The organism is Streptomyces sp. NPDC030814, from assembly GCF_055572155.1.
In genome coordinates this window covers 1-40,964 of the sequence record NZ_JBVIDX010000046.1, presented here as the reverse complement: position 1 = coordinate 40,964, position 40,964 = coordinate 1, and the positions used below count along the sequence as shown (strand labels likewise).

The following is a 40,964-nucleotide window of genomic DNA, read 5'->3' as shown; positions in this document are numbered from 1 at the left end:
CGCACCCGCACCAGCCACTTCGCAGCACTTTGCCCCGCCGAGCTCATGCTCGACGGGGCAAAGTAGGACCAGCCCCCGAATAAACCAACAGCGTCTTCCAGTTTCCCCGGGGGCCTCCGTCATCCGCCGACAGACGCGCGTGGACGGCCGCGCGCGCAGCGAGAGCCGGGCCGCTCCCAGGTGCCCGCTGGACCGCGTCATGCATCAGCACCACCCGCAGGGGGCGCAGCAGCGGCAGGACGAGCACAAAGGCGACCCAGGCCGGCAGCGTCACCGCGGGATCCAGGGTCCCGCCCCCCTGGGACATGCCGTCGGCCGGCACCCGCGTCGCGCATGGGCCGGTGAAGCGCACCGACGTCGCGGCGAGTACGCCTCTCATGCGTCACTCCCGGCTGAGGGCGCGACTGTCGTGGTCCATCGCCCTGGCCTGGCCCCGCCCCTCCCGCCCCGCACCCGGCGACACGCCGCGAACGGACGAAGCCATATGCTGCACTGCATGACGAGTGAGCCGGAACAGCAGATCGGAGTGGGAACGCAGGACGCGTTCCAGCGCCTGTGGACGCCCCACCGGATGGCCTACATCCAGGGCGAGAACAAGCCGACCGGCCCGGGGGCCGACGACGGATGCCCGTTCTGCTCGATTCCGGCCAAATCGGATGAGGACGGCCTGATCATCAGGCGCGGAGAGCACGTGTACGCGGTGCTCAACCTCTACCCGTACAACGGCGGCCACCTCATGGTCGTGCCGTACCGCCACGTCGCCGACTACACGGACCTCACCGTCCCGGAGACCGCCGAGCTGGCCGAGCTCACCAAGCAGGCGATGACCGCCCTGCGCACCGCCTCCGGCGCGCACGGCTTCAACATCGGCATGAACCAGGGCACGGTCGCCGGCGCGGGCATCGCGGCCCACCTCCACCAGCACGTCGTGCCCCGCTGGGGCGGCGACACGAACTTCATGCCGGTGGTCGGCCACACGAAGGTCCTGCCGCAGCTGCTGGCCGACACGAGGAAGATGCTGGCGGAGGCGTGGCCGAGTGCGTGAGCGGGGGCGCCTACGCGTTTGCCGGGTGAGGGCGCGTGCGCGTCTGCGGGTGCGTGGGGGCAGTTCGCGCAGTTCCCCGCGCCCCTGAAAGGCGCCTGGGGCTGCGCCCCGCGCTTTTCAGGGGAGGGCGGGCCGAAGGTCCAACCCTTCCGGGGGAGGGCGGGCCGCAGGACCGTCCCTCCGGGGGCGCGGGGAACTGCGCGAGAAACCACACACCACCCGCACCCGCCCGACAACAGTGGCCCCCGAGCTACGAGGCGCCCGGCCAAGCCAGCGCAGCGCTCACGCGTCGTAGACGTCCGCCTTACGCGGCGTAGGATCCTGCACCGCCCCGCTGAGGAACGCCGAACGGGACCCGAACTTCTCGGTGTCCACGCCGTTCTCCGCCAGCACCTTGATCGCGGCGTTGTGCACCACCCGCAGCACGGGCGTGGCGGCGCGCAGCGCGTCGTCGGCCATGAACCGGTGCCGCCACGGCTGGGCCGCCCAGGCGTGCCGCAGGCCGAACGGCTCCGGCAGGCCGATGGAGCCGCCGAGCCAGTTGAGCAGCGGCGGGTACCAGGTCAGCGGGGCCCGCGCGGTGAGCCGTACGACCTCGTCGGCGTCGACGAGCGGGAGCTTCACCTTGCGGGTCTCCCAGAACCTGACCGACTTCTGGACTTCCTTCTCCTTGGCCGCCGGCCCGGTCGTGAACAGGCCGTGCACCGGACCCAGGGCGTGCCCGGTCACCTCGATGCGGAGCGTCTGGTGCAGGACGGTGACCGTGACCAGCATGGTGATGATCAACTGGCCGTCCCAGAGCGTCCATTGGACGCCCAGGTAGTGCCGGTTGCCGCTGCCGAAGTGCTGCTTGTTGCAGATCTCCTGTATGGCGTGGTTCTTGTACTGGTACGCCTCCACGTCGGTGCCGTCGGGGCGGGCCACGGCGTCGGCGCCCTCCCCGATGGGGCTGACGATCCAGTGCTTGATCGACGGGGCCGTGAAACCACCGGTGTTGAGAGGGGTGCGCTCCAGCATGCGCAGCTGGTCGTGGATGGCGCGTATGACGTCCCAGCTGCGGAACGGGTGGATCTCCTTGCCGGCCTCGGCGGGCACCAGGTCCTCGGCGAGCTGCCAGCTGCCCCACCGGGTGCCCATGCCGAGGATGCCCTTGGGGCCGGCGTAGAAGACGAGGTTGGAGCGCTGCTCGGCGCTGAGCCGGGCGAGTTCCTTGCGCAGCTGCTCGGCCTTGGTCTCACCGGGGCTGCCGGGCACGGCCTCGGGGACCTTGGCGCCGATGCCGCCGCCGGACAGCAGACCGGACCAGCGGTCACGCAGGTCCTGGGCGGTGCGCTCGCAGATCTGCTTGGCCCAGAACCAGCCGACCACGGGGAGCACGACGCACGCGCGCGCGTACCAGGCCCAGAAGCCGTCGAACGGCATCCTGAGCAGGAAGATCACGGCCAGGGCGCCCACGGCGACCAGCAGGGTGGTGCCGAGGGCACCGGCCCGCTTGTCGTCCCGCTTGGAGATCGTCGTGCGGATCTGGAAGACCAGCAGCCACAGCAGCAGGCCGGGCAGGAAGAGCAGACCGCACAGGACCATCACCGCCGACAGCCAGTTGTCGCGCTCCCGGCGGATGTTGGTCGCCGCCAGGCAGTGCTCGACGACGACCTGGGGCTCCATGCCGAAGGACTGGATGAGCGGCTTGCGGCCCGCACCGACCATACGGTCCCGCACCGCCAGGGAGAACGCCTCCCCGAGGTTCGGCCGGAAGATCGTCGCCCACTTGCGGCCCGGTTTCACGGTGGACTGGTGCCACTCGTTGTTGGCCTTGAGGATCTCGTCGACCTCGTTGTCCCGGTAGGCCGCGGACGCGAGGGCGTACGTCGCCGCCGTCTGTCCCGCGGTGCCCGTCAGCGGCACCTGTGCCCCGGGAGTGAAATCGAATTCGTCCGCCACCGCCGCCCCCATCGCCGCACACTCGCTCCTGCGGCTCTTCCCGACTTCCGTGCTCCGCACACCTGTTGATCAGGTCATCACCCGATCCGGAGCTGATCAAGCCACACTTGTCGATCAGGTGATCAGCGTATCCGCAGCCACCGGCATCGCGCGGCGCGAAGAACGGACATTCACGGAACCCACCGGCCCTCCCCTCCCACGTACCCGGCCGCGGCACCCGGCACCCGTCGGCGGACGGCTCGCAGCCGCCCGCCGACACGCCGGAAGTCCCTCCTGTCGATCCCCGACCGTCAGTTCTCCCTGGCCCGTTCGCGAAGCCTCTCGGCCACCTGGGGCGGCATCGGTTCGTGCCGGGCGTAGCGGCGGCCGAAACGCGCCGTGCCATGGGAGAGCGAGCGCAGATCGACGGCGTACCGGTCGATCTCGATCTCGGGGACCTCGGCCCGCACCAGGGTGCGTCCGCCGCCCGCCTGTTCCGTGCCGACGACCCGGCCGCGCCGCCCGGACAGGTCGCTCATGACCGGGCCCACGTACTCATCGCCGACCAGGACCGACACCTCGGCCACCGGTTCCAGCAGGTGGATCTTCGCGTCGGCGGCCGCCTCGCGCAGTGCCAGCGCACCCGCCGTCTGGAACGCCGCGTCGGAGGAGTCCACCGAGTGCGCCTTGCCGTCCCGCAGCGTGATCCGCACGTCGATGAGCGGGTAGCCGGCCGCGACACCCTTGGCGGCCTGGGCCCGTACGCCCTTCTCGACGGAGGGGATGAACTGCCGGGGCACGGCCCCGCCGACGACCTTGTCCACGAACTCGATGCCCGAACCGCCCGCCAGCGGCTCCACGTCGATCTCGCAGATCGCGTACTGCCCGTGTCCGCCGGACTGCTTCACATGGCGGCCGCGCCCGGCCGACCTCCCCGCGAACGTCTCCCGCAGGGAGACCTTGTGCGGCACGACGTCGACCTGGACGCCGTACCGGCTGCGCAGCCGCTCCAGTGCCACGTCGGCGTGCGCCTCGCCCAGGCACCAGAGCACCACCTGGTGGGTGTCCTGGTTCTGTTCGAGCCGCATCGTCGGGTCCTCGGCGACCAGCCGGGCGAGGCCCTGGGAGAGCTTGTCCTCGTCGGCCTTGCTGTGCGCCTGGATGGCGAGCGGCAGCAGGGGATCGGGCATCTCCCACGGCTCCATGAGCAGCGGGTCGTCCTTCGACGACAGGGTGTCGCCGGTCTCCGCGCGGTTCAGCTTGGCCACGCACGCCAGGTCGCCGGCGATGCAGTGGGTGAGCGTCCGCTGCTGTTTGCCGAACGGGGCGGACAGGGCGCCGATCCGCTCGTCGACGTCGTGGTCCTCGTGTCCGCGGTCGGCGAGCCCGTGCCCGGACACGTGCACCGTCTCGTCGGGGTGCAGCGTCCCGGAGAAGACCCGCACCAGCGAGATACGGCCCACGTAGGGGTCGCTGGCGGTCTTCACGACCTCGGCGACCAGGGGGCCGTCCGGATCGCAGATCGCCTTGACGTCCCGGGGCGTACCGTCCGGAGCGGTGACCGACGGTGCCTCGCGCTCCAGCGGCGTCGGGAAGCCGCCGGTGATCAGTTCCAGCAGCTCGACGGTGCCGATGCCCTGCCGGGCGCCCTCGGCGGCGGGCGCGGCGGCCAGTACGGGGTGGAAGACACCGCGGGCGACGGCCCGCTCCAGATCGTCGATGAGCGTCTTGAGGTCGATGTCCTCGCCGCCGAGATAGCGGTCCATGAGGGTCTCGTCCTCGCTCTCCGAGATGATCCCCTCGATGAGCCGGTTGCGTGCCTCCTCGATCAGCGGCAGTTGCTCGGGGCCCGGTTCGGACTCCTTGCGCTCCCCGGACGCGTAGTCGAACAGCTTCTGCGTCAGCAGGCCGACCAGACCGGTCACGGGCGCGTGCCCGTCCGGGCCCTGCGGACCGTGCAGCGGCAGATAGAGCGGCAGCACGGCGTCGGGGTCGTCCCCGCCGAACGTCTCCGCGCAGATCCGCGTCATCTCCTCGAAGTCGGCCCGCGCGGCCTCCAGGTGCGTGATCACGATCGCCCGTGGCATGCCGACCGCCGCGCACTCCTCCCACACCATGCGGGTCGAGCCGTCGACGCCGTCGGAGGCCGAGACGACGAAGAGGGCCGCGTCCGCCGCTCGCAGACCGGCCCTGAGTTCCCCGACGAAGTCGGCGTATCCGGGGGTGTCCAGAAGATTGATCTTGCACCCGCCCCATTCCACGGGCACCAGGGAGAGCTGCACCGAGCGTTGCTGCCGGTGCTCGATCTCGTCGTAGTCGGAGACGGTGCCGCCGTCCTCCACGCGGCCCGCCCGGTTCACCGCTCCCGCGGTCAGCGCGAGAGCCTCCACCAGAGTCGTCTTGCCCGAACCGGAGTGGCCGACCAGCACCACATTCCGTACGGACGCGGGGTGGTCGGCCGCCGTAGCCCTGCCGGCGGCCCCAGGGTGTGTGTTCGCCTTGTCGCCCATGATCCTGCCTCCCGTGCACGGTGAGGTCACTGTGGGCGCGGACACGCGAGGGCCGCGTGCGGTGGCGGCTCCGGCGACGCCCGCGGTCCTTCGAGCTTTCCACTCCCTTCACGGCGCGTCCATACGACGGACGTGATCCCTCCTCCCGCGCAGGTGGGGCACGGTGCCGTCCGGCCGTGCCCCTGCCGCGCCACCGGTGCGTCCAGGTCAGGACACGGCAGGCCGATGCCCGACGGCCGCCCGTGCACGCCCGTGGCTACGATGGGCCAGCCGACGGCCAGCAGGGGCCGCCCGGTGACACCGACCCTCGGGAAGGCCATGCTGAACAAGTACGCGCGTGCATTCTTCACGCGTGTCCTCACACCGTTCGCCGCGTTTCTGATCCGCCGGGGCGTCAGCCCGGACACGGTCACGCTCCTCGGCACCGCCGGAGTGATCGCAGGCGCGCTGGTCTTCTACCCCCGGGGCGAGTTCTTCTGGGGCACCATCGTCATCACGCTGTTCGTGTTCTCCGACCTCGTCGACGGCAACATGGCCCGCCAGATGGGCCGTTCCAGCCGCTGGGGCGCCTTCCTCGACTCCACGCTCGACCGCGTCGCCGACGGCGCGATCTTCGGTGGCTTCGCCCTGTGGTACGCGGGCGGCGGCAACGACAACATCCTGTGCGCGGTGTCGATCTTCTGTCTGGCGAGCGGCCAGGTGGTGTCGTACACCAAGGCCCGCGGCGAGTCGATCGGTCTGCCCGTGGCGGTCAACGGACTCGTGGAACGCGCCGAGCGCCTGGTGATCTCGCTGGTCGCGGCCGGTCTCTCGGGACTGCACACGTTCGGTGTGCCCGGCATCGAGGTCCTGCTGCCGATCGCCCTGTGGATCGTCGCCGTCGGCAGCCTCGTCACGCTGATCCAGCGCGTGGTCACCGTGCGCCGCGAGTCCGCCGAGGCGGAGGCCGCGGCCGCGGCGGACGCGGCTCCGGGGGACACCCCGCGCAACAGCGAGGCGACGTCGTGAGCGGTCTCCAGGAGCGCCTCACCGACGGGCTGTACGGCCTCGGCTGGGGCACCGTGAAGAAGCTGCCGGAACCCGTCGCCGTCCGCCTCGGCACCGCCATCGCCGACGCCACCTGGAAGCGGCGCGGCCCCCTCGTACGCCGCCTGGAGGCCAACTACGCGCGCGTGGTGCCGGGCGCGAGCCCCCAGCGGCTCGCGGAGCTGTCCCGCGCGGGCATGCGTTCGTACCTGCGTTACTGGATGGAGTCCTTCCGGCTCCCCGCCTGGAGCGAGGAGCGGATAAGGACGGGCTTCGCCCCCGCGGACATCCACCACCTGACCGACGGCCTCGCCGCGGGCCGGGGCGTGATCCTCGCCCTGCCCCACCTCGCCAACTGGGACCTCGCCGGCGCCTGGGTCACCACCGAGCTGAAGACCCCCTTCACGACGGTCGCCGAACGCCTCAAGCCCGAAACCCTGTACGACCGCTTCGTCGCCTACCGCGAGGGTCTCGGCATGGAGGTCCTGCCGCACAACGGCGGCTCCGCCTTCGGCACACTGGCCCGGCGACTGCGCGACGGCGGCCTGGTCTGCCTGGTCGCCGACCGCGACCTGTCCGCCTCCGGGGTCGAGGTCGACTTCTTCGGCGAGCCGACCCGGATGCCCGCCGGGCCGGCCCTCCTCGCCCAGCAGACCGGCGCCCTGCTGCTGCCGGTCACGCTCTGGTACGACGACTCACCCGTCATGCAGGGGCGCGTACATCCCCCGATCGAAGTACCCCAGTCAGGTACGCGGGCCGAGAAGACGTCTGTCATGACACAGGCGCTGGCCGATGCCTTCGCCACCGGCATCGCCGACCATCCGGAGGACTGGCACATGCTCCAGCGGCTGTGGCTCGCGGACCTCGATCCCGCGAAGGATCCTGGGAGAACCTCCAAGGGATCCTCCCAGGATCCCGGGAAGGGACGCCCGTGAGGATCGGCATCGTCTGCCCGTACTCCTGGGACGTGCCCGGGGGAGTCCAGTTCCACATCCGCGATCTGGCCGACCATCTCATCCGCCTCGGCCACGAGGTGTCCGTCCTGGCCCCCGCCGACGACGACACGCCCCTGCCGCCGTACGTGGTCTCCGCGGGCCGCGCGGTCCCGGTGCCCTACAACGGCTCCGTGGCCCGTCTGAACTTCGGCTTCCTGTCGGCGGCCCGGGTACGCCGCTGGTTGCACGAGGGCACGTTCGACGTGATCCACATCCACGAGCCGGCCTCCCCGTCCCTCGGCCTCCTCGCGTGCTGGGCGGCACAGGGGCCCATCGTCGCCACGTTCCACACCTCCAACCCCCGCTCACGGGCGATGATCGCCGCGTACCCGATCCTCCAGCCGGCCCTGGAGAAGATCAGCGCCCGGATCGCGGTGAGCGAGTACGCCCGCCGCACCCTCGTCGAGCACCTGGGCGGCGACGCGGTCGTCATCCCGAACGGCGTCGACGTGGACTTCTTCGCCCGTGCCAAGCCCGAACCCGACTGGCAGGGCGACACGCTCGGCTTCATCGGCCGGATCGACGAGCCCCGCAAGGGCCTGCCCGTGCTGATGAAGGCCCTGCCGAAGATCCTCGCCGAGCGCCCGCAGACCCGCTTGCTGGTCGCCGGGCGCGGGGACGAGGAGGAGGCCGTGGAATCGCTGCCCGAGGAGCTGCGCTCCCGCGTGGAGTTCCTCGGCATGATCAGCGACGAGGACAAGGCGCGCTTCCTGCGCAGCGTCGACGTGTACGTCGCCCCCAACACCGGCGGCGAGAGCTTCGGCATCATCCTCGTCGAGGCCATGTCGGCGGGCGCCCCGGTCCTCGCCTCCGATCTCGACGCCTTCACCCAGGTCCTCGACCAGGGCGCCGCCGGAGAGCTGTTCGCCAACGAGGACGCCGACGCGCTGGCCGCCGCCGCCGTACGCCTCCTCGCCGACCCCGCCCGTCGCGCCGAGCTCCGGGAGCGCGGCAGCGCCCATGTCCGCCGCTTCGACTGGTCGACGGTCGGTGCGGACATCCTCGGGGTCTACGAAACGGTCACCGAGGGCGCGGCCTCGGTGGCGGCGGACGAGCGGATCGGCCTGCGCGCGCGGCTGGGCCTGGCCAGGGACTGAGACGCGAGGCCAGCACCTGAGACGTGAGGGTGGGGCGGCCGCTCGGCAGGACGGTGGAGCTGGAGCGTGCTGGGCGGCCCCGATGCCCCGACGAGTGGGCGGGCCGCTCAGGGCAGGTCATGCGGCTCGGTAGGGGACGCCCTGGCATCTCCACGGCCAGGGCAGCCGCCCGGTGCCCGGGCGAATCCTGCCCGCGCCCGCCCAGCCCCGCCGCGCATCGCCCCTCCCGCGCGTCCCGCCCCGTCCACCGGTTGTCCGGACCTTCTGGAACGTCCTGTGCCTCGGGGCCTCCCGGTGCCCCGGCGACGCCCCTTGCGGCCAGGCATGCCCCACCGACGTGACGGCCCGGCGTTCCTCGCCGAACAGGGTCGGGCACGGAGCCGGAGGCGAGCGCTCGCGGATCCGGCTTCGGGTGGGTCCGGCTGCCGTGCCGGGCACCGGTAGCCTTGCGGCCCGTGACTTCGACACTCATCTGGATCGCAGTCGTCCTCTTCGCGATCGGCCTCTATCTGAGCTGGACGGCGGGGCGCCTCGACCGCCTGCACGCGCGGATCGACGCCGCCCGCGCCGCGCTCGACGCGCAGCTGCTGCGCCGTGCCTCGGTCGCCCAGGAACTGGCCACCTCCGGGGTGCTGGACCCCGCCGCCTCCATCGTGCTCTACGAGGCGGCGCACGCGGCACGACAGGCCGAGGAGGAGCAGCGCGAGGTCGCCGAGAGCGAGCTGAGCCAGGCGCTGCGCGCCGTGTTCGGCGAGGCGCAGCAGGTGGAGGCGGTGCGGGAGGCCCCGGGGGGCGAGGAGACCGCCAACGAGCTGGCCCAGGCCGTCCGCCGCGTGCCCATGGCCCGGCGGTTCCACAACGACGCCGTGCGCGCCGCCCGTGCCCTGCGCCGCCACCGCAAGGTCCGCTGGTTCCGCCTCGCCGGCCACGCGCCCTTCCCCCTGGCCTTCGAGATGGACGACGAGCCCCCGGCGGCCCTGGCCGACCGGCCGACGACCTGACACCGGTCCGCAGAGCAGGAAAGCCGGGGACGCGGCAGGGGAGCGGGAACCGTGTCCCCCGCCCCCCGTGGCCGAGATCCGCGGCGGAAAACGATCCACCGCCTTTCCATTGGCCCTTGCAGTGGCCTGCGCCTCTCCCGTTTCCTCGGTGATTGCAGAATCCCTCTTCCACCGAGCGAGGTCGAACCCGTGTCCAGCACGCTGCCCAACTCCGCCGCCCAGACCCCCGAAACCGGCACCGCCCGCGTGAAGCGCGGCATGGCCGAGCAGCTCAAGGGCGGCGTGATCATGGACGTCGTCACCCCGGAGCAGGCGAAGATCGCCGAGGACGCGGGTGCGGTCGCGGTCATGGCCCTGGAGCGGGTCCCGGCCGACATCCGCAAGGACGGCGGCGTCGCCCGTATGTCCGACCCCGACATGATCGAGGGCATCATCGACGCCGTCTCCATCCCGGTGATGGCCAAGTCCCGCATCGGCCACTTCGTCGAGGCCCAGGTCCTGCAGTCCCTCGGCGTCGACTACATCGACGAGTCCGAGGTCCTCACCCCGGCCGACGAGGTCAACCACTCCGACAAGTGGGCCTTCACCACCCCCTTCGTCTGCGGCGCCACCAACCTCGGCGAGGCCCTGCGCCGCATCGCCGAGGGCGCGGCCATGATCCGCTCGAAGGGCGAGGCCGGTACCGGCAACGTCGTCGAGGCCGTACGCCACCTGCGCCAGATCAAGAACGAGATCGCCAGGCTGCGCGGCTTCGACAACAACGAGCTGTACGCCGCCGCCAAGGAACTGCGCGCCCCGTACGAGCTGGTCAAGGAGGTCGCCGAGCTGGGCAAGCTCCCGGTGGTCCTCTTCTCCGCCGGTGGCGTCGCGACCCCCGCCGACGCCGCGCTGATGCGCCAGCTGGGCGCCGAGGGCGTCTTCGTCGGCTCCGGCATCTTCAAGTCGGGCGACCCCGCCAAGCGCGCCGCCGCCATCGTGAAGGCCACCACCTTCTTCGACGACCCGAAGATCATCGCGGACGCCTCCCGCAACCTGGGCGAGGCCATGGTCGGCATCAACTGCGACACCCTCCCCGAGGCCGAGCGCTACGCCAACCGCGGCTGGTAAGTCGTCCCTCCGGACCGGACACGTCACCTTCCTAGGGACCTCACTCACATGACTGACGCACCTGTCATCGGCGTCCTGGCACTCCAGGGCGACGTACGGGAGCACCTCATCGCCCTGGCCGCGGCGGACGCCGTGGCCAGGCCGGTGCGGCGCCCCGAGGAGCTCGCCGGGGTGGACGGCCTCGTCATCCCCGGCGGCGAGTCCACCACCATCTCCAAACTGGCCGTCCTCTTCGGCCTCATGGAGCCCCTGCGCACGCGTGTCCGCGACGGACTGCCCGTGTACGGAACCTGCGCCGGCCTGATCATGCTCGCCGACAAGATCCTCGACCCGCGCTCGGGCCAGGAGACCATCGGCGGCATCGACATGATCGTGCGCCGCAACGCCTTCGGACGGCAGAACGAGTCCTTCGAGGCGGCCGTCGACGTGAAGGGCGTCGAGGGCGCACCCGTGGAGGGCGTGTTCATCCGCGCCCCCTGGGTCGAGTCCGTCGGCGCCGAGACCGAGGTGCTCGCCGAGCACGACGGTCACATCGTCGCCGTACGCCAGGGCAACGCCCTGGCCACGTCGTTCCACCCGGAGCTGACCGGCGACCACCGGCTGCACGCGCTGTTCGTCGACATGGTGCACGCGAGCCGGGCGGCCGAGTCCTAGTAGGATCTCCGGGGGTCCCCCAGCCGTTCAACCCTGGGGGCGTTCGTACAGGATGGGTTACGCGAAGGAGACAGGCAGATGTCCGGCCACTCTAAATGGGCCACGACGAAGCACAAGAAGGCCGTGATCGACGCCAAGCGCGGCAAGCTCTTCGCGAAGCTGATCAAGAACATCGAGGTCGCGGCCCGCATGGGCGGCGCCGATCCCGACGGCAACCCGACGCTGTACGACGCCATCCAGAAGGCGAAGAAGTCGTCGGTCCCGAACAAGAACATCGACTCCGCGGTCAAGCGCGGCGCCGGCCTGGAGGCCGGTGGCGCCGACTACGAGACGATCATGTACGAGGGCTACGGCCCGAACGGTGTCGCGGTGCTCATCGAGTGCCTCACCGACAACCGCAACCGCGCCGCCTCCGACGTCCGCGTCGCCATGACCCGCAACGGCGGCTCCATGGCCGACCCGGGTTCCGTGTCGTACCTCTTCAACCGCAAGGGCGTCGTCATCGTCCCCAAGGGCGAACTGTCCGAGGACGACGTCCTCGGTGCCGTGCTCGACGCGGGCGCCGAGGAGGTCAACGACCTCGGTGAGTCCTTCGAGGTGCTCAGCGAGGCCACCGACCTGGTCGCGGTCCGCACCGCCCTCCAGGACGCGGGGATCGACTACGACTCCGCCGAGGCCAACTTCGTCCCGACGATGCAGATCGAGCTGGACGAGGAGGGCGCCAAGAAGATCTTCAAGCTGATCGACGCCCTCGAGGACAGCGACGACGTCCAGAACGTCTTCGCCAACTTCGACGTCAGCGACGACGTGATGGCCAAGGTCGACGCGTAACCGCCGCCAGCCGGACGGACTCCACGTCCGAGCGGACTCCCACGGGCCGACGGGACACCCCGTCGGCCCGTCGCGTTGTCGGCCGTTGTCAGTGGCACCCGATAGCCTGCACAAACAGGTGATCGATGGGAGGGGCGCGTGCGCGTACTGGGGGTGGACCCGGGGCTGACCCGTTGTGGTGTCGGTGTCGTGGAAGGCGTCGCCGGGCGACCGCTGACCATGCTCGGCGTCGGTGTCGTCCGCACGCCGGCGGACGCCGACCTCGGCCACCGTCTCGTCGCGGTGGAGCAGGGCATCGACCAGTGGCTCGACGAGCACCGCCCCGAAGTCGTCGCCGTGGAGCGGGTCTTCAGCCAGCACAATGTCCGGACGGTCATGGGCACCGCCCAGGCCAGCGCCGTCGCCATGCTCTGCGCCGCCCGCCGCGGCATCCCGGTCGCCCTGCACACGCCCAGCGAGGTCAAGGCCGCCGTCACCGGCAGCGGCCGCGCCGACAAGACCCAGGTCGGCGCCATGATCACCCGCCTGTTGCGGCTCGACGCGCCCCCGAAGCCGGCGGACGCCGCCGACGCCCTCGCCCTCGCCATCTGCCACATCTGGCGAGCCCCCGCGCAGAACCGCCTCCAGCAGGCCGTCGCCCTGCACGCAGCCCACGCACCGCACGCACGGAAAGGCCGTACGGCATGATCGCCTTCGTCAGCGGCACGGTCGCCGCCCTCGCTCCCGACACCGCGGTGGTCGAGGTCGGCGGTGTCGGCATGGCCGTCCAGTGCACGCCCAACACCCTCTCCACCCTCCGCCTCGGCCAGCCGGCCAAGCTTGCCACCTCCCTCGTCGTCCGTGAGGACTCCCTCACCCTGTACGGCTTCGTGGACGACGACGAGCGTCAGGTCTTCGAGCTGCTGCAGACCGCGAGCGGCGTCGGCCCCCGTCTCGCCCAGGCGATGCTGGCCGTGCACACCCCCGACGCGCTGCGCCGAGCCGTGTCCACCGGCGACGAGAAGGCGCTGATCGCCGTCCCCGGCATCGGCAAGAAGGGCGCCCAGAAGCTGCTGCTGGAACTGAAGGACCGCCTGGGCGAGCCCATCGGCGCCCCCGCGGTCGGCGCCCCGGTCACCCAGAGCTGGCGCGACCAGCTGCACGCGGCCCTGATCGGCCTCGGGTACGCGACCCGTGAGGCCGACGAGGCCGTGTCGGCCGTGGCCCCCCAGGCGGAGGCCGCCGAAGGCACGCCCCAGGTGGGCCAGTTGCTGAAGGCGGCCCTCCAGACCCTCAACAGAGCCCGCTGACCGCTCCGTCGAGGCGGACACCGCACACGGCCCGCCCCGACGACTCCTGCACTCCGCCACTCCACCCGACCGCTACCCGCGAGGCACAGCAGATGAACTGGGACGACACGACCGACGCGACAGCCCCCGAGCGGCTGGTGGGTTCTGTCGCCGACCGTGAGGACCAGGCCGTCGAGGCGGCCCTGCGTCCCAAGGACCTGGACGAGTTCATCGGACAGGAGAAGGTCCGCGAACAACTCGACCTCGTCCTGCGGGCCGCACGCGCGCGCGGGGCGACGGCCGACCACGTCCTGCTCTCAGGCGCCCCCGGCCTCGGCAAGACCACCCTTTCCATGATCATCGCAGCCGAGATGGGCGCACCCATCCGCATCACCTCCGGCCCCGCCATCCAGCACGCCGGCGACCTGGCCGCGATCCTCTCCTCCCTCCAGGAGGGCGAGGTCCTCTTCCTCGACGAGATCCACCGCATGTCCCGGCCCGCCGAAGAGATGCTCTACATGGCGATGGAGGACTTCCGGGTCGACGTCATCGTCGGCAAGGGTCCCGGCGCCACCGCCATCCCGCTGGAACTGCCGCCCTTCACCCTGGTCGGCGCCACCACCCGCGCGGGACTGCTGCCGCCGCCGCTGCGTGACCGCTTCGGCTTCACCGCCCACATGGAGTTCTACGAACCCGCCGAGCTGGAACGCGTCATCCACCGCTCGGCGAACCTGCTCGACGTGGAGATCAACCCGGACGGCGCCGCCGAGATCGCCGGCCGCTCCCGGGGCACCCCACGCATCGCCAACCGCCTGCTGCGCCGCGTCCGGGACTATGCGCAGGTCAAGGCGGACGGGATCATCACGCGCGACATCGCCGCCGCGGCCCTCGCCGTCTACGAAGTGGACGCCCGTGGCCTCGACCGCCTAGACCGCGGCGTGCTCGAAGCCCTGCTCAAGCTCTTCGGCGGCGGACCGGTCGGCCTGTCCACCCTGGCCGTCGCCGTGGGGGAGGAGCGCGAGACCGTCGAAGAGGTCGCCGAACCCTTCCTCGTCCGCGAGGGACTGCTCGCCCGCACACCCCGCGGACGCGTCGCCACCCCCGCCGCCTGGACCCACCTCGGTCTCACCCCGCCACGCGGCACGACCGGCGCAAACGGACAGCAGGACCTGTTCGGGGCGTGACCTTCTCGTGACGGCGCGGTACTCGCCCGGCAAGGAACCACGGTGACATGCTGTGCGTTGTTCCATCACGGTGGACTCGCTTAGACTCCGCCGATGCCGCCCTTGTCGGCAGCACACATACCCCCAACCATCAGGCCGCTCGCCATCGCGGTCGTGTGAAGGAAGTTCCGACCCGTGAGTCTCGTGACCCTCCTCCCGTTCATCGTGCTCATCGGGGCCATGATCCTGATGACCCGATCGGCCAAGAAGAAGCAGCAGCAGGCCGTCGACATGCGGAACCAGATGCAGCCCGGTTCCGGCGTCCGCACGATCGGGGGCATGTACGCGACGGTCAAGGAGGTCAGCGAGGACACGGTCCTCCTCGACGCCGGGCCGGGCGTCGAGCTGCTGTTCGCGAAGAACGCCATCGGTGCCGTCCTCAGTGACGAGGAGTACAACCGCATCGTCCACGGCATCGAGCACGACCTGAAGTCCGACGTCGTCCCGGACGACGCCTCCTCCCTCACCGAGACCGACGAGCCCTCCGACGACGCTTCCGCCGCTTCCGACGACAAGCCCATCGACCTCGGCAAGAAGGACGTGTCCGACGACGCGACCGACGAGGCCGCCGAGGCGAAGGCCGACGAAGCAGAGCCGAAGAAGACAGACGGCGAGTCCGACGCGAAGTAGTCACGTCCCGGGAGCACGGGCGAGAACCGCCCGAGCCCCGGGAACGTGCCGTTTTCGCCCGGATTCCCGACACCAGTCATGGCCGCCTCCGCGCTGACCCCGCGCACGGCGGCCCGAGAGGGAGTACGAGAAGGTGGCAGCACCGAAGAAGGGCCGGAGCGCCAACGCCCAGAGCAAGCCTGGGCGCGCGCTGGCCCTCATCCTGATCGCCATCGTGGCGCTCACTGGGGGAATGTTCGCCTCCGGACACACCAAGCCGCGTCTCGGCATCGACCTCGCCGGTGGTACGAGTATCACGCTGACGGCGATCAACGAGCCCGGCCAGCCCAACGCGATCAACAAGACCAACATGGACACCGCGGTCGAGATCATGAACCGCCGTGTCAACGGTCTGGGCGTCTCCGAGGCGGAAGTGCAGACCCAGGGCAATGAGAACATCATTGTCAACATTCCCAAGGGCACGGACTCCGAGGAGGCCCGGGACCAGGTCGGCACCACCGCGAAGCTCTACTTCCGCCCCGTCCTGAGGGTCGAGGGCAGCGGAGCCGCGGCTCTCCCGAGCACCCCGCCGAGCGGCGACCCCAGCGGCAGCGCCTCGCCCAGCCCATCGAAGTCCGGTGAAAAGAACACGGACAAGAGCACGGACAAGGCGACGTCTCCCGAGTCCCCCAGCCCGACGGGCTCCGCGACCTCGCAGGGCCGCGCCGTCACCGACGCGCTGAAGGCCGACCCGACTCCGTCGCCGAGCGGTTCCGGCTCCCCGAAGGCCTCCGACAAGGCATCTCCGACCCCCACCCCGAGCGCCGACAAGGGCACCCAGGCGCTGGAGGCGGCGTTCGCGAAGCTCGACTGCAGCGACCCCAAGCAGCGTGCTGCCGCCGGCAAGGGCAAGAACAACGAGCCCATCATCGCCTGCGGTGAGGAAGCCCCCAAGGTCTGGAGCAAGCTCCTGCTCGGCCCGGTGGGCGTCGACGGTACGGAGATCACCAAGGCCGAGGCGATCCTCGACACCCAGAACGCCAGCGGGTGGAAGGTCGTCATGGACTTCGACTCCAAGGGCAGCAAGAAGTTCCTCGACGTCACCACCAAGCTCTCCAGCCAGCCCTCCCCGCAGAACCAGTTCGCGATCGTCCTGGACGACGAGGTGGTCTCGCACCCCGAGGTCAACAGCCCGATCACCGGTGGCAAGGCCGAGATCTCCGGCAGCTTCACCCAGGACGAGGCCCAGAACCTCGCCAACATGCTGTCGTACGGCGCGCTCCCGCTGACCTTCAAGGAGTCCAGCGTCACCACGGTCGACGCCGCGCTCGGCGGTGAGCAGCTGCAGGCGGGTCTGATCGCCGGCGCCATCGGGCTCGCCCTGGTCGTGGTCTACCTGCTCGTGTACTACCGCGGCCTGTCCCTCATCGCCATCGCCTCGCTGCTGGTCTCCGCTGCGCTCACCTACGTGATCATGTCGTTGCTCGGCCCGGCCATCGGCTTCGCGCTGAACCTGCCGGCCGTGTGCGGTGCCATCGTCGCGATCGGCATCACAGCGGACTCGTTCATCGTGTACTTCGAACGCGTCCGGGACGAGATCCGCGAGGGCCGTTCGCTGCGCCCGGCCGTCGAGCGCGCCTGGCCGCGTGCCCGGCGCACCATCCTGGTCTCCGACTTCGTGTCGTTCCTCGCCGCCGCCGTGCTCTTCGTGGTCACCGTCGGCAAGGTCCAGGGCTTCGCGTTCACGCTCGGTCTGACCACTCTGCTCGACGTCGTCGTGGTCTTCTTCTTCACCAAGCCGCTGCTGACGCTGCTGGCCCGCAGGAAGTTCTTCGCAGGCGGCCACCGCTGGTCCGGCCTCGACCCGAAGAGCCTGGGTGTGCAGCCGCCGCTGCGCCGTACGCGCCGTCCCGCCCCCGCCGACCCGAAGGAGGCCTGAGATGTCCAAGCTCGGTGACCTCGGAGCACGACTCCACCGCGGCGAGGTCGGCTACGACTTCGTCGGCAACCGCAAGATCTGGTACGCGGTCTCCATCCTGATCACCATCACGGCCATCGTCGGCCTGGCGGTGCGCGGCATGAACATGGGCATCGAGTTCCAGGGCGGTGCCGTCTTCACCACTCCGAAGACCAGCGTCTCCTCCTCGCAGGCGGAGGAGGCCGCGGAGAAGGCGTCCGGTCACGACGCGATCGTGCAGGGACTTGGCACCGGCGCACTGCGGATCCAGGTCTCCGGTGTGGAGACCGGCCAGGCCGACCAGATCAAGAAGGACATCGCCGAGGACCTGAACATCAGCCCGGAGAAGATCAGCGCGGAGCTGGTCGGACCCAGCTGGGGCGACCAGATCGCCAACAAGGCCTGGCAGGGCCTGGGCATCTTCCTGGTCCTCGTGGTGATCTACCTGGCGATCGCGTTCGAGTGGCGTATGGCCGTCGCCGCGTTCGTCGCCCTGATCCACGACATCACCATCACCGTCGGCATCTACGCCCTCGTCGGCTTCGAGGTGACGCCGGGTACGGTGATCGGTCTGCTGACCATCCTCGGTTACTCGCTCTACGACACGGTCGTCGTCTTCGACAGCCTCAAGGAGCAGACGAAGGACATCACCAAGCAGACCCGCTGGACGTACAGCGACATCGCCAACCGCTCGATCAACAGCACCCTGGTGCGGTCCATCAACACCACGGTGGTCGCACTGCTGCCGGTCGCCGGTCTGCTCTTCATCGGTGGCGGTGTCCTCGGCGCGGGCATGCTGAACGACATCTCGCTGTCGCTGTTCGTCGGCCTCGCGGCCGGTGCGTACTCCTCGATCTTCATCGCCACTCCGCTCGTCGCCGACCTCAAGGAGCGCGAGCCGCAGATGAAGGCCCTGAAGAAGCGTGTCCTCGCCAAGCGCGCCCAGGCGCAGCAGGCGGCGGAGACCGCCACCGACGGCCGCCACCACGCGGACGAGCACGAGGACGCGACCCCCGCCGTGGTCGGCCCGCGCTCCCAGTCCGGGGCCCGCAGCCGGGGCCGGGGCGGTAAGCGGCGATGACCGACATCGAGGAGCTGCTGCTCAGCCGCATCCGCGACGTCGCGGACTACCCGGAACCGGGCGTGATGTTCAAGGACATCACCCCGCTGCTGGCCGACCCGGCGGCGTTCACCGCGCTGACGGACGCGCTGGCGGAGGTGACCGTGCGGCACGGCGCCACGAAGATCGTCGGCCTGGAGGCCCGCGGCTTCATCCTGGGTGCCCCGGCCGCCGTCCGGGCCGGCGTCGGCTTCATCCCCGTACGCAAGGCGGGCAAGCTCCCCGGAGCCACGCTCAGCCAGGCGTACGACCTGGAGTACGGGTCCGCCGAGATCGAGGTGCATGCCGAGGACCTCGCCGCGGGCGACCGCGTCATGGTCATCGACGACGTCCTCGCCACCGGCGGCACCGCCGAGGCCTCCCTCCAGCTGATCCGCCGCGCCGGCGCCGAGGTGGCGGGCGTCGCGGTGCTGATGGAGCTGGCCTTCCTGGCCGGACGACAGCGCCTGGAGCCGACGCTCGGCGGAGCACCGCTGGAGGCGCTGATAACCGTCTGACACGGTTCGCGCGACCACACGGAACGGGCGCCCCGGGATTCGTCCCCGGGGCGCCCGTTCCGTTCTTGGACGTTCGCTGCCCGCTGCGCAAGAGGAGCAAGCCCACGTACGGCTGCGCCACTGACCGCTACGCGCACCCCGAGGCGGGCCCGGAGGAATCCGGCGCCCGCCCCTCGTGTTTCACGGGTAGACGGCCCTCACAGTGGCCTGAAGGCGATCCCGGGGCGCAGGATCGCTACCATGGGTGCTCCGGAGCCTGACCGGGGGACCCGGATCGCGCACGAGGAGCCCTCTTGGCAGACGAGGCCCAGCACCTGACCGCCGCCAAGCCCGAGCCCGCCTCGGGCCCCGCGGCCAAGCCCGCGCAGAACGCGACGCAGGCGATGAACCCCGCGCAGGGCTCGGTCGAGCACGCCCAGTCCGCGCCCGCCGACAAGGCCCCCGAGCCGTCGCGCCCCAAGCCCGCCCCGGCCGCCGACTCCGGCCGGACGGGGGCAGAGCCGGCGCCCGAGCGCCCCGCGCCCGCCCCGGCGCCCCCGGCCCGCTCCGGCGCCCCCGGCCAGCCCGCCCGCTCCGGCTCCTCCAACCGCGTCCGCGCCCGGCTCGCCCGCCTCGGCGTGCAGCGCTCCAACCCGTACAACCCGGTCCTGGAACCACTGTTGCGGATCGTGCGCAGCAACGACCCGAAGATCGAGACGTCGACGCTCCGCCAGATCGAGAAGGCCTACCAGGTCGCCGAGCGCTGGCACCGGGGCCAGAAGCGCAAGAGCGGCGACCCGTACATCACCCACCCCCTCGCGGTGACCACGATCCTCGCCGAGCTCGGCATGGACCCTGCCACCTTGATGGCGGGTCTGCTGCACGACACCGTCGAGGACACCGAGTACGGTCTCGACCAGCTCCGCCGCGACTTCGGCGACTCCGTGGCCCTCCTCGTCGACGGCGTCACCAAGCTGGACAAGGTCAAGTTCGGCGAGGCCGCCCAGGCCGAGACCGTGCGCAAGATGGTCGTCGCCATGGCCAAGGACCCCCGCGTCCTGGTCATCAAGCTCGCCGACCGCCTGCACAACATGCGCACCATGCGCTACCTCAAGCGCGAGAAGCAGGAGAAGAAGGCGCGCGAGACCCTGGAGATCTACGCGCCGCTCGCCCACCGCCTGGGCATGAACACCATCAAGTGGGAGTTGGAGGACCTCGCCTTCGCGATCCTCTACCCCAAGATGTACGACGAGATCGTCCGCCTCGTCGCCGAGCGGGCCCCCAAGCGCGACGAGTACCTCGCCATAGTGACCGACGAGGTCCAGCAGGACCTGCGCGCGGCCCGCATCAAGGCCACCGTCACCGGCCGCCCGAAGCACTACTACAGCGTCTACCAGAAGATGATCGTCCGAGGCCGTGACTTCGCGGAGATCTACGATCTGGTCGGCATCCGCGTCCTGGTGGACACCGTCCGCGACTGCTACGCGGCGCTGGGCACCGTCCACGCCCGCTGGAACCCGGTTCCGGGGCGGTTCAAGGACTACATCGCGATGCCCAAGTTCAACATGTACCAGTCGCTGCACACGACGGTCATCGGGCCCAACGGCAAGCCGGTCGAACTCCAGATCCGCACGTTCGACATGCACCGCCGCGCCGAGTACGGCATCGCCGCGCACTGGAAGTACAAGCAGGAGGCCGTCGCCGGCGCCTCCAAGGTGCGCACGGACGCGCCCCGGACCACCGGCAAGGATGACCACCTCAACGACATGGCGTGGCTGCGCCAGCTGCTGGACTGGCAGAAGGAGACCGAGGACCCCGGCGAGTTCCTGGAGTCCCTGCGCTTCGACCTGTCCCGCAACGAGGTCTTCGTCTTCACCCCGAAGGGTGACGTCATAGCGCTGCCGGCCAGCGCCACCCCCGTGGACTTCGCGTACGCGGTCCACACCGAGGTCGGCCACCGCACCATAGGCGCCCGGGTCAACGGACGCCTGGTTCCCCTGGAGTCCACCCTCGACAACGGCGACCTGGTGGAGGTCTTCACCTCCAAGGCCGCCGGTGCGGGCCCCTCCCGCGACTGGCTCGGCTTCGTGAAGTCGCCGCGCGCCCGCAACAAGATCCGCGCCTGGTTCTCCAAGGAGCGGCGCGACGAGGCCATCGAGCAGGGCAAGGACGCCATCGTCCGCGCCATGCGCAAGCAGAACCTGCCGATCCAGCGCATCCTCACCGGCGACTCCCTGGTCACCCTCGCGCACGAGATGCGCTACCCGGACATCTCCGCGCTCTACGCCGCCATAGGCGAGGGCCATGTCTCCGCGCAGAGCGTCGTGCAGAAGCTCGTCCAGGCCCTCGGCGGCGAGGAGGCGGCCACCGAGGAGATCGACGAGGCGGTACCGCCCACCCGCAGCCGCCGCAAGCGGCGCGGCAGCAACGACCCCGGTGTCGTGGTCAAGGGCGTCGAGGACGTCTGGGTCAAACTGGCCCGCTGCTGCACGCCCGTCCCCGGCGACCCCATCATCGGCTTCGTCACCCGGGGCAGCGGCGTGTCGGTCCACCGCAACGACTGCGTCAACGTCGAATCGCTGTCCCGTGAGCCCGAGCGCATCCTCGAGGTCGAGTGGGCGCCCACCCAGTCCTCGGTCTTCCTCGTGGCCATACAGGTCGAGGCCCTGGACCGCTCACGGCTGCTGTCGGACGTCACCCGCGTCCTGTCCGACCAGCACGTCAACATCCTCTCGGCCGCCGTCCAGACCTCCCGCGACCGCGTCGCCACCTCACGCTTCACCTTCGAGATGGGCGACCCGAAGCACCTGGGCCACGTCCTGAAGGCAGTCAGGGGAGTGGAGGGCGTCTACGACGTGTACCGGGTCACATCGGCCCGCAGGCCCGGCTGACCCGAGAAGGCCGCCAACGAGTGGGGGGCTCCCGTACGAACCGTACGGGAGCCCCCCACTCGTTGAGCACGCGGCGTCAGCCGCCGAACTCCTGCAGACCCTTCAGCGCCTGGTCCAGCAGCGCCTGGCGGCCCTCGAGCTCACGCTGGAGCTTGTCGGCCTTGGCGTTGTTGCCCTGGGCACGGGCCTGCTCGATCTGGCCCTTCAACTTGTCGACGGCGGCCTGCAGCTGGCCGGTGAGACCGGCGGCACGGGCGCGGGCCTCCGGGTTCGTCCGGCGCCACTCCGCCTCCTCGGCCTCCTGGATGGCCCGCTCGACCGCGTGCATCCGGCCCTCCACCTTCGGGCGGGCGTCGCGCGGCACATGGCCGATGGCCTCCCACCGCTCGTTGAGCGAGCGGAAGGCGGCGCGGGCCGCCTTGAGATCCGTCACGGGCAGGATCTTCTCCGCCTCGCCGGCCAGCTCCTCCTTGAGCTTGAGGTTCTCGGCCTGCTCGGCATCACGCTCGGCGAACACCGAGCTACGGGCGGCGAAGAACACGTCCTGCGCACCGCGGAAACGGTTCCACAGGTCGTCCTCGTGCTCGCGCTGGGCGCGGCCCGCCGCCTTCCACTCGGCCATCAGCTCGCGGTAGCGCGCGGCGGTGGGGCCCCAGTCCGTCGAGCTCGACAGCGCCTCCGCCTCGGCGACCAGCTTCTCCTTCGTCTTGCGGGCCTCCTCGCGCTGCGCGTCGAGCTGCGCGAAGTGGGCCTTGCGGCGCTTGGAGAATGCCGAGCGGGCGTGCGAGAACCGGTGCCAGAGCTCGTCGTCGGACTTCCGGTCGAGCCGCGGCAGGCCCTTCCAGGTGTCCACCAGGGCGCGCAGCCGCTCACCGGCAGCCCGCCACTGGTCCGACTGCGCCAGCTCCTCCGCCTCGGCGACCAGTGCCTCCTTGGCGTGCCGGGCCTCGTCGGACTGCTTCGCCCGCTGCTGCTTGCGCTCCTCACGGCGTGCCTCGACGGTCTCGACGAGCTTGTCCAGCCGCACCTTGAGCGCGTCCAGGTCACCGACGGCGTGATGCGCGTCCACCTGCTCGCGAATGTGGTCGATCGCGGCCTGGGCGTCCTTCGCCGACAGGTCGGTGGTCTTCACCCGCTTCTCGAGGAGGCCGATTTCGACGACCAGGCCCTCGTACTTGCGCTCGAAGTAGGCCAGCGCCTCCTCGGGGGAGCCGGCCTGCCAGGAACCGACGACCTGCTCGCCGTCGGCCGTACGCACGTACACGGTCCCCGTCTCGTCGACGCGGCCCCACGGGTCGCTGCTCACAGCGCCTCCTCCACATGATGCCTGCGGGGGGCTGAAGCTCCCCCGGGCATCGTCCACAGTTTCGTCACGGCCAACATAGGCGACCGGCGGGTTGCCTGTCCGCATCCCGCGCGACCGAAATTTCGCTGTTGGCGGTCAGGACTTCTTGACAGTCGCCTTGTTGATCACCACGGTCGCGTTGGGCGTCCCATCACCCATGCCCGTGTTCTCACCCGCGTCGGCGATCTTCTTCAGGACCTTCATGCCGTCCTTGGAGACCGTGCCGAACGGGGTGTAGTTGGCCGGCAGCGGGCTGTCCTGGAAGACCAGGAAGAACTGGCTGCCGCCGCTGTCCTTGCCCTGACCCGTCTGAGCGTTGAACTGGTTCGCCATGGCGACCGTGCCCGCCGGGTACACATCGCCCTTCAGACGCGAGTCCTTCAGGTTCTCGTCCGGGATGGTGTAGCCGGGACCGCCCATGCCGGTGCCTTTCGGGTCACCGCACTGCAGCACATAGATGCCCTGCGTGGTGAGACGGTGGCACTTGGTGTGGTCCAAATAGCCCTTGTTCACCAGGAAGTCGAACGAGTTGACGGTGTGCGGGGCCTTCGCCGCGTCCATCGTTATGCCGATGGCACCGCAGGTCGTCTGCAGGTCCATCGTGTACTTCGCGGTCTTGTCGATGGTGATCGCGGGTTCCTTCTTGAAGGTGAGTTCCTTCACCTTGCCCGCGGCCGGCTTCTCGCACGGATCCGGTGCCTTGCTCGGCTTGGGGCTGGGCGACACCTGCGAGCTCGCGTTCTCCTTCTTGCCGTCGTCCTTCAGGACCCCGGTCGTGTACAGCGCGAGGCTGCCGACCAGGATCACGCCGAGAACCGAGGCGATCACGGCATTGCGGACATGTGCCTTGCGCCGGGCCTGGGTGCGCCGCTGCTGCTGCCGCAAGAACTTCTCCCGGGCGAGCTGACGCCGCCGCTGTTCCTGGCTGACCACCGGGTTCTCTCCTCATGCGTCTCGTACGTCGACGGGTGCGTCGTGCGTCTCGTGAGCCGACTGTTTGTGTGTGACCCGTACCGTATATGGGTTCGCTGAGGAAACGGCAGCGCCGGTAGGCTCTGATCCACAGCAACCCATCCCTCGTACGACACAAGAAGGACGATCGTGCTCATTGCCGGGTTCCCCGCCGGGGCCTGGGGGACCAACTGTTATCTGGTCGCCCCCGCCGCCGGTGAGGAGTGCGTGATCATCGACCCGGGCCACGAGGCCACCCAGGGAGTCGAGGAGACGCTGAAGAAGCATCGGCTCAAGCCCGTCGCCGTCGTCCTCACCCACGGCCACCTCGACCATGTGGCCTCGGTCGTCCCGGTGTGCGGCGCGCACGACGTACCGGCGTGGATCCACCCCGAGGACCGGTACATGATGAGCGACCCCGAGAAGGCGCTCGGCCGCTCCATCGGCATGCCGCTCATGGGCGAGCTGACCATCGGCGAGCCCGACGACGTCAAGGAGCTGACCGACGGCTCGCAGCTGAAGCTGGCCGGTCTGGAGCTGTCCGTCGCGCACGCGCCCGGCCATACCAAGGGGTCGGTGACCTTCCGGATGCCCGAGAGCTCGGAGATCCCCTCCGTGTTCTTCTCCGGGGATCTGCTCTTCGCCGGCTCCATCGGACGCACCGACCTGCCCGGCGGTGACATGGCCGAGATGCTCGACTCGCTGGCCCGCGTGTGCCTGCCGCTCGACGACTCGACCGTGGTGCTGTCCGGCCACGGCCCCCAGACGACCATCGGCCAGGAGCGCGCCACCAACCCGTATCTGCGGCAGTTGGTGGCCGCAGGCCGCCAAGAACGCGGTGCGGGTCCGACGGCCCCTCCCCGACGAGGAATGTGACGAGAGACCTTCCGTGAGTACCTTCCAGGCCCCCAAGGGCACGTACGACCTGCTGCCGCCCCGCTCCGCCAAGTTCCTCGCGGTGCGAGAGGCCATCGCCGGGCCCCTGCGCAACTCCGGTTACGGCTACGTCGAGACGCCCGGCTTCGAGAACGTGGAGCTGTTCGCCCGCGGTGTAGGCGAGTCGACCGACATCGTGACCAAGGAGATGTACGCCTTCGAGACGAAGGGCGGCGACCGGCTGGCCCTGCGCCCCGAGGGCACCGCCTCCGTCCTGCGCGCCACCCTGGAGGCGAACCTCCACCGCCAGGGCAACCTTCCCGTCAAGCTCTGGTACTCGGGTTCGTACTACCGCTACGAGAACCCGCAGGCGGGCCGCTACCGCCACTTCTCCCAGGTCGGCGCCGAGGCCATCGGGGCCGAGGACCCGGCCCTCGACGCCGAATTGATCATCCTGGCCGACCAGGCGTACCGCTCGCTGGGCCTCAGGAACTTCCGCATCCTGCTGAACAGCCTGGGCGACAAGGAGTGCCGTCCCGTCTACCGGGCCGCACTCCAGGAGTTCCTGGGTGGCCTGGACCTGGACGAGGACACGCTCCGGCGCGCGGAGATCAACCCGCTCCGCGTCCTCGACGACAAGCGCGAGTCGGTCCAGAAGCAGCTCGGGGACGCCCCGATGCTGCGTGACTACCTGTGCGACGCCTGCAAGGCGTACCACGAGGAGGTGCGCGAGCTGATCACGGCGGCGGGCGTCTCCTTCGAGGACGACCCGAAGCTCGTCCGCGGCCTGGACTACTACACGCGGACCACCTTCGAGTTCGTTCACGACGGACTGGGCTCCCAGTCCGCGGTGGGCGGGGGCGGCCGCTACGACGGTCTGTCCGAGATGATCGGCGGCCCCGCGCTGCCGTCCGTGGGCTGGGCCCTCGGCGTCGACCGCACGGTCCTGGCCCTGGAGGCGGAGGGCATCGAGCTGGAAATCCCCGCCGCCACCAGCGTGTTCGCCGTCCCGCTCGGTGAGGAGGCCCGCCGTCTGCTGTTCGCCAAGGTCACCGAGTTGCGCAAGGTGGGCATCGCGGCCGACTTCTCGTACGGCGGGAAGGGCTTGAAGGGTGCGATGAAGAACGCCAACCGCAGCGGCGCGCGGTACACGATCGTCGCGGGGGAGCGCGACCTCGCCGAAGGTGTCGTGCAGCTCAAGGACATGGAGTCCGGCGAGCAGGTGGCGATCGGTGTGAACGAGATCGTGGCCGAGCTGGAAGCCCGCCTGGGCTGAGTCAAGCCGGTGCCGCCCCCGTCGCCCGATCAGGGCGGCGGGGGCGACATTTACGTCCAGCGAACGGTGGACGCGCGAGGGTGTACGACACAATGACCGTGCCCCAAAGGCCCCTCGGAAGCTACGGATACGACGTGATGAGCAAGACGACAGTCAGGGACGTCTCCATGGAACCGGACCACGACGGCCCCCCGCGCACGGTGGGCGCCAGTCGTGCCTTCGCGGTCCTGCTGGTGCTCACCGGCGCGGCCGGGCTGCTCGCGGCCTGGGTCATCACGATCGACAAGTTCAAGATCCTGGAAGCCAAGGTCGCCGGCGAGACCTTCACGCCCGGTTGCAGCCTGAACCCGATCGTCTCCTGCGGCAGCGTCATGGAGAGCAAGCAGGCCTCCGTCTTCGGCTTCCCCAACCCGATGCTCGGTCTCGTCGCCTACGGCATCGTCATCTGCGTCGGCATGAGCCTGCTCGCCCGCGCCCGCTTCCCCCGCTGGTACTGGTTGACCTTCAACGGCGGGACCTTCTTCGGCGTCGCCTTCTGCACCTGGCTGCAGTTCCAGTCCCTGTACCGGATCAACGCGCTGTGCCTGTGGTGCTCGCTGGCCTGGGTCGCGACGATCATCATGTTCTGGTACGTGACCTCGTTCAACGTCCGCAACGACTTCCTGCCCGCCCCCGGCTGGCTGAAGCGGTTCCTCGCCGAGTTCACCTGGGTACTGCCGGTCACCCACGTCGGCGTCATCGGCATGCTGATCCTGACCCGCTGGGGCGCCAACCTCTGGGCCTGACCCGGTCGCGGCCGGGAGTGTCGGACCTCTGACGTAGGCTCCGGAAGTGTGGAGCCCGATCTGTTCACCGCCGCCGCCGAAGAACGTCAGGAGAAGGACCCGGCCGCCAGCCCCCTGGCCGTGCGGATGCGTCCGCGCACCCTCGACGAGGTCGTGGGCCAGCAGCATCTGCTGAAGCCCGGCTCGCCCCTGCGCAGACTGGTGGGAGAGTCCGGAGGCGGACCCGCCGGCCCCTCCTCGGTGATCCTCTGGGGCCCGCCCGGCACAGGGAAGACGACCCTCGCCTACGTCGTCTCCAAGGCCACCAACAAGCGTTTCGTGGAACTCTCCGCGATCACCGCCGGCGTCAAGGAGGTCCGCGCGGTCATCGACGGCGCCCGCCGCGCCGCCGGCGGCTTCGGCAAGGAGACCGTCCTCTTCCTCGACGAGATCCACCGCTTCAGCAAGGCCCAGCAGGACTCCCTGCTCCCGGCCGTCGAGAACCGCTGGGTCACCCTGATCGCGGCGACCACGGAGAACCCGTACTTCTCGGTGATCTCCCCCCTGCTGTCCCGCTCCCTGCTCCTCACCCTCGAACCGCTCACCGACGACGACGTGCGGGGCCTCCTCAGGCGCGCCCTCAGCGACGAGCGCGGCCTCAAGGGCGCCGTCACGCTCCCCGAGGACACCGAGGCCCACCTCCTGCGGATCGCCGGCGGTGACGCCCGGCGCGCACTGACCGCCCTGGAGGCCGCGGCCGGGGCCGCCCTCGACAAGGGCGAGCAGGAGATCGGCCTGACGACCCTGGAGGAGACCGTCGACCGGGCCGCCGTCAAGTACGACCGTGACGGCGACCAGCACTACGACGTCGCCAGTGCCCTCATCAAGTCCATCCGCGGTTCCGACGTCGACGCCGCGCTGCACTACCTGGCCCGCATGATCGAGGCCGGCGAGGACCCCCGGTTCATCGCCCGCCGGCTGATGATCTCCGCCAGCGAGGACATCGGCCTCGCCGACCCGAACGCGCTGCCCATGGCCGTCGCCGCCGCCCAGGCCGTCGCCATGATCGGCTTCCCGGAGGCGGCGCTCACCCTCAGCCACGTCACCATCGCCCTGGCCCTCGCCCCCAAGTCGAACGCGGCGACCACCGCGATCGGCGCCGCCATGGAGGACGTACGCAAGGGGCTGGCCGGGCCGGTGCCACCGCATCTGCGGGACGGCCACTACAAGGGCGCGGCCAAGCTCGGCCACGCCCAGGGGTATGTGTACCCGCACGACCTGCCCGAGGGGATCGCCGCGCAGCAGTACGCGCCGGACGCCCTGAAGGACCGCGAGTACTACACCCCGACCCGCCACGGGGCCGAGGCCCGGTACGCCGACGCCGTGGAGTGGACCAGGAAGCACCTCGGTCGGAAGCAGTCCTGAACCCCCTGTAGACTCCTCTGTAGTGCTGCGTCCCGTGTCCGGCTCCGGTCGGCGCCTCAGGCGGGACGGCCAGCCGGATCCTCGGATCCAGGAGCGTCGCGCACCGTCGTAGGTGTCGCGGGCAGCCCACCACCACCCGTAAGTCCCGGGACCGGTCGGTGGGCCGTTCGTGTGCTGCACGTAAGTGCCCAGACCAGGGGAGCGGCTGCCCGGCATGTCCCTCACGGGATCTGACGGGATTCCCCGGCTGCGGATGCGACCTCCCGTAACCCTGAGGCAGCCGAACACAGGAAAAGGAAAAACAGTGGCGAACCAGTCCCGCCCCAAGGTCAAGAAGTCGCGTGCCCTCGGCATCGCGCTGACCCCGAAGGCCGTCAAGTACTTCGAGGCCCGTCCCTACCCGCCGGGCGAGCACGGCCGCGGCCGCAAGCAGAACTCGGACTACAAGGTCCGTCTGCTGGAGAAGCAGCGTCTGCGCGCGCAGTACGACGTGTCCGAGCGCCAGCTCGTCCGCGCCTACGAGCGTGCCTCCAAGGTCCAGGGCAAGACCGGTGAGGCCCTGATCATCGAGCTCGAGCGCCGTCTCGACGCGCTGGTCCTGCGTTCGGGCATCGCCCGCACGATCTACCAGGCCCGCCAGATGGTCGTCCACGGCCACATCGAGGTCAACGGTCAGAAGGTCGACAAGCCGTCCTTCCGCGTCAAGCCGGACGACGTCGTCATGGTCCGTGAGCGCAGCCGTCAGAAGCCGCTGTTCGAGATCGCCCGCGAGGGTGGCTTCGCCGCGGACGGTGAGACCCCGCGCTACCTCCAGGTGAACCTCAAGGCCCTGGCGTTCCGCCTGGACCGCGAGCCCAACCGCAAGGAAGTCCCGGTCATCTGCGACGAGCAGCTCGTCGTCGAGTACTACGCCCGTTGATCCTTCGACGGACGTAGTACGGACCACGCGTCAGCCCGTCGTCCTCCCGCCTCTTCCGGCGGGCGGGACGGCGGGCTCTCGCCTTGTGCGGTGGGCATTAATGCGGTTCGGAGTGACGGTCGCGGCGCGATAGGCTCGGGACACGACTTCTCGATGTTCAGGCATGTCTCAGGGAGCGGGTGGCACACAGTGTCCGGTGGAGAGGTGGCCGGGATCCTGGTGGCCGTCTTCTGGGCGATCCTGGTCTCCTTCCTCGCCGTCGCGCTGGCGAGGCTGGCCCAGACGCTCAAGGCGACCACCAAACTCGTCGCGGACGTGACCGACCAGGCCGTCCCCCTCCTCGCCGACGCCTCCACCGCCGTCCGCTCCGCGCAGACCCAGATCGACCGGGTCGACGCCATCGCGTCCGACGTCCAGGAGGTCACGTCGAACGCCTCCGCGCTCTCCACGACCGTCGCTTCCACCTTCGGCGGCCCCCTCGTCAAGGTCGCCGCCTTCGGCTACGGCGTGCGCCGGGCCATCGGCGGCCGCCGCGAGGGCGAGGCGCCCAGGGACCCGCGGCGTACGGTGATCGTGGGTCGCACGGTCCCCGGAGCGCGCCGGAGCAAGCGCAGCACCCGTGGAAAGAAGGACTGACCGAGCGATGTTCCGCCGTACGTTCTGGTTCACCACAGGTGTCGCCGCCGGAGTGTGGGCGACCACCAAGGTCAACCGCAAGCTGAAGCAGCTCACCCCCGAACACCTCGCCACCCAGGCGGCGAACAAGGCGATCGAGGCGGGCCACAAGCTCAAGGACCGGGCGGTCGGCTTCGCGCTCGACGTCCGCGACAACATGGCCCAGCGGGAGGCCGAACTGGGCGAGGCCCTCGGCATCGAGGCCAACCCCGATCACCTTCCGGAGCTCCCGGCCCCCCGGCGCGTCGTCGCCATCGAGAACAGCAACACCCCGAAGTACAGCAGGAATCCGAGGTACGTCGACAACTCGTCGTACCCGTACAACCGGAATGAGGACCACTGATGGAGTCGGCCGAGATTCGTCGCCGCTGGTTGAGCTTCTTCGAGGAGCGCGGTCACACCGTTGTCCCTTCGGCGTCGCTCATCGCGGACGACCCGACTCTGCTCCTGGTCAACGCGGGCATGGTCCCCTTCAAGCCGTACTTCCTCGGTGAGGTCAAGCCCTCCTTCGCCCGCGCCACCAGCGTGCAGAAGTGCGTCCGAACGCCGGACATCGAAGAGGTCGGCAAGACCACCCGGCACGGCACGTTCTTCCAGATGTGCGGCAACTTCTCCTTCGGCGACTACTTCAAGGAAGGCGCCATCAAGCACGCCTGGGAGCTGCTCACCAGCCCCCAGGACAAGGGCGGTTACGGCCTGGAGCCGGAGAAGCTCTGGATCACCGTCTACAAGGACGACGACGAGGCCGAGCGCATCTGGCACGAGCAGATCGGCGTGCCCAAGGAGCGCATCCAGCGTCTCGGAATGAAGGACAACTACTGGTCCATGGGCGTCCCCGGCCCCTGCGGCCCGTGCTCCGAGATCAACTACGACCGCGGCCCCGAGTTCGGAGTCGAGGGCGGCCCCGCCGTCAACGACGAGCGGTACGTGGAGATCTGGAACCTGGTCTTCATGCAGTACGAGCGCGGCGAGGGCACCTCGAAGGAGGACTTCGAGATCCTCGGCGAGCTGCCCAGCAAGAACATCGACACGGGCCTCGGCCTTGAGCGCCTCGCCATGATTCTGCAGGGCGTGCAGAACATGTACGAGATCGACACCTCCATGGCCGTCATCAACAAGGCCACCGAGCTGACCGGTGTCCGCTACGGCGACGCCAAGGACTCCGACGTCTCCCTGCGCGTGGTCACCGACCACATCCGCACCGCCGTGATGCTCATCGGTGACGGCGTCACCCCCGGCAACGAGGGCCGTGGCTACGTCCTGCGCCGCATCATGCGCCGCGCCATCCGCAACATGCGCCTCCTCGGCGCCACCGGCCCCGTCGTACAGGACCTGATCGACGTCGTCATCGGCATGATGGGCCAGCAGTACCCCGAACTGATCACCGACCGCGAGCGGATCGAGAAGGTCGCCCTCGCCGAGGAGGCCGCCTTCCTCAAGACGCTGAAGGCCGGCACCAACATCCTCGACACCGCAGTCACCGAGACCAAGGCCGCCGGCGGCAAGGTCCTCGCCGGTGACAAGGCGTTCCTGCTCCACGACACCTGGGGCTTCCCGATCGACCTCACCCTGGAGATGGCCGCCGAGCAGGGCCTGACCGTGGACGAGGACGGCTTCCGCCGCCTGATGAAGGAGCAGCGGGAGCGCGCCAAGGCTGACGCCAAGGCCAAGAAGACCGGCCACGCCGACCTCGGCGCCTACCGCGAGATCGCCGACAACTCCGGCGAGACCGACTTCATCGGCTACGACAGCACCGAGGGCGAGTCGACGGTCGTCGGCATCCTGGTGGACGGTGTCTCCTCGCCCGCCGCCACCGAGGGCGACGAGGTCGAGATCGTCCTCGACCGCACCCCGTTCTACGCCGAGGGCGGCGGCCAGATCGGCGACACCGGACGCATCAGGACCGACTCCGGTGCCGTCATCGAGGTCCGCGACTGCCAGAAGCCGGTGCCGGGCGTCTACGTCCACAAGGGCGTCGTCCAGGTCGGCGAGGTGACCGTCGGCGCCAAGGCCCAGGCCACGATCGACGTCCTGCGTCGCAAGGCCATCGCCCGTGCCCACTCCGCCACGCACCTCACCCACCAGGCCCTGCGGGACGCCCTCGGCCCGACGGCCGCCCAGGCCGGTTCCGAGAACCAGCCCGGCCGCTTCCGCTTCGACTTCGGCTCCCCGTCCGCCGTTCCGACGGCCGTGATGTCCGACGTCGAGCAGCAGATCAACGAGGTGCTCGCCCGCGACCTGGACGTCCACGCCGAGATCATGGGCATCGACGAGGCCAAGAAGCAGGGCGCGATCGCCGAGTTCGGCGAGAAGTACGGCGACCGTGTCCGTGTCGTGACCATCGGTGACTTCTCCAAGGAGCTGTGCGGCGGCACGCACGTCCACAACACCGCCCAGCTGGGCCTGGTGAAGCTCCTCGGCGAGTCCTCGATCGGCTCCGGTGTGCGCCGTATCGAGGCCCTCGTCGGTGTGGACGCCTACAACTTCCTCGCCCGTGAGCACACGGTCGTCGCCCAGCTCCAGGAGCTGGTCAAGGGCCGTCCGGAAGAGCTCCCGGAGAAGGTCTCCGCCATGCTCGGCAAGCTGAAGGACGCCGAGAAGGAGATCGAGAAGTTCCGCGCCGAGAAGGTGCTGCAGGCCGCCGCCGGTCTCGCCGAATCCGCCAAGGACGTTCGCGGCGTTGCCTTGGTGACCGGTCAGGTGCCGGACGGCACGACCGCCGACGACCTCCGCAAGCTGGTGCTCGACGTGCGCGGACGCATCCAGGGCGGCCGGGCCGCGGTGGTTGCTCTGTTCACGACGGCCAACGGTAAGCCGCTGACGGTCATCGCCACCAACGAGGCCGCCCGCGAGCGGGGTCTGAAGGCCGGCGACCTGGTCCGCACCGCCGCCAAGACCCTCGGCGGCGGTGGCGGCGGCAAGCCGGACGTCGCCCAGGGTGGCGGCCAGAACCCGGCCGCCATCGGTGAGGCCGTGGACGCGGTCGAGCGCCTGGTCGCCGAGACGGCCAAGTGAGCACGGTCGGATCGACGGATCGAGTGAGCCGGTGAACACCGCCGATCACAGGAGCGAAGACGACGGCCCGGTCATGCGCCGCGGCCGTCGCCTCGCCATCGACGTCGGCGACGCCCGTATCGGGGTCGCCTCGTGCGACCCCGACGGGATCCTCGCCACCCCGGTGGAGACGGTCCCCGGGCGTGATGTCCCGGCGGCGCAGCGCCGGTTGAGGCAACTCGTCGACGAGTACGAACCGATCGAGGTCGTCGTCGGTCTCCCTCGTTCCCTCAAAGGGGGCGAGGGGCCGGCCGCGGTCAAGGTCCGGGGGTTCGCCCAGGAGTTGGCGCGCATGATCGCGCCCATTCCGGTCAGACTCGTCGACGAGAGGATGACCACAGTGACAGCCGGCCAAGGCCTCCGTGCTTCGGGGGTGAAGTCGAAAAAGGGCAGGTCGGTCATTGACCAGGCAGCGGCGGTGATCATCCTGCAACAAGCGCTGGAATCCGAACGGGTGTCAGGTAAAGCTCCCGGCGAAGGCGTCGAAGTGGCCCACTGATCGCGATACGGTAACGTTCCGCGCGATGCGGGAGCCTTCGAACAGCCTCCGCACAGAAAGAGGCGGGGACGAAAGCCGAGCCACAAGCCCCGCGTGACCGCCGCCTCGCGGCTCTAGGGGATCGATGACTGAGTATGGCCGGGGCCAAGGCTCCGAACCGTGGCATCCGGACGACCCGTTGTACGGGGACGGCGGATGGGGCGGGCAGCAGGCCCAGGTGGGCCAGCACGCCCCCTACGGCGGCCAGCCCCAGCAGCACTACCCGGAGCAGCAGTACCAGCAGTACGCCGACGGCAACAACGGCAACGGTGGTTGGGGCAACGGCCAGCAGGACGCCTACGCCCAGCAGCAGTACCAGCAGGAGTACGGCGACCCGGGGCAGCAGTACCCCGGCCAGCACCAGCAGCCGTACCCCGGGGATGGTCAGCAGCAGTACGGCCAGGCCGACGGGGGCTGGGCGAACGGCTCGCACCACCAGGCGCAAGGTCCCTACACCCCCGACCCCTCCGATCCGTACGGGCAGCAGCAGGCGGCGGCCTACGGCGGCGGTCAGCAGGACTTCTACGGCACGCCGGACGCGTATCCGCCGCCGGAGCCGCCGGCACGTCGCTCTGCGGAGCCGGCACCCGCGCCGGTGCCACCTGCTTCGCCCGAGCCCGAGCGCGAGGAGCAGCAGGCCGCCGAGCGCACCGACTGGGACCCCGGACCGGACCAGGGCGAGCACGCGTTCTTCGCGGGCGGCGCGGATGACGATGACGACGAAGCCGAGGAGCGTGGCGGCCGGGGTGACCGGAAGGGCCGCGGAGGCAAGTCGGGGAAGCCAGGCAAAGGCGGCAAGAAGCGCCGCAGCGGCTGCGCCTGCCTGGTCGTCGTCATGGTCTTCGGCGGCGGTTTCGCCGGCGTCAGCTATTTCGGCTATCAGTTCTATCAAAGCCGTTTCGGTGAGGCTCCCGATTACGAGGGATCCGGCACGGACGAGACCGTCACGATCACGGTCGCCAAAGGTGAGTTCGGGTCAGTCATCGGGCAGAAGTTGAAGGCGGCCGGGGTCATCAAGAGTGTGGACGCCTTCACCGCTGCGTTGGCGCAAGATCCAAAAGCGCAGATTCAGGCGGGTGTTTATCTCCTCAGGAAGGAGATGTCTGCCAAGAGCGCCATCGCCTTGATGCTCGACCCGAAGAGCCAGAACAACTTCACCGTCATCGAAGGTGCGCGGAATAATTCCGTCTACGCCAAGATCGACCTGGAGTTGGGGCTCAAGAAGGGCACGACCGCCGACGTGGCCGAGAAGGAATGGTCGAAACTCGGCCTTCCCGACTGGGCGAACGACGACAAGGACATCAAGGATCCGCTGGAAGGTTTCCTTTACCCCTCCACCTATCCGGTATCCAAGGGGATGAAGCCCAAGGATGTCCTGAAGGAAATGGTCGATCTCGCCAAGGCGAAGTACGAGCAGTTCGATCTGGAGGACAAGGCCAAGGATCTGAAGCTCGAGAGCCCGCTTCAAGTACTCACCGTGGCGAGTCTCGTCCAGGCCGAAGGCAACAACAAGAAGGACTACAAGAAAATCGCGCGGGTCGTGTACAACCGACTTGAGCCGACCAACCAGGAGACGTTCGGTCTCCTCGACTTCGACTCGACCGTGAATTACCTGCGTGGTGAATCCAAGCTGGCGACGGGTTCAGTGGACTCGCTCCGACAGATCGACGACCCCTATAACACGTACAAGATCAAGGGTCTGCCGCCTGGGCCGATTGGAAACCCCGGTGACGAAGCGATCGAGGGAGCTCTCAAGCCTGCCAAGGGCGACTGGTACTACTTCGTGTCGATCAGCAAGGACGAGACGCTGTTCGCCGTGACCAACGAAGAGCACAACCGGAACCGCAGGAAGTACCAGGAAGCGCAGAACGGATAAATGAGCCGCACCGCCAGCAAGCGCCGGGCCGCCGTGCTCGGTTCGCCGATCGCTCACTCGCTCTCTCCCGTGCTGCACCGGGCCGCCTACGCCGAACTCGGGCTCACCGACTGGACGTACGACCGGTTCGAGGTCGACGAGGAGGCGCTGCCCGCGTTCGTCGAGAAGCTCGGACCGGAGTGGGCGGGGCTGTCGCTGACCATGCCGCTGAAGCGGGCCGTCATGCCACTGCTGGACGAGATCAGTGAGACGGCGATGTCGGTGGAGGCGGTCAACACGCTGGTGTTCGCCGAGGACGGGCGGCGGGTCGGTGACAACACCGACATCCCCGGGATGGTCGCGGCCCTGCGGGAGCGCGGCATCGAGCAGGTCGAGTCCGCCGCGATCCTCGGCGCCGGGGCCACCGCGTCCTCCGCGCTGGCCGCGCTGGCGCGGATCTGCACCGGCGAGGTCGTGGCGTACGTACGGAGCGACGCCCGGGCCGCCGAGATGCGGCAGTGGGGGGAGCGGCTGGACGTCGAGGTGCGGACGGCGGACTGGGCGGACGCAGAGCAGGGGCTGAGCGCTCCGCTGGTCATCGCCACCACGCCGGCGGGTGCCACGGACGTGCTGTCGGGGGCCGTTCCGGAGCGGCCGACGACGCTGTTCGATGTGCTGTACCACCCCTGGCCCACGGAGTTGGCTGCTCGGTGGTCCGCGTACGGCGGTGCCGTGGTCAGCGGGCTCGATCTACTGGTCCACCAGGCCGTTTTGCAGGTCGAGCAGATGACCGGCTGCAAGGCGGCCCCCGTGGGCGCGATGCGGCAGGCAGGGGAGCGGGCCCTCGCCGAACGGGGATGACGGCCTCGGCGGCTCGGCGCGGGCCGCACGGGGGTCCGCTCACCGGCGTGTGATGATCCTGCGAACGGCTCTGGGCCCTGGAACACCCGGGGCGATCATCGAGGGGGCCCGCAGTGCGACGCCTCGATTCCGACCCGACGCCGCCCACACCCGTGGACCTCGGTGACCGACTGCTCCTCACCGCCGCCGCGGCGAGCCCGCCCCGAGGGATCGACGGGCGACGGGCGGGCGTCCGCGTTCTGCCCCGCCGCGTCCGCCTGATGGACCTGCGACCGGGTTGGGCGCCCGGACGTGGGAGGATCGGAGGTGGCGGGCCGGGGCCGCGCACCCGGTCGCCGTCGCCGTACGCGAGGACGCGCGTACACGCAGGCAGGACGCAGTACCAGGGCGCGAGCACTGAGGAGCACCGTTGAGCAGGTTGCGCTGGCTGACCGCGGGGGAGTCCCACGGTCCCGCACTTGTCGCGACGCTGGAGGGCCTTCCCGCCGGCGTGCCGATCACCACGGAGATGGTGGCGGACCACCTGGCCCGTCGGCGCCTCGGTTATGGACGCGGTGCGCGGATGAAGTTCGAGCGCGACGAGATCACGTTCATCGGCGGTGTGCGGCACGGACTGACCATGGGCTCGCCGGTGGCGATCATGGTCGGCAACACCGAGTGGCCCAAGTGGGAGCAGGTCATGTCGGCCGACCCGGTCGACCCCGAGATCCTCGCCGGCCTCGCCCGCAACGCCCCGCTGACCCGCCCCCGCCCCGGCCACGCCGACCTCGCCGGCATGCAGAAGTACGGCTTCGACGAGGCCCGGCCGATCCTGGAGCGCGCCTCCGCCCGTGAGACCGCCGCCCGGGTGGCCCTCGGCGCCGTTGCCCGGTCGTACCTGAAGGAGACGGCCGGCATCGAGATCGTCAGCCACGTCGTCGAGCTGGCCGCCGCGAAGGCCCCCTACGGCGTGTACCCGACCCCCGCCGACGTCGAGAAGCTGGACGCCGACCCGGTGCGCTGCCTGGACGCGGACGCCTCGAAGGCGATGGTCGCCGAGATCGACCAGGCCCACAAGGACGGCGACACGCTCGGCGGCGTCGTCGAGGTGCTGGCCTACGACGTGCCGGTGGGCCTCGGCTCGCACGTGCACTGGGACCGCCGCCTCGACGCCCGGCTCGCCGCCGCGCTGATGGGCATCCAGGCGATCAAGGGCGTCGAGGTCGGCGACGGCTTCGACCTGGCGCGGGTGCCGGGCTCGAAGGCGCACGACGAGATCCTCGCCACCGACCAGGGCATCAAGCGGGCGACCGGCCGCTCCGGCGGCACCGAGGGAGGGCTCACCACGGGCGAGCTGCTGCGGGTGCGTGCTGCCATGAAGCCCATCGCGACCGTGCCGCGCGCGCTGCAGACCGTGGACGTCACCACCGGTGAGGCCGCGCAGGCCCACCACCAGCGCTCCGACGTGTGCGCGGTGCCGGCCGCCGGCATCGTCGCCGAGGCCATGGTCGCGCTGGTCCTGGCCGACGCGGTGGCCGAGAAGTTCGGCGGCGACAGCGTCACCGAGACCCGCCGCAATGTCCGCTCGTACCTCGACAACCTCGCGATCCGGTGAGCCCGGTGCCTCTGGTCGTTCTCGTCGGCCCCATGGGGGTCGGCAAGTCCACCGTCGGACAGCTGCTCGCCGAGCGGCTCGGCGTCGCCTACCGCGACACCGACGACGACATCGTGGCCGCGCAGGGCCGCACGATCGCCGAGATCTTCGTCGACGAGGGCGAGCCCGCCTTCCGCGCCATCGAGAAGCAGGCCGTGCACACGGCGCTCGCCACGCACGACGGGATCCTCGCCCTCGGCGGCGGCGCGATCCTCGACCAGGACACCCGCGCCCTGCTCGCCGGACAGCGCGTCGTCTACCTCTCGATGGACGTCGAGGAGGCGGTCAAGCGCACCGGCCTCAACACCGCCAGGCCGCTGCTGGCCGTCAACCCCCGCAAGCAGTGGCGGGAACTGATGGAGGCCCGCCGCCACCTGTACGAGGAGATCGCCACGGCAGTCGTGCCCACGGACGGCCGCACGCCCGAAGAAGTCACCCAAGCGGCCCTGAACGCCCTGGAGTTGAAGGAAGCATGAGCGAGACAGTGACCCGGATCCAGGTCGGCGGCACGGCGGGCACCGAGCCGTACGAGGTCCTGGTCGGCCGCCAACTCCTCGGCGAGCTGGGCGGGTTGATCGGCGACAAGGTCAAGCGGGTCGCGGTGATCCACCCCGAGGCGCTGGACGAGACCGCCGAGGCCCTGCGTGCCGACCTGGCCGAGCAGGGCTACGAGGCCGTGGCCATCCAGGTGCCCAACGCGGAGGAGGCGAAGACCGCCGAGGTCGCCGCGTACTGCTGGAAGGCGCTCGGCCAGTCCGGGTTCACTCGCACCGACGTCATCGTGGGCGTCGGCGGCGGCGCCACCACGGACCTCGCGGGATTCGTGGCGGCGACCTGGCTGCGCGGCGTCCGCTGGATCGCCATCCCCACCACCGTCCTCGCCATGGTGGACGCGGCGGTCGGCGGCAAGACCGGCATCAACACCGCCGAGGGCAAGAACCTCGTGGGTTCCTTCCACCCGCCCGCCGGAGTGCTCTGCGACCTCGCCGCGCTCGACTCGCTGCCGGTCAACGACTACGTGTCCGGGCTCGCCGAGATCATCAAGGCCGGCTTCATCGCCGATCCGGTGATCCTCGACCTCATCGAGGCCGACCCGCGGGCCGCCCGCACACCCGCCGGACCGCACACCGCCGAGCTCATCGAACGGTCCATCCGGGTCAAGGCCGAGGTCGTCTCCGGCGACCTCAAGGAGTCCGGCCGCCGCGAGATCCTCAACTACGGACACACCCTCGCCCACGCCATCGAGAAGAACGAGCGCTACCAGTGGCGCCACGGCGCGGCCGTGTCCGTCGGTATGCACTTCGCCGCCGAACTGGGCCGTCTGGCGGGCCGGTTGGACGACGCGACCGCCGACCGGCACCGCACGGTCCTGGAGTCCGTGGGACTGCCGCTGCACTACCGCTACGACCAGTGGCCCAAGCTGCTGGAGACCATGAAGGTCGACAAGAAGTCCCGCGGCGACCTGCTGCGCTTCATCGTCCTCGACGGCCTGGCCAAGCCCACCGTCCTGGAGGGACCCGACCCCGCGGTGCTCCTCGCGGCGTACGGCGAAGTGGGCCAGTAACGACCGTTCGGGCCGTGCTTGCCCGATTCGCCTTGTGGTCATGGCCACTTGGGCACTCCGGGACGCCCCCGGCCGTTCACCAAACGGCGGCCGGGGGCGGTACCGTTCGGTGAGGGCGGGGGTCCCAGAGCCCCGCCTGCCAGTGTCGATGTGACTGTACGAGACGGAGTGGCACCGGATGCAGCACGCAGTGGGAGCTCCGCTGCCGCCGCCCCACCGGCCGGGGCAGGACCCGGCGACCCCCTGGTCGCCCGCCGCGAACCACCAGGGACACCCTGCCGCACCGCACCCAGGAGCACCGGGCACCAACCCCGCGGGACACCCCGTCCCCCCGGCCCCGCACCCCGGCCACGCGCCGACCAGCCCGCCCGCGCCCATGGCGCCCCCCGCGCCGCCTGCGCCGCCGGGAACAGCGCCCCCGCCTGCACCGGGCTTCGCGGGCGGCCCCGGGCATCCGCCCGCCTCGCCCCCGCAGAGCACCGGCATGCCCCGGGATGCCACCGGACACGTGCAACTGCCGCCGGGCGGCCCCGTCACCATGCCGAGCGCGCCGCCCGCCACCGGCGCGCCGGACGTCACGACCACCACGCTCGCCGTCCTCCTCATCGGCCCCGCGGGCGCGGGCAAGACGAGCGTCGCCAAGTACTGGGCGGACCACCGCCGGGTGCCCACCGCGCACATCAGCCTCGACGACGTACGCGAATGGGTCCGCTCCGGCTTCGCCGACCCGCAGTCCGGGTGGAACGACAATTCCGAGGCGCAGTACCGTCTCGCCCGCCGCACGTGCGGCTTCGCGGCCCGCAACTTCCTGGCCAACGGCATCTCCTGCATCCTGGACGACGCCGTCTTCCCCGACCGCCCCGTCGTCGGCCTCGGCGGCTGGAAACGCCACGTCGGCCCCGGGCTCCTCCCCGTCGTCCTCCTCCCGGGCCTGGAGATCGTCCTGGAGCGCAACGCGGAGCGCACGGGCAACCGCCGCCTCACCGACGAAGAGGTCGCCCGCATCCACGGCCGTATGGCCGGCTGGTACGGCTCCGGCCTCCCCATCATCGACAACTCCCAACTGGACGTCCCCGCCACAGCCCGAGTCCTGGACGAGGTCCTGGCCAGGTCCATAGCCAGCCCCCCGAAGTGGTAACGAGAACACTCCAAGAGCTGTGACCAGGCGACCAGCAATACAGCCCTGCCAACCGCCGCCCGGCCCAAGCAGACCTTCAGGGGGCGCGGGGAACGGCACGACCAGCCCCCACCCACCCGCACCCCCACACAACCTCCCCGCCCCTTCGCGTTGTCGGGCTTGCGGAGCGGCCGACCGCCGATCAGCCCTGGCAGACCTTTCGGGGGCGTGGGGAACGGCGCGACGAGCTCCCACCCACCTGCACCCGATACGCAACCTTTCCCATCCCCTTCGCGTTGTCGGGCTTGCGGAGCGGCCGACCGCCGATCAGCCCTGGCAGACCTTTCGGGGGCGTGGGGAACGGCGCGACGAGCTCCCACC

At 70.2% G+C, this 40,964-nt stretch carries 35 protein-coding genes; 31 read left to right on the top strand and 4 right to left on the bottom strand.

What is annotated here, in order from left to right; translation table 11 throughout:
• Nucleotides 1-484: 484 nt before the first annotated feature.
• Complete coding sequence (locus ACZ43N_RS41765) at nucleotides 485-1,045, top strand: HIT family protein (RefSeq protein ID WP_468104971.1); 561 nt, start codon at nucleotides 485-487, stop codon at nucleotides 1,043-1,045.
• Nucleotides 1,046-1,327: 282 nt separating this feature from the next.
• On the opposite strand, the gene ACZ43N_RS41760 is transcribed toward ACZ43N_RS41765, so the two are convergent.
• The gene (locus ACZ43N_RS41760; protein WP_468104969.1) at nucleotides 1,328-2,998 is read right to left on the bottom strand and encodes a hypothetical protein; all 1,671 of its coding nucleotides are present in this window, start codon (nucleotides 2,996-2,998) and stop codon (nucleotides 1,328-1,330) included.
• Nucleotides 2,999-3,276: 278 nt separating this feature from the next.
• Nucleotides 3,277-5,475: an elongation factor G-like protein EF-G2 gene (locus ACZ43N_RS41755; RefSeq protein ID WP_468104968.1), complete on the bottom strand. Its 2,199-nt coding sequence runs from the start codon at nucleotides 5,473-5,475 to the stop codon at nucleotides 3,277-3,279.
• A 261-nt stretch (nucleotides 5,476-5,736) separates the two neighbouring features.
• Between ACZ43N_RS41755 and pgsA the strand changes: the two genes are divergently transcribed.
• From pgsA to ACZ43N_RS41680, 15 genes are all read left to right on the top strand, one after another.
• On the top strand, nucleotides 5,737-6,483 hold the full coding sequence (gene pgsA / locus ACZ43N_RS41750; RefSeq protein ID WP_468104966.1) for a phosphatidylinositol phosphate synthase: 747 nt from the start codon (nucleotides 5,737-5,739) through the stop codon (nucleotides 6,481-6,483).
• A complete protein-coding gene (locus tag ACZ43N_RS41745; protein ID WP_468104965.1) occupies nucleotides 6,480-7,436 on the top strand; it encodes a phosphatidylinositol mannoside acyltransferase in 957 nt (318 codons plus the stop codon). The genes pgsA and ACZ43N_RS41745 overlap by 4 nt, the downstream gene beginning before the upstream one ends.
• Nucleotides 7,433-8,593 carry a glycosyltransferase family 4 protein gene (locus ACZ43N_RS41740; RefSeq protein ID WP_468104963.1) on the top strand — a complete coding sequence of 387 codons (1,161 nt, stop codon included), beginning with the start codon at nucleotides 7,433-7,435 and terminating at the stop codon, nucleotides 8,591-8,593. Before ACZ43N_RS41745 ends, ACZ43N_RS41740 begins: the two co-directional genes overlap by 4 nt.
• Before the next feature lie 455 nt (nucleotides 8,594-9,048).
• Nucleotides 9,049-9,594, top strand: coding sequence for a LemA family protein (locus ACZ43N_RS41735; RefSeq protein WP_468104961.1), 546 nt, complete (start codon nucleotides 9,049-9,051; stop codon nucleotides 9,592-9,594).
• Between the two features lie 189 nt (nucleotides 9,595-9,783).
• Nucleotides 9,784-10,701: a pyridoxal 5'-phosphate synthase lyase subunit PdxS gene (gene pdxS, locus ACZ43N_RS41730; protein WP_468104959.1), complete on the top strand. Its 918-nt coding sequence runs from the start codon at nucleotides 9,784-9,786 to the stop codon at nucleotides 10,699-10,701.
• Nucleotides 10,702-10,749: 48 nt separating this feature from the next.
• A complete protein-coding gene (gene pdxT / locus ACZ43N_RS41725; protein WP_468104958.1) occupies nucleotides 10,750-11,355 on the top strand; it encodes a pyridoxal 5'-phosphate synthase glutaminase subunit PdxT in 606 nt (201 codons plus the stop codon).
• A 78-nt stretch (nucleotides 11,356-11,433) separates the two neighbouring features.
• A complete protein-coding gene (locus ACZ43N_RS41720) occupies nucleotides 11,434-12,186 on the top strand; it encodes a YebC/PmpR family DNA-binding transcriptional regulator (protein WP_468104956.1) in 753 nt (250 codons plus the stop codon).
• A gap of 138 nt (nucleotides 12,187-12,324) precedes the next feature.
• Complete coding sequence (gene ruvC / locus ACZ43N_RS41715) at nucleotides 12,325-12,873, top strand: crossover junction endodeoxyribonuclease RuvC (protein ID WP_468104954.1); 549 nt, start codon at nucleotides 12,325-12,327, stop codon at nucleotides 12,871-12,873.
• Nucleotides 12,870-13,475, top strand: coding sequence for a Holliday junction branch migration protein RuvA (ruvA, locus tag ACZ43N_RS41710; protein ID WP_468104952.1), 606 nt, complete (start codon nucleotides 12,870-12,872; stop codon nucleotides 13,473-13,475). Before ruvC ends, ruvA begins: the two co-directional genes overlap by 4 nt.
• Before the next feature lie 92 nt (nucleotides 13,476-13,567).
• Nucleotides 13,568-14,638 (top strand): Holliday junction branch migration DNA helicase RuvB, encoded by a 1,071-nt coding sequence (gene ruvB / locus ACZ43N_RS41705; RefSeq protein ID WP_468104950.1) that lies wholly within the window; start codon nucleotides 13,568-13,570, stop codon nucleotides 14,636-14,638.
• 174 nt (nucleotides 14,639-14,812) lie between these two features.
• Nucleotides 14,813-15,307, top strand: coding sequence for a preprotein translocase subunit YajC (gene yajC, locus ACZ43N_RS41700; RefSeq protein ID WP_468104948.1), 495 nt, complete (start codon nucleotides 14,813-14,815; stop codon nucleotides 15,305-15,307).
• 133 nt (nucleotides 15,308-15,440) lie between these two features.
• Nucleotides 15,441-17,225 (top strand): protein translocase subunit SecD, encoded by a 1,785-nt coding sequence (gene secD, locus ACZ43N_RS41695; RefSeq protein WP_468104946.1) that lies wholly within the window; start codon nucleotides 15,441-15,443, stop codon nucleotides 17,223-17,225.
• 1 nt (nucleotide 17,226) lies between these two features.
• Complete coding sequence (secF, locus tag ACZ43N_RS41690; protein WP_468104944.1) at nucleotides 17,227-18,324, top strand: protein translocase subunit SecF; 1,098 nt, start codon at nucleotides 17,227-17,229, stop codon at nucleotides 18,322-18,324.
• A complete protein-coding gene (locus ACZ43N_RS41685; protein ID WP_468104942.1) occupies nucleotides 18,321-18,860 on the top strand; it encodes an adenine phosphoribosyltransferase in 540 nt (179 codons plus the stop codon). The genes secF and ACZ43N_RS41685 overlap by 4 nt, the downstream gene beginning before the upstream one ends.
• A gap of 293 nt (nucleotides 18,861-19,153) precedes the next feature.
• Nucleotides 19,154-21,730 (top strand): RelA/SpoT family protein, encoded by a 2,577-nt coding sequence (locus ACZ43N_RS41680; RefSeq protein ID WP_468104940.1) that lies wholly within the window; start codon nucleotides 19,154-19,156, stop codon nucleotides 21,728-21,730.
• Between the two features lie 76 nt (nucleotides 21,731-21,806).
• On the opposite strand, the gene ACZ43N_RS41675 is transcribed toward ACZ43N_RS41680, so the two are convergent.
• Nucleotides 21,807-23,036, bottom strand: a complete 1,230-nt coding sequence (locus ACZ43N_RS41675) for a DUF349 domain-containing protein (protein ID WP_468104938.1) — start codon at nucleotides 23,034-23,036, stop codon at nucleotides 21,807-21,809.
• 135 nt (nucleotides 23,037-23,171) lie between these two features.
• Nucleotides 23,172-24,008, bottom strand: a complete 837-nt coding sequence (locus ACZ43N_RS41670; RefSeq protein ID WP_468104936.1) for a peptidylprolyl isomerase — start codon at nucleotides 24,006-24,008, stop codon at nucleotides 23,172-23,174.
• 168 nt (nucleotides 24,009-24,176) lie between these two features.
• Here ACZ43N_RS41670 and ACZ43N_RS41665 point away from each other — a divergent pair, with 168 nt between their 5' ends.
• From ACZ43N_RS41665 to ACZ43N_RS41595, 15 genes are all read left to right on the top strand, one after another.
• On the top strand, nucleotides 24,177-24,902 hold the full coding sequence (locus tag ACZ43N_RS41665; protein ID WP_468104934.1) for an MBL fold metallo-hydrolase: 726 nt from the start codon (nucleotides 24,177-24,179) through the stop codon (nucleotides 24,900-24,902).
• 13 nt (nucleotides 24,903-24,915) lie between these two features.
• Complete coding sequence (hisS, locus tag ACZ43N_RS41660) at nucleotides 24,916-26,178, top strand: histidine--tRNA ligase (RefSeq protein ID WP_468104932.1); 1,263 nt, start codon at nucleotides 24,916-24,918, stop codon at nucleotides 26,176-26,178.
• Nucleotides 26,179-26,315: 137 nt separating this feature from the next.
• Nucleotides 26,316-26,963, top strand: a complete 648-nt coding sequence (locus ACZ43N_RS41655; RefSeq protein WP_468104930.1) for a vitamin K epoxide reductase family protein — start codon at nucleotides 26,316-26,318, stop codon at nucleotides 26,961-26,963.
• A 48-nt stretch (nucleotides 26,964-27,011) separates the two neighbouring features.
• Nucleotides 27,012-28,367 carry a replication-associated recombination protein A gene (locus tag ACZ43N_RS41650; protein ID WP_468104928.1) on the top strand — a complete coding sequence of 452 codons (1,356 nt, stop codon included), beginning with the start codon at nucleotides 27,012-27,014 and terminating at the stop codon, nucleotides 28,365-28,367.
• 304 nt (nucleotides 28,368-28,671) lie between these two features.
• Entirely contained in the window at nucleotides 28,672-29,286 is a 615-nt protein-coding gene (rpsD, locus tag ACZ43N_RS41645; protein WP_055537226.1) for a 30S ribosomal protein S4, read from the top strand.
• 189 nt (nucleotides 29,287-29,475) lie between these two features.
• Nucleotides 29,476-29,922 carry a DUF948 domain-containing protein gene (locus ACZ43N_RS41640; RefSeq protein WP_468104926.1) on the top strand — a complete coding sequence of 149 codons (447 nt, stop codon included), beginning with the start codon at nucleotides 29,476-29,478 and terminating at the stop codon, nucleotides 29,920-29,922.
• A 7-nt stretch (nucleotides 29,923-29,929) separates the two neighbouring features.
• Nucleotides 29,930-30,304 (top strand): hypothetical protein, encoded by a 375-nt coding sequence (locus ACZ43N_RS41635; protein ID WP_055516771.1) that lies wholly within the window; start codon nucleotides 29,930-29,932, stop codon nucleotides 30,302-30,304.
• The gene (alaS, locus tag ACZ43N_RS41630; protein ID WP_468104924.1) at nucleotides 30,304-32,976 is read left to right on the top strand and encodes an alanine--tRNA ligase; all 2,673 of its coding nucleotides are present in this window, start codon (nucleotides 30,304-30,306) and stop codon (nucleotides 32,974-32,976) included. Before ACZ43N_RS41635 ends, alaS begins: the two co-directional genes overlap by 1 nt.
• Before the next feature lie 73 nt (nucleotides 32,977-33,049).
• Complete coding sequence (gene ruvX / locus ACZ43N_RS41625) at nucleotides 33,050-33,514, top strand: Holliday junction resolvase RuvX (RefSeq protein WP_468104974.1); 465 nt, start codon at nucleotides 33,050-33,052, stop codon at nucleotides 33,512-33,514.
• 124 nt (nucleotides 33,515-33,638) lie between these two features.
• Nucleotides 33,639-35,429, top strand: a complete 1,791-nt coding sequence (mltG, locus tag ACZ43N_RS41620; protein ID WP_468104922.1) for an endolytic transglycosylase MltG — start codon at nucleotides 33,639-33,641, stop codon at nucleotides 35,427-35,429.
• Nucleotides 35,430-36,269: a shikimate dehydrogenase gene (locus tag ACZ43N_RS41615; RefSeq protein WP_468104920.1), complete on the top strand. Its 840-nt coding sequence runs from the start codon at nucleotides 35,430-35,432 to the stop codon at nucleotides 36,267-36,269.
• 409 nt (nucleotides 36,270-36,678) lie between these two features.
• Nucleotides 36,679-37,863 (top strand): chorismate synthase, encoded by a 1,185-nt coding sequence (gene aroC / locus ACZ43N_RS41610; RefSeq protein WP_468104919.1) that lies wholly within the window; start codon nucleotides 36,679-36,681, stop codon nucleotides 37,861-37,863.
• 32 nt (nucleotides 37,864-37,895) lie between these two features.
• Nucleotides 37,896-38,378 (top strand): shikimate kinase, encoded by a 483-nt coding sequence (locus ACZ43N_RS41605; RefSeq protein WP_468104973.1) that lies wholly within the window; start codon nucleotides 37,896-37,898, stop codon nucleotides 38,376-38,378.
• On the top strand, nucleotides 38,375-39,466 hold the full coding sequence (gene aroB, locus ACZ43N_RS41600) for a 3-dehydroquinate synthase (RefSeq protein WP_468104917.1): 1,092 nt from the start codon (nucleotides 38,375-38,377) through the stop codon (nucleotides 39,464-39,466). The genes ACZ43N_RS41605 and aroB overlap by 4 nt, the downstream gene beginning before the upstream one ends.
• Before the next feature lie 178 nt (nucleotides 39,467-39,644).
• On the top strand, nucleotides 39,645-40,604 hold the full coding sequence (locus ACZ43N_RS41595; protein WP_468104915.1) for an AAA family ATPase: 960 nt from the start codon (nucleotides 39,645-39,647) through the stop codon (nucleotides 40,602-40,604).
• Nucleotides 40,605-40,964: the final 360 nt, after the last annotated feature.

What these genes read in the sequence shown, in the direction of transcription:
- ACZ43N_RS41595 (WP_468104915.1), top strand. Translation starts at nt 39,645, where the DNA reads ATGCAGCACGCAGTGGGAGCTCCGCTGCCGCCGCCCCACCGGCCGGGG.
- pgsA (WP_468104966.1), top strand. Translation starts at nt 5,737, where the DNA reads ATGGGCCAGCCGACGGCCAGCAGGGGCCGCCCGGTGACACCGACCCTC.
- ACZ43N_RS41765 (WP_468104971.1), top strand. Translation starts at nt 485, where the DNA reads ATGCTGCACTGCATGACGAGTGAGCCGGAACAGCAGATCGGAGTGGGA.
- ruvA (WP_468104952.1), top strand. Translation starts at nt 12,870, where the DNA reads ATGATCGCCTTCGTCAGCGGCACGGTCGCCGCCCTCGCTCCCGACACC.
- ruvB (WP_468104950.1), top strand. Translation starts at nt 13,568, where the DNA reads ATGAACTGGGACGACACGACCGACGCGACAGCCCCCGAGCGGCTGGTG.
- ACZ43N_RS41755 (WP_468104968.1), bottom strand. Translation starts at nt 5,475, where the DNA reads ATGGGCGACAAGGCGAACACACACCCTGGGGCCGCCGGCAGGGCTACG.
- secF (WP_468104944.1), top strand. Translation starts at nt 17,227, where the DNA reads ATGTCCAAGCTCGGTGACCTCGGAGCACGACTCCACCGCGGCGAGGTC.
- ACZ43N_RS41615 (WP_468104920.1), top strand. Translation starts at nt 35,430, where the DNA reads ATGAGCCGCACCGCCAGCAAGCGCCGGGCCGCCGTGCTCGGTTCGCCG.
- ACZ43N_RS41635 (WP_055516771.1), top strand. Translation starts at nt 29,930, where the DNA reads ATGTTCCGCCGTACGTTCTGGTTCACCACAGGTGTCGCCGCCGGAGTG.
- ACZ43N_RS41720 (WP_468104956.1), top strand. Translation starts at nt 11,434, where the DNA reads ATGTCCGGCCACTCTAAATGGGCCACGACGAAGCACAAGAAGGCCGTG.
- ACZ43N_RS41685 (WP_468104942.1), top strand. Translation starts at nt 18,321, where the DNA reads ATGACCGACATCGAGGAGCTGCTGCTCAGCCGCATCCGCGACGTCGCG.
- aroB (WP_468104917.1), top strand. Translation starts at nt 38,375, where the DNA reads ATGAGCGAGACAGTGACCCGGATCCAGGTCGGCGGCACGGCGGGCACC.
- ACZ43N_RS41760 (WP_468104969.1), bottom strand. Translation starts at nt 2,998, where the DNA reads ATGGGGGCGGCGGTGGCGGACGAATTCGATTTCACTCCCGGGGCACAG.
- ACZ43N_RS41655 (WP_468104930.1), top strand. Translation starts at nt 26,316, where the DNA reads ATGAGCAAGACGACAGTCAGGGACGTCTCCATGGAACCGGACCACGAC.
- ACZ43N_RS41605 (WP_468104973.1), top strand. Translation starts at nt 37,896, where the DNA reads ATGGGGGTCGGCAAGTCCACCGTCGGACAGCTGCTCGCCGAGCGGCTC.
- alaS (WP_468104924.1), top strand. Translation starts at nt 30,304, where the DNA reads ATGGAGTCGGCCGAGATTCGTCGCCGCTGGTTGAGCTTCTTCGAGGAG.
- pdxT (WP_468104958.1), top strand. Translation starts at nt 10,750, where the DNA reads ATGACTGACGCACCTGTCATCGGCGTCCTGGCACTCCAGGGCGACGTA.
- ruvX (WP_468104974.1), top strand. Translation starts at nt 33,050, where the DNA reads ATGCGCCGCGGCCGTCGCCTCGCCATCGACGTCGGCGACGCCCGTATC.
- mltG (WP_468104922.1), top strand. Translation starts at nt 33,639, where the DNA reads ATGACTGAGTATGGCCGGGGCCAAGGCTCCGAACCGTGGCATCCGGAC.